Annotated in this window: 53 protein-coding genes (1 of these 53 running past the window's edge); 1 reads left to right on the plus strand and 52 read right to left on the minus strand. The window is 42.2% G+C overall.

Features of this window, described 5'->3' with window-relative positions:
• Positions 1–264 precede the first annotated feature (264 nt).
• The 38 genes from ABLT31_RS30075 to ABLT31_RS30260 form a co-directional block, all read right to left on the minus strand.
• A complete protein-coding gene (locus ABLT31_RS30075; RefSeq protein ID WP_367758640.1) occupies positions 265–780 on the minus strand; it encodes an acyl-CoA thioesterase in 516 nt (171 codons plus the stop codon).
• Between the two features lie 36 nt (positions 781–816).
• A complete protein-coding gene (locus ABLT31_RS30080; RefSeq protein WP_367758642.1) occupies positions 817–1209 on the minus strand; it encodes a PaaI family thioesterase in 393 nt (130 codons plus the stop codon).
• 53 nt (positions 1210–1262) lie between these two features.
• On the minus strand, positions 1263–2240 hold the full coding sequence (locus ABLT31_RS30085; protein WP_367758644.1) for an electron transfer flavoprotein subunit alpha/FixB family protein: 978 nt from the start codon (positions 2238–2240) through the stop codon (positions 1263–1265).
• A gap of 86 nt (positions 2241–2326) precedes the next feature.
• The gene (locus tag ABLT31_RS30090) at positions 2327–3091 is read right to left on the minus strand and encodes an electron transfer flavoprotein subunit beta/FixA family protein (RefSeq protein WP_367758646.1); all 765 of its coding nucleotides are present in this window, start codon (positions 3089–3091) and stop codon (positions 2327–2329) included.
• Positions 3092–3125: 34 nt separating this feature from the next.
• Positions 3126–4319, minus strand: a complete 1194-nt coding sequence (locus tag ABLT31_RS30095; protein ID WP_367758648.1) for a thiolase family protein — start codon at positions 4317–4319, stop codon at positions 3126–3128.
• A 17-nt stretch (positions 4320–4336) separates the two neighbouring features.
• Complete coding sequence (locus ABLT31_RS30100) at positions 4337–5182, minus strand: 3-hydroxyacyl-CoA dehydrogenase (RefSeq protein ID WP_367758650.1); 846 nt, start codon at positions 5180–5182, stop codon at positions 4337–4339.
• 14 nt (positions 5183–5196) lie between these two features.
• Positions 5197–7314, minus strand: coding sequence for an acetate--CoA ligase family protein (locus ABLT31_RS30105; RefSeq protein ID WP_367758652.1), 2118 nt, complete (start codon positions 7312–7314; stop codon positions 5197–5199).
• Positions 7315–7329: 15 nt separating this feature from the next.
• Positions 7330–8478 (minus strand): acyl-CoA dehydrogenase family protein, encoded by a 1149-nt coding sequence (locus ABLT31_RS30110; protein WP_367758654.1) that lies wholly within the window; start codon positions 8476–8478, stop codon positions 7330–7332.
• Positions 8479–8700: 222 nt separating this feature from the next.
• On the minus strand, positions 8701–9477 hold the full coding sequence (locus tag ABLT31_RS30115; protein WP_367758656.1) for an enoyl-CoA hydratase/isomerase family protein: 777 nt from the start codon (positions 9475–9477) through the stop codon (positions 8701–8703).
• Between the two features lie 96 nt (positions 9478–9573).
• Complete coding sequence (locus tag ABLT31_RS30120) at positions 9574–10563, minus strand: Gfo/Idh/MocA family protein (protein ID WP_367758658.1); 990 nt, start codon at positions 10561–10563, stop codon at positions 9574–9576.
• 390 nt (positions 10564–10953) lie between these two features.
• Positions 10954–11943 carry a Gfo/Idh/MocA family protein gene (locus tag ABLT31_RS30125; protein WP_367758660.1) on the minus strand — a complete coding sequence of 330 codons (990 nt, stop codon included), beginning with the start codon at positions 11941–11943 and terminating at the stop codon, positions 10954–10956.
• A gap of 109 nt (positions 11944–12052) precedes the next feature.
• Complete coding sequence (locus ABLT31_RS30130; protein ID WP_367758662.1) at positions 12053–13405, minus strand: hypothetical protein; 1353 nt, start codon at positions 13403–13405, stop codon at positions 12053–12055.
• 102 nt (positions 13406–13507) lie between these two features.
• Entirely contained in the window at positions 13508–13666 is a 159-nt protein-coding gene (locus ABLT31_RS30135) for a hypothetical protein (RefSeq protein WP_367758664.1), read from the minus strand.
• Positions 13647–15176, minus strand: coding sequence for a tripartite tricarboxylate transporter permease (locus ABLT31_RS30140; protein WP_367758666.1), 1530 nt, complete (start codon positions 15174–15176; stop codon positions 13647–13649). Before ABLT31_RS30140 ends, ABLT31_RS30135 begins: the two co-directional genes overlap by 20 nt.
• Before the next feature lie 15 nt (positions 15177–15191).
• On the minus strand, positions 15192–15770 hold the full coding sequence (locus tag ABLT31_RS30145) for a tripartite tricarboxylate transporter TctB family protein (RefSeq protein WP_367758668.1): 579 nt from the start codon (positions 15768–15770) through the stop codon (positions 15192–15194).
• The gene (locus tag ABLT31_RS30150; RefSeq protein ID WP_367758670.1) at positions 15701–16744 is read right to left on the minus strand and encodes a Bug family tripartite tricarboxylate transporter substrate binding protein; all 1044 of its coding nucleotides are present in this window, start codon (positions 16742–16744) and stop codon (positions 15701–15703) included. The genes ABLT31_RS30145 and ABLT31_RS30150 overlap by 70 nt, the downstream gene beginning before the upstream one ends.
• A 198-nt stretch (positions 16745–16942) precedes the next feature.
• Complete coding sequence (locus ABLT31_RS30155) at positions 16943–18808, minus strand: sensor histidine kinase (protein ID WP_367758672.1); 1866 nt, start codon at positions 18806–18808, stop codon at positions 16943–16945.
• Positions 18801–20315, minus strand: a complete 1515-nt coding sequence (locus tag ABLT31_RS30160) for a response regulator transcription factor (protein WP_367758674.1) — start codon at positions 20313–20315, stop codon at positions 18801–18803. The genes ABLT31_RS30155 and ABLT31_RS30160 overlap by 8 nt, the downstream gene beginning before the upstream one ends.
• 56 nt (positions 20316–20371) lie before the next feature.
• Entirely contained in the window at positions 20372–21634 is a 1263-nt protein-coding gene (locus ABLT31_RS30165; protein ID WP_367758676.1) for an ABC transporter substrate-binding protein, read from the minus strand.
• Between the two features lie 656 nt (positions 21635–22290).
• Entirely contained in the window at positions 22291–23823 is a 1533-nt protein-coding gene (locus tag ABLT31_RS30170) for a tripartite tricarboxylate transporter permease (RefSeq protein WP_367758679.1), read from the minus strand.
• A gap of 15 nt (positions 23824–23838) precedes the next feature.
• Positions 23839–24429, minus strand: coding sequence for a tripartite tricarboxylate transporter TctB family protein (locus ABLT31_RS30175; protein WP_367758681.1), 591 nt, complete (start codon positions 24427–24429; stop codon positions 23839–23841).
• Complete coding sequence (locus tag ABLT31_RS30180) at positions 24342–25400, minus strand: tripartite tricarboxylate transporter substrate binding protein (RefSeq protein WP_367758683.1); 1059 nt, start codon at positions 25398–25400, stop codon at positions 24342–24344. Before ABLT31_RS30180 ends, ABLT31_RS30175 begins: the two co-directional genes overlap by 88 nt.
• Before the next feature lie 170 nt (positions 25401–25570).
• Complete coding sequence (locus ABLT31_RS30185; protein WP_367758685.1) at positions 25571–26290, minus strand: DUF554 domain-containing protein; 720 nt, start codon at positions 26288–26290, stop codon at positions 25571–25573.
• Between the two features lie 145 nt (positions 26291–26435).
• Positions 26436–26669 carry a hypothetical protein gene (locus ABLT31_RS30190; RefSeq protein ID WP_367758687.1) on the minus strand — a complete coding sequence of 78 codons (234 nt, stop codon included), beginning with the start codon at positions 26667–26669 and terminating at the stop codon, positions 26436–26438.
• A 36-nt stretch (positions 26670–26705) separates the two neighbouring features.
• On the minus strand, positions 26706–27215 hold the full coding sequence (locus ABLT31_RS30195) for an alcohol dehydrogenase catalytic domain-containing protein (protein ID WP_367758761.1): 510 nt from the start codon (positions 27213–27215) through the stop codon (positions 26706–26708).
• Positions 27216–27221: 6 nt separating this feature from the next.
• Positions 27222–27392 (minus strand): hypothetical protein, encoded by a 171-nt coding sequence (locus ABLT31_RS30200; protein WP_367758689.1) that lies wholly within the window; start codon positions 27390–27392, stop codon positions 27222–27224.
• 37 nt (positions 27393–27429) lie between these two features.
• On the minus strand, positions 27430–28191 hold the full coding sequence (locus tag ABLT31_RS30205) for an SDR family NAD(P)-dependent oxidoreductase (RefSeq protein WP_367758691.1): 762 nt from the start codon (positions 28189–28191) through the stop codon (positions 27430–27432).
• Positions 28179–29327: an acyl-CoA dehydrogenase family protein gene (locus tag ABLT31_RS30210; protein ID WP_367758694.1), complete on the minus strand. Its 1149-nt coding sequence runs from the start codon at positions 29325–29327 to the stop codon at positions 28179–28181. The genes ABLT31_RS30205 and ABLT31_RS30210 overlap by 13 nt, the downstream gene beginning before the upstream one ends.
• Positions 29328–29666: 339 nt before the next feature.
• Positions 29667–30725 carry a Gfo/Idh/MocA family protein gene (locus tag ABLT31_RS30215; protein ID WP_367758695.1) on the minus strand — a complete coding sequence of 353 codons (1059 nt, stop codon included), beginning with the start codon at positions 30723–30725 and terminating at the stop codon, positions 29667–29669.
• A 97-nt stretch (positions 30726–30822) separates the two neighbouring features.
• Positions 30823–30981, minus strand: coding sequence for a universal stress protein (locus ABLT31_RS30220; RefSeq protein ID WP_367758697.1), 159 nt, complete (start codon positions 30979–30981; stop codon positions 30823–30825).
• Between the two features lie 133 nt (positions 30982–31114).
• Complete coding sequence (locus tag ABLT31_RS30225; protein WP_367758699.1) at positions 31115–32875, minus strand: thiamine pyrophosphate-binding protein; 1761 nt, start codon at positions 32873–32875, stop codon at positions 31115–31117.
• A gap of 142 nt (positions 32876–33017) precedes the next feature.
• Positions 33018–34439, minus strand: a complete 1422-nt coding sequence (locus ABLT31_RS30230) for an aldehyde dehydrogenase family protein (protein WP_367758701.1) — start codon at positions 34437–34439, stop codon at positions 33018–33020.
• A gap of 278 nt (positions 34440–34717) precedes the next feature.
• Entirely contained in the window at positions 34718–35704 is a 987-nt protein-coding gene (locus tag ABLT31_RS30235; protein ID WP_367758703.1) for a zinc-dependent alcohol dehydrogenase, read from the minus strand.
• Positions 35705–35752: 48 nt separating this feature from the next.
• Positions 35753–36598: a sugar phosphate isomerase/epimerase family protein gene (locus ABLT31_RS30240; protein ID WP_367758705.1), complete on the minus strand. Its 846-nt coding sequence runs from the start codon at positions 36596–36598 to the stop codon at positions 35753–35755.
• 27 nt (positions 36599–36625) lie between these two features.
• Positions 36626–37405 (minus strand): enoyl-CoA hydratase/isomerase family protein, encoded by a 780-nt coding sequence (locus ABLT31_RS30245; RefSeq protein WP_367758707.1) that lies wholly within the window; start codon positions 37403–37405, stop codon positions 36626–36628.
• A 171-nt stretch (positions 37406–37576) separates the two neighbouring features.
• Positions 37577–39481, minus strand: coding sequence for a sigma 54-interacting transcriptional regulator (locus ABLT31_RS30250; RefSeq protein WP_367758709.1), 1905 nt, complete (start codon positions 39479–39481; stop codon positions 37577–37579).
• 188 nt (positions 39482–39669) lie between these two features.
• Positions 39670–39870: a Spo0E family sporulation regulatory protein-aspartic acid phosphatase gene (locus ABLT31_RS30255; protein WP_367758711.1), complete on the minus strand. Its 201-nt coding sequence runs from the start codon at positions 39868–39870 to the stop codon at positions 39670–39672.
• A gap of 11 nt (positions 39871–39881) precedes the next feature.
• On the minus strand, positions 39882–41951 hold the full coding sequence (locus tag ABLT31_RS30260) for a (Fe-S)-binding protein (protein WP_367758713.1): 2070 nt from the start codon (positions 41949–41951) through the stop codon (positions 39882–39884).
• Positions 41952–42309: 358 nt separating this feature from the next.
• Between ABLT31_RS30260 and ABLT31_RS30265 the strand changes: the two genes are divergently transcribed.
• Positions 42310–43392: a tripartite tricarboxylate transporter substrate binding protein gene (locus ABLT31_RS30265; protein ID WP_367758715.1), complete on the plus strand. Its 1083-nt coding sequence runs from the start codon at positions 42310–42312 to the stop codon at positions 43390–43392.
• A 220-nt stretch (positions 43393–43612) separates the two neighbouring features.
• Here the strand turns inward: ABLT31_RS30265 and ABLT31_RS30270 are convergent, their stop codons facing one another.
• The 14 genes from ABLT31_RS30270 to ABLT31_RS30335 all read right to left on the minus strand — a co-directional run.
• On the minus strand, positions 43613–44524 hold the full coding sequence (locus ABLT31_RS30270) for a shikimate dehydrogenase (RefSeq protein ID WP_367758717.1): 912 nt from the start codon (positions 44522–44524) through the stop codon (positions 43613–43615).
• Positions 44525–44564: 40 nt separating this feature from the next.
• Positions 44565–45386, minus strand: coding sequence for a sugar phosphate isomerase/epimerase family protein (locus tag ABLT31_RS30275; RefSeq protein WP_367758719.1), 822 nt, complete (start codon positions 45384–45386; stop codon positions 44565–44567).
• Positions 45387–45535: 149 nt separating this feature from the next.
• Positions 45536–46096, minus strand: coding sequence for an enoyl-CoA hydratase/isomerase family protein (locus tag ABLT31_RS30280; protein ID WP_367758721.1), 561 nt, complete (start codon positions 46094–46096; stop codon positions 45536–45538).
• 225 nt (positions 46097–46321) lie between these two features.
• Positions 46322–47512, minus strand: a complete 1191-nt coding sequence (locus ABLT31_RS30285; RefSeq protein WP_367758723.1) for an ABC transporter substrate-binding protein — start codon at positions 47510–47512, stop codon at positions 46322–46324.
• 101 nt (positions 47513–47613) lie between these two features.
• A complete protein-coding gene (locus ABLT31_RS30290) occupies positions 47614–48081 on the minus strand; it encodes a VOC family protein (protein WP_367758725.1) in 468 nt (155 codons plus the stop codon).
• A gap of 20 nt (positions 48082–48101) precedes the next feature.
• Positions 48102–48842 (minus strand): SDR family NAD(P)-dependent oxidoreductase, encoded by a 741-nt coding sequence (locus ABLT31_RS30295; protein ID WP_367758727.1) that lies wholly within the window; start codon positions 48840–48842, stop codon positions 48102–48104.
• Positions 48843–48926: 84 nt separating this feature from the next.
• Positions 48927–49631 carry an ABC transporter ATP-binding protein gene (locus ABLT31_RS30300; RefSeq protein ID WP_462976552.1) on the minus strand — a complete coding sequence of 235 codons (705 nt, stop codon included), beginning with the start codon at positions 49629–49631 and terminating at the stop codon, positions 48927–48929.
• Positions 49631–50395: an ABC transporter ATP-binding protein gene (locus ABLT31_RS30305; RefSeq protein WP_367758731.1), complete on the minus strand. Its 765-nt coding sequence runs from the start codon at positions 50393–50395 to the stop codon at positions 49631–49633. The genes ABLT31_RS30300 and ABLT31_RS30305 overlap by 1 nt, the downstream gene beginning before the upstream one ends.
• A 25-nt stretch (positions 50396–50420) precedes the next feature.
• Positions 50421–51443 (minus strand): branched-chain amino acid ABC transporter permease, encoded by a 1023-nt coding sequence (locus ABLT31_RS30310; protein ID WP_367758733.1) that lies wholly within the window; start codon positions 51441–51443, stop codon positions 50421–50423.
• Positions 51440–52315 carry a branched-chain amino acid ABC transporter permease gene (locus ABLT31_RS30315; RefSeq protein WP_367758735.1) on the minus strand — a complete coding sequence of 292 codons (876 nt, stop codon included), beginning with the start codon at positions 52313–52315 and terminating at the stop codon, positions 51440–51442. Before ABLT31_RS30315 ends, ABLT31_RS30310 begins: the two co-directional genes overlap by 4 nt.
• A 16-nt stretch (positions 52316–52331) precedes the next feature.
• Positions 52332–53522 (minus strand): ABC transporter substrate-binding protein, encoded by a 1191-nt coding sequence (locus tag ABLT31_RS30320; RefSeq protein WP_367758737.1) that lies wholly within the window; start codon positions 53520–53522, stop codon positions 52332–52334.
• 89 nt (positions 53523–53611) lie between these two features.
• Positions 53612–54772, minus strand: a complete 1161-nt coding sequence (locus tag ABLT31_RS30325; RefSeq protein WP_367758739.1) for an ABC transporter substrate-binding protein — start codon at positions 54770–54772, stop codon at positions 53612–53614.
• A gap of 93 nt (positions 54773–54865) precedes the next feature.
• On the minus strand, positions 54866–55930 hold the full coding sequence (locus ABLT31_RS30330; protein WP_367758741.1) for a Gfo/Idh/MocA family protein: 1065 nt from the start codon (positions 55928–55930) through the stop codon (positions 54866–54868).
• 288 nt (positions 55931–56218) lie between these two features.
• Positions 56219–57671, minus strand: partial view of a sigma 54-interacting transcriptional regulator gene (locus ABLT31_RS30335; protein WP_367758743.1) — the 3' portion only. Its footprint extends 446 nt past the window's final position; only the last 1453 of its 1899 coding nucleotides appear in the window; its start codon lies beyond the right edge, outside the window — the gene reads right to left on this strand; it ends in the stop codon at positions 56219–56221.

Here is a 57671-nt window from a genome sequence, read left to right on the forward strand (position 1 = left end):
AGATTGTCTCAAAGACTTAGGGAAGTTTCCATACACTGACTTATTAGACGCTTACGTAACCTCATTTTATTTCACTCTCCATAAAAGATCGATCTAACAAATTATTTGCTCTAACTTAATTAATTAAAGAAAATTGGGAGAGATGAATATCCCTCCACCAATAAGGACTGGAGTCATGCAAGCTTCTGCATGAATCAGAGTGTGTCAAACACTCCACTATTTGCTCAATAATCTATTGAGCAAATTAGCAGTGTTAAACGAACACTATAAAACGCTTGTCATACTTTCCCAAGGATATTTTGTTCCCAATGTTTCCATTCTACGCATACGTCGAGCTTCAGCTCTTTTGGGAGCCTGTTCATTTAGAAGTGTTTCTTCAGGTGTTTCTGGTATAATCTTAGGAACAAGAGTAGGACGACCTTCTTGATCTAGTGCTACAAAAGTCAAAAAAGAAGTGGCACAAACGGTCCTTTCACCTGTGAGTAAATGTATGGCTATCACTTTCACAAATACTTCCATCGAAGTTTTATGTGTCCATGTAACAAAGGATTCTAGACAAACTTCATCATCAACTTTTATCGGACACAAAAAATCAATAGAATCCGTTGAAGCGGTTACTACACGACAGTGCGAATGTTTCATAGCAGTAAGCGCTGCGACATCGTCAATATGCGCCATTAGCCTTCCACCATATAAAGTACCGTGACAATTTGTATCTGGGGGAAGAACATGGCTAGATTTTATAGACCTGGATTCCCGAACATATCTGAATGCTTCCAACATTTTCTCCCCTTATCTAATGCACGATCTACTCTATTATCTTTTATTCAGAATCATAAAGGTTGCAGTGCCTATAGCTACCAGTTTTTCATTCGAATCAAAAATTTCCGCCTGACCGACTGCCAATTTTCCCCCACGGTGATATAGTTTGGCTTTAGCAATCAGATATTCTCCTACAGCAGGCCGAATGTAATTGATCTTCAACTCTACTGTTGGCGAAATCTCTTCTTCCGAAAGGACAGAACGTACAGCAGATCCGACTGCTCCATCGATAAGTGTAGCTAGTACTCCTCCATGAACAGACCCTCTCCTTTGATGCAGATTTGAAGTAATATCAATTCTTAATTCGGCATACCCATTTTCAATGATCATTTCCTTCATTCCGATATAATCCCAAAAAGGGCTCATTCCCGGTTCGGTTTTTCTCATTGCATGTCCCCCCTTTGCATATCTATCTAAGATGCTAGTCTTATATCCTAATTTTATGCGTAGCTTACTTCTAGCATCTTCTTGATCTCATCAGTAAGGATAGGAAGGACTTCGAACAGATCTCCTATGATCCCGTAGTCAGCCACTTGGAAAATAGGAGCTTCTGGATCCTTGTTAATGGCCACGATAATTTTAGAATTAGACATCCCCGCTAAATGCTGGATAGCTCCGGAAATTCCGCATGCAATATAGAGATCTGGAGTTACAACTTTTCCGGTTTGTCCGATTTGCAAGGAATAATCGCAATAGTCGGCATCACAAGCGCCACGGGAAGCGCCTACTGCTCCGCCAAGCACGTCTGCCAACTGCTGAAGCACTTTAAATCCTTCCGCACTTTTCACCCCGCGGCCGCCGGATACAATCACTTTAGCTTCACTGAGGTCTACTCCGCCAACGGCTTTTCTAACCACATCTTTAACAATTGTACGTAAATCCGTAATCTCTGGTTGGAAAGAAAGTTGTTCCGTTTGCACTGCGTTTTCTACAATTTCAAAGTTATTAGCACGCAGGGTGGCAAAGCCTTTTCCATCTTTTAAGACTTTCTTTTGGAATGCTTTTCCTGAATAGATTGGACGGGTAAACACGACTTGGCCATCTTGGGAAGCAGCTCCTGTACAATCCGAAATTAAACCCATACCTAAACGAGCTGCCACTCGTGGTGCTAAATCTTTCCCCATCGAAGTATGGCCCATCAGGATCACATCTGCTTCTACTTTTTGAATCAACTGCTGCAGCGCTTGGGCATAAGCATCTGTCGTATAAGACGCCAGCTTTTCATCATCAGCAATATACAGCTTGTCAGCTCCATACTTACTGATCTCCTCCGCATAGGCTGCTGCACCAGTGCCGAACAATGCCGCTGCAACTTCTCCTCCTTTAGCTACTTGACGAGCTACCGTTAACGCTTCAAACGAAACATTTCTCAATTTTTCATCCTTGATTTCAGCAAGTACAAGAACTTTTTTACTCATGAATTTCGACCTCCATTTATATGAGCTGATGACCAACGTCGAATAATATTTTCCCCAATGATGATTGCCTCTCTTAAGGAACTCGATTAGATTACTTTTGCTTCGTTGCGAAGAAGCTGAGCTAATTCGTTGACCTGCTGCGGAATTTCACCTTGTAAAATACGTCCAGCTTGTTTCTTAGCAGGTAAGAACTGCTCAAGAACCGCAGTACGAGCTGCTGCATCTCCGGAAACCTGTAAATCATCGATCGACAAACGCTCTAAAGGTTTTTTCTTAGCTTTCATAATTCCTGGAAGGGATGGATAACGCGGCTCATTCAGGCCTTGTTGGGCAGTAGCTAGGAACGGCAGAGCTACTTCGATCACTTCGACATCCCCTTCTACGTCTCTTTCTACTGCAGCTTTTGTTCCATCTAAAGTCAATTTGGTAATGGCAGAAACATGCGCCATTTGCAATTCTTCAGCGATACGGATCGCAACCTGACCAGCACCGGAATCAACAGCCATATTTCCGCATAGAATCAAATCGAATTGTCGATCCTTCACAGCGGATGCAATCCACTTCGAGATTGTATATTCGTCAGCATCTACTCCATCTGCTTCAATAATAATCCCTTTATCTGCACCCATAGCCAAAGCGGTACGAAGAGCAGTTTCTGCACGATCTGGACCGACAGTCAATACCGTCACTTCTGCTCCTGTTTCTTCTTTAATTTTCACAGCCTCTTCTACGGCAAATTCATCATAGGGATTTAAGATAAATTCCACGCCATCTTCATTGATTTGACCGCCTTTGATCACAATCTTTTCTTCCGTATCAAAGGTTTGTTTGATACATACTAAGATATTCATGTTATTCTCTCCTTTTCGTTCGTTATCTTTGGTCTTACACCTGTAAATTTTCTACAATGGTGGTAATGCCTAGGCCGCCTGCGATGCAGAGCGTAACTAGTCCATACTTTTCTCCCCGGCGTTTCATTTCGTGCAGAAGTTTGGTTATGAGAATGGCACCGGAAGCACCGATAGGATGTCCCAAAGCAATGGCTCCTCCATTGACATTAATCCGATCCAGACCCACATTCCATTCCTTGATGACGGCCAAGGCTTGAGCCGAAAATGCTTCGTTTAATTCAATCAGGCCGATATCCGATAAGGTTAAACCAGCCATTTTCAATGCTTTCATCGTTGCAGGAACCGGTCCAATACCCATGATGTCCGGTGAAACTCCGGCTGCAGCCTGAGCGATGACTCTGGCTTTTGGCCTCACTCCATATTTACAAGCTGCCTCTTCCGACATCAGCAACAGGGCAGAGGCACCATCATTTCTGCCGCTACTGTTTCCAGCTGTAACAGAACCGCCTGCTTTAAAAACCGGTTTTAACTTGGATAATTGGGCAACAGATGTTTGGCGGGGATGCTCGTCCGTATCAATGAAGATGGTTTCTTTTTTAGTCCTGATTTCATAAGGAACGACTTGCCCTTTAAAATATCCTTTTTCAATCGCCTCGCTAGCCAGATTTTGACTGCGTACGGCAAACTCATCCTGTTCTTCACGGGAGATGTTGTATTTTTCAGCTAGGTTTTCAGCTGTCATTCCCATCGTAAGCTGTCCATATACCTCCATCGGTTGGGACCGCGGCTGACTTTCCGTATTGGGGTCTAAAATCTGTCCATTTCCAGCTCCATATCCATATCTTGCATTTCTTAAATAGTAAGGAGCTGTACTCATGCTCTCGGCTCCGCCGGCAACAATGACATCCGACAGCCCGCATTGGATTTGCTGAACCGCATTATTTACCGCTTGTACGCCAGATCCACATTGGCGGTGAACGGTGTATCCAGGAACCTCAATGGGAAGCCCGGCACGCAGCAGGGCAAGTCTGGCCAAATTGGGCGAATCCGTACTTTGTTTCCCCTGACCCAGAATGACTTCTTCTACTACGCTTTTTTCGATACCGGTGCGGACAAGAATTTCGTCAATCACTTTAGCTGCTAAAAAATCGACCTCTACATCTCTGAAGCTTCCTCCGAGTCGCCCGATCGCTGTCCGAACTGAATCGACTATGACTGCATTACGCACGTCTACCACTCCTACTATCATTCGTATTTATAGAATCCGGCTCCCGATTTCCGCCCTAGTCTTCCAGCTTTCACATATTTAATGATCAGCGGGCACGGCCGGTATTTTTCGCCAAGGGTTTGATACAGATATTCCATATTCCGCAATCGCGTGTCTAAGCCTACAAGGTCAGCCAATTCAAGCGGTCCCATGGGATGATTCAATCCAAGCTTCATCGCTTTATCGATGTCTTCTGCCGAGGCTACGCCTTCCATCAGCATATTCATGGCTTCATTTCCAATCAAACAATTCATGCGACTGGTGACAAAACCAGGAAATTCATTGACTTCAACAGTTTCTTTTTTCATTTTGCGAGACACCTGCTTGGCGATCTCAACCGTTTCATCTGATGTATCCAATCCTCTCACAATTTCCACTAGCTTCATTTTGTGAGGCGGATTGAAAAAGTGCATCGCAATACATTTATCCGGACGGGAGGTTTGAGCCGCAATTTCCGTTGGACTCATCGTGGAAGTATTGGTTGCCAAAATCGTATGACTCGGACAGATTTCATCCAACTTCTTAAAGACCTCCACCTTTAAATCCATCTTTTCTAAAACAGCCTCAATTACTAGATCTGCTTGCATAGCCGCTTCCTCGATGCTTGTGGTAAAGGTGATGCGGTTTAAGGACGCTTCATCTTCCCCTGGCTGCATATATCCGCGTTCTACTGCTTTTTTCATTTCGGATGCGATATAGTCTTTCGCTACCTCAAGCGCTTTGGGCTGAATATCCTGAAGATGCACTTGATATCCGCTCTGCGCAGCGGCATAGGCAATCCCTCTGCCCATTAATCCACTTCCGATTACCGCGATGTTTTTCATGCTGCGGCCTCCTTCTACTTGAGAATCTGACTGTATTTCACAAGATATTCCATTACATTTACAACTCTTTCCGGAGTTGGGTATACCGGGAATTTTTCTTCCTGATAGAATGCCATAGCCTGTGGAGCAATCATTTCCGCTCCTAAGCGACCAACAACAATTGGCTTATCTTGGCTCTTAAACACATCCGTAATCGCTTCGGCAATGACGGTTGCACCCGGGTCGGAATTGGTGGTCAGCATCACGATGACGGCATCGACATCAGGATCCGCTGCCAAGGTTTCCAGCACTTTCTTAAACATTTCTGGTTTGGCAATGACTTCAGCGGTAACATCGACTGGATTTTGCGCCGAACCAAATGGAGGAATTAATTGTTTAATAGCCTCTGAAGATTTAGTTAATTCCGGCACCTCTAAGCCTCTTTCTGAACAAAGATCCGCGATTACACTGCATGCTCCACCTGAAGCTGTAAGAATCCCAATTCTATTTCCTTTAGGAAGAGGTTGAATACCGAATGCTCTCGATACATCAATTAATTCTTCTAGATTTTTCATGCGAAGAACACCAAATTTATCAAAAGCGGCAGAGTAAACCGCATCATCTCCAGCTATGGAACCGGTATGGGATTGAACAGCACGCTTACCCACACTGGACCTTCCTGTTTTGAAAACCAATACAGGCTTTTTATTCTCAATCGCTTTTTTAGTGGCTCTTTCAAAAGCCTTAACGTCTTTAATTCCTTCCATAAACACGGTAATGACCTTGGTCAATTCATCATCGGCCAATACTTCGATGAAATCAGAAGTCGTTAAATCCGCTTCGTTGGCTACACTGACCCAACGGCTGAATCCTGCACCCTGCTCCCAAGCTCGGCTTAAAAGAGCACTTCCCATCGCTCCACTTTGCGAAACAAAGCCAATGTTTCCTTGATGCTTCACTTTTGATTCCAGCGCAGCACCAAATGCGGTATAAACGTTTTTGGACGGGCTGGCAATCCCAATTGAATTTGGTCCAAGCAGTCGAATATTGCCGCGTTCAGCTATAGACAAGATTTGCTCCTGAAGCTGTTTACCTTCTTCTCCGATTTCGGCAAATCCAGAAGAGTAAATAATAGCCGCTTTTACATTTCTCACAATACAGTCTTCCAAGACCTGCGGAACCTGCTTGGAGTCGACAATGATACAGGCCAAATCTATGTCTTCAGGTACTTCCAGCAAACTAGGATACGCTTGATATCCTTTGATTTCCTTGGCACCTGGATTAATAGGATATAATTTACCAGAATACTGATTTTCTACAATATAACGGAAAAGCCTTCCGCCATTTTTCTTTTCATTGGTAGAAGCCCCTACTACAGCAATAGAACGTGGATTGATCATATATTCCACATGGTCTAAAGGTCTGCTGGTCTTCTTTTCTTCTTGATTTGAATCCCCTAATAAGATACGAACGTCACAGATCACAGCTTCATCGTTCGTAAAGATCACAGGATTTAAATCCAATTCTTCAATATTTGGATTTTGTTCAACTAATTTATTGAGGCCTAAGCAGATATCTTCTAGTACCTGCTGATTGATTCCACGCTGCCCCCGGTATCCCTTGATTAAAGGATAGCCTTTGAGCTCACTGACCATTTGCTTGACTTCATTTTCTGAAACAGGCATCATCCGCATGCTGAAATCTTTCATAATTTCCACGAGGATTCCACCTAAACCAAGTATGAGCTGATGGCCGAATACTGGATCTTTTTTAATTCCGAAGATCAGCTCAAGTCCTCTTGACGCCATTTTCTGCACAAGAATTCCCGCCATAACCGCATCCTTGTTGTAGTTCATGGCGTTGGCCATAATTTCACGGAACGCTTGAGCTAATTCTTGCTGATTTTGGATATTCACTTTTACAATACCCGCTTCTGTCTTATGGACGATATCTCTTGACATCCCTTTTAAAACGACTGGATAGCCGATCTTTTCCGCAAAGTCGATAGCTTGCTGTTCATCCTGCGCCAATTGGGACTCCGCAACGGGAAGACCCAGATCACTAAGGAGACTGGCACCTTCATATTCCATTAAAAAATGTGCTGCGCTGTTTTCCGTTGTAGAATCTTGTTCTAAAGTTACGTTATGAGCCATGTTTTCTCCCTCCACCTATTTCTTCCGCTGGCTAAATTTCATTTCGAATACATCTTCAGCAATTTTATTTTTCAACATTTCCGGTGTACCTCCGGCAATCATCCAACCTCTAATTCTCTTGAAGATATACTCCAGAGGATATTCGGTGGAATAACCATAGCCTCCGAAAATCTGTAAAGCTTCGTGTGCCACCTCGAAAGCAGAAGTATTGATATAACATTTAGCAATGGAGGATTCAAGCGGGCTTGGAGCTCCTTTATCAGCGTTAGTTGCAGCACGGTACAGCAGTAATCTACCGGCTTCCAGCTTCATTTTCATTTCTGCAATCTTCCATTGAATACCTTGGAATTCGCAAAGGGAACGGCCAAACTGTTCTCTTTCTTTAGCATGCTGCACAGCCATATCAAAAGCAGCTTGAGCCAACGCTAGGCATCGGGAAGTATTTCCCATACGTTCGATATTGAACATCGTAAACAATCTTTTAAATCCATTGTCTGGGACTAAAATATTTTCAACCGGCACTTCGCATTCTTCCATGTATAACGCACAGTGTTCTTCTCCGGACATATGGGTTTCTGTTTTACCAACCGTGAATCCTTTTGCATCCCGTGGTACTAACACAGCACCAGCCGTGCTTACGCTGTCTCCAAATTTAACCCAAATGACATAATAAGAGTTGTGCGGTCCATGTGTATTAAAGATTTTAGAACCATTGATGATGACTTTATCGCCTTCAATACGCGCTTTCGTCCGTAAGTCGGTTGTAGCGGAACCTGCATTCGGTTCAGACATCCCCACAGACACCAACTTTTTACCAGCTAATAGGTCTGGCAGTACCTGCTCCTTCAATTTTTTAGAACCGAAAGCAGCCAGCTGACGGATCGCACCGAAGTTTCCTGCTTGGAACATGTCCGCAGTGTTTGGACATACCTTTGCAATCTCTTCCATAACAATAACAGCTTCCATCAAGGTCATTCCTTGACCGCCATCTTCTTCAGGAAGCGTCATCCCCATTAATCCGTTCTCTGCTAAAATCCGTGCATTTTCCCAAGGTGTTTCATTATTTTTAACCCATGTATATGCTTTTTCAGAAAATTTTTCTCTAGCTAAATCTCTTGCCCATTTTTTAAGTTCTAATTGTTCTGCGCTAAGTTGAAAGTCCATCTCTCTTATTCCCCTCTCTTTGGAAAGCAAGTTCATTCAACCACGAGGGTAAAATGAATCTTGATGTTTTATTTTCTGCCTATAGTTCATTGCAAGAACGATGCCAACATGGTTTTGTGCCTTTTTCGCTGCATATTTGATTTGGTGTTCAGTTTTTTAACGTCTGCAATGTTTAAAGATTAAACGTTGTTGTTCATATTTAAAACGGTATCGTTAAATTATTTATTTTCCTTTATAATGTGGCGATCTTTTCTCTAAAAAGGCAGTAGTTCCTTCCAGTTTATCCTCTGAACTAAACAAGATCGCTTGGGACAGTTTTTCCAGCATTAAAGCGGTACCCATATCCGCATCATAGCCGCGATGAACGACTGTTTTCGCTAACCGGACAGCTAACGGCCCTTTTGCTAGGATCTTCGATGCTTTATCTAATACGGTCTGCCAAAGCTCTTCAATGGGGACAACAGCTGATACCATGCCAAATTCCTCTGCTTTTTTCGCTGAGATGATTTCCCCTGTTAAAATCATATCCATGGCTCGGCCTTTTCCGATAATTCTCGCTAAACGCTGTGTTCCTCCTGCACCTGGAATAATGGCTAAGTTTAATTCAGGCAGTCCAAACTTTGCATCCACAGATGCAACACGTATATCACAAGCAAGAGCTAACTCGCAGCCTCCGCCAAGCGCATACCCATTTACCGCAGCAATGGTCACCTTGCTGAAGTTCTCAATTTTTTGGCAAATGCCCGACAAACCTGGATATAAAGCATCCACCGCCGTTTTCTCACGAAGCTGACGAATATCAGCCCCTGCTGCGAAAGACTTGTCCCCCTCGCCGGTAAAGATAATCACTCTAACATCCTCATGCCTTTCCCACTGGACCATCGCTTGTTCAATCTCATGCAGGGTTCTGGCATCCAGCGCATTTCTCACCTCGGGACGATTTAGTTTAATGACGCCAATCACCCCATCTTTATAAACGACAATATTCTCAAAGTTCATCTCTTTGTACCTCCCTTATTGAATAACTATTCACATCTATCAGCAATTTTTATGCCAACAAAAAAACTCTCCAGCATGTGGAGAGTTTTTTACGGCCTATTTTACTTCTTGTTTGATTCCCAGCTTCATAGATTGGTAGACAGCATCGATTACTTTCATGTTAGCTGCTGTCTCCTCAGAACCATACCATAAGGTTTGTCCGGTTAAAACACAATCGCCAAAGTGCTCCACCTGTGCGGTATACTCATCCAGCTGGAAATCAAAGATCTCCGACTCTTCTTTACCATCCTTTTGAATTTTGAAGCTTGGATGGCGAAACGGCCAATGAATTTTAATGATTCCCTCGGTTCCTGTAATCTCAAGCGATTGATTATACACGCTTTCAAATGAGCAGTCAAATTGGGCAATCCGTCCTCCCGGGAATTTCATAGAAACAGCCGCAGCTAAATCGACCACTCCATCGGGAGCAAAATGGGCTAAACCGCGCACTTCTTCGGGTTCCTCTCCTATAATAAACCTGATTCCATTGACACAATAGGAACCAATATCATAAACAGACCCTCCTCCCATTAAAGGATTTAAGCGAATATCGGTTGGATCCTCTACCGAAATCGAGTAACGGGCCTGCACATTACGAATCTCGCCTATACGACCTGAATTCAGGATTTCCTTCAAGCGCTGCCACTGTGGGTGGCAGCGGAAAGCAAAGGCCTCCATAAATACCACACCATGCTGGCGGCATGCCGTAATTATCTCTTGGACTTCACCGGGATGGATGGCAGCCGGTTTTTCGCATAATACATGCTTCCCGGACTGAGCAGCCCGAATCGTCCACTCCGCATGTAAATGGTTCGGCAGTGGAATATAGACGGCATCAATTTCCGGATCTTGAAGAAGATCCTCATAACTGCCATAGACATGAGGGATACCATGGTCATGGGCAAGACTCCTCGCCTTTTCCTCATTTCTGCTGGCAATAGCATATAATTCCGCGTTTTTTGCCCGGTGTATCGCGGGAAATTGCCTTTCTACAGCAATCCTGGCCGCACCTAAAATCCCCCACTTGATTACTTGATTTTTTTGCATGATTCAAGCCCCTCTCTTTTTTCAACCAACAAAACACACACATAAAACGTTAAATTATAAAACATCCTTATTTATGGTTGTTCATTTTTTAATCGGGTAAAGGGATATTTTAAAAGGTTAAATGAGACCTCCGTTTAACTACTTTCTAGGGTCATAGGGCCTCAGGGGAAATTCTTTCTCTATTTTTATAGATTGTTTGAAAAATGGCTGAATAGCGATAAAAAGTTCCGCTATTTGGGATTTGTATCCGTTTTTATTGATCTAATAGAGTCAATAGAAGAAGTTTTTTCGCTTATTAGACCACTTTGAACATACTTTTTACAAATAGCTGAAGTTCTTCCCTTTAAATTCCCCTGAACTAGACCAACCAGTCCAGTTAATCGACAGCCTCTATTTTATCTCCTGTTTTAATCCCTGCTTAGTAGCCTGATAGATGGCATCAATCACTTTCATGTTCGCAATTGACTCCTCAGGACCATACCATAGGGATTGTCCTGATAGAATACAATCACCAAAGTGCTCCACTTGTGCCGTATACTCATCCAGCTGAAATTCAAAAACCTCTTTCACTTCCTTGTCATTCTTTTGGATGTTGAGGCTTGGATGACGAAACGGCCAGCTAACCTTAATCCCGCCTTTAGTCCCGGTAATTTCAACTAATTGCTTGTGTACGCTTTCAATCGAGCATTCAAATTGAGCTAAGCGTCCTCCAGGGAATTTCAACACGGCGGAAGTAGATAGATCCACTACCTTATCGGGTGCAAAGTGGGATATGGCACGTACTTCTTCTGGTTCATCGCCCATAATAAATCGAATAGCATTGATACAATAGGAACCCACATCATAAAGCGAACCGCCGCCCGTGAGCGGGTTTAGACGGATATTGTCTTGATTCTCTACTAAAATAGAGTAGTGAGCCTGTACATTTCTAACGTCCCCGATATAACCCGAATCAAGGATTTCCCTCAAACGGTGCCACTGAGGATGACAACGAAAGGCAAAGGCCTCCATGAACACCACACCATGGTTACGGCAAGCCGTGACCATGGCTTGAACACCTTGTGCATTCATGGCTGCCGGTTTCTCACATAGTACATGCTTCCCCGCTTCAGCAGCCCGTATAGTCCACTCTGCATGTAAATGATTGGGCAACGGAATATAAATGGCATCAATATCTGGATCCTGAAGAAGATCTTCGTACCTCCCGTAAGTACGCGGGATACCAAATTCCTGGGTAAATTTCCTGGCCTTTTCGTCGCCTCTGCTGGCAATAGCACATAACTCGGCATTCTTAGCTGCTAGAATTGCAGGGATTAATCGTTCTTTCGCACACTTGGCTGCGCCTAATATCCCCCATCTTATTACCTGGTTATTATTCAAGATTTAAAGCACCTCACTATTCTTTTATATTGGATCCAACAATCATAATATTAGCAATTTTTATGCCAAAAAAATTAAGCCTCTAAATCAGGAGGCTTCGTAATCATTACTACGCTATTAGATGAATTAAATAGGCCAAGCTTATGCTTATAAACATGTAACATAAAGCAAATCCGATATTCCATTGGGTAATCCGATAAGGATTAACTTTCATTTCACTAGACAGCAGGGAGACGGAAATATTATAAGGGCTATACATCCCTGATGCCAGACTGCAAGAGATTAATACGAGAGCTGTAGGAATGGCGGATAATTGCCCAAACACTGGATTCAGCATTTCTATAATAAGAGCGAGGGAGATTAAAGGATGAAATCCCACAAGCGATGAGAATACAAAATAAACTCCGATAAATAGATAAAAAACAAGAACTTGATCTGCATAGTGGGCAAAAAACGCCTGAATTTGCATTACCCATTGGGTTTGAGTTACCATCTCAACAAACAAACCAGCACTTAAGAACATGAAGAAAAAGTTATACAGATTCTGTGTTCGTTGCTGCCAATGTGGAATGGTAATGGAAAGGTACTGTTTTACCTTTTTTAATGACAAAGCCACCAGTAAAGAAAAGGGAACAATAACAAGAACAACGGAAAAGAGAAAACCATATCCAATCCAATGATCAACCAAGGAAACAACTAAAGTAAACATTAATAACATCGCCATGAGCTGCAGGATTTTCCGTTTGACCCTGCTGATATTTATATTGGTTGAATTCTTTAGGGGAATTGGCAAGTCACTGCTTTTTCCATTCTTGAAAAGGGCCCAATCTATTAAAATAAAAAAGAAAGCTAGCAGAAGTGTTATCGGAAATATATCATAATATTTCACATTCGTAGAATCGATAGACATACTCACGAGTACTTCTAATGGGCTCCAGGTTAAACACAAAGCATAAGCTCTTAATAAACTCCGTGTATAGAAACGATTCCGTATACCGTCCTGCAATGAATTTAAGGAAAAAGATAAAGACTTCACTAATAAAGGTGCGGTGGCTACATTAAGAAAAATTCCAAGGATATGGGAAACTAAAGAACTTTTCATATATAGTTGCGATAAATTCGTGGTTTTTAGATTGAGCAGCTGATTTAATTGGGTGTCAAAATGACCGATATGAATCAGCGTATTGATAAATGGCAGCATCAAAAAGAAAGATAGTAACCCCATCATACTCTCAAAATGGAGAAAAAAATGATACCATGGTGAACCAAAATAAATAAATAAAGCAATACCTGATAGAAGAAAAAACAAGCCAGTCCTAAAATAAAGACCCGACGCTTTTCTAAACGATATGACTAAGGCAATGACGGCGAAGATTCCTACTGTATAAGAAAGGATTGGAGTAGGGAATAATCGATTAACGATATAGATGAAAATGAGTAAAGAATAAATCCATACGTACATAACCTGTCTCCTTAGCTAACATTCTTGTAGTTTATTTTCATCCTAATATATCTCCGTTTTTCGTATTAATAAAACGAATAAAACTCATAGAATCTATGAGTTTTAGGAATGTACTTCTATTTGCTTTTTCTCTTCTTGATTAACCCATTGCTTATCCTTATCAGATAATGTGATATCTAAAGCGACAAAGCAGTCGCGGAATTCATCACCATTTTGTGGTTCTTGCACAAGTGCGAAATGGTTAACTTGCTTGTTGTTCATCAGTTGCTTTATTTGAAAATTTACCGAAGGCTTTATCTTTTAACTGCTTATAAAACGACGTTTGAGCTACGATGGAAAATACCACGAAGAACGTCAAAGCAAAACTGATTGGATAAGCCACTAAGCTGGTTAAAAATCCTACGACGCTTCCTTCTTCGGTAATAATCGCTCTTCTTAAATAGGTGTCCATCAGCGGACCGAGAATAATCCCGAGTACCATAGGTCCCGTCGGAAACTTATACAATTTCATAAAGTACCCGATGACTCCAAAGGCGATCATCCAATAGACGTCTACCACGCTGTTGTTAATCCCATACGAACCGATAACGGTAAAGAAAATAATGATCGGCATCAGGATGTGTTTAGGAATCAAGATAACTTTGGCAAAAAAGGAAACCGCAGATAATCCCCAGATCAAAATGAACACCAAAGAAATCATCGCCGCACCAACGACGACCCAGAATAGTTCCGGTGTTTCCACTAAGAGCATCGGACCTGGCTTTAATCCATGAATCGTCATGGCTCCAATGAGCACCGCCGTTACGGCATCCCCGGGAATCCCTAGGGTCAGCATCGGAATCATCGCGCCCCCATTGGTGGACATAACTGCCACTTCCGGTGCGATTAATCCTTCATAGGCTCCCTTCCCAAAAGGGCGGGTTGGGTTTTTCACTGTCTTTTTAGCGTGATCATAAGCGACCAAGGTAGAAATTTCTCCCCCTGCACCAGGAAGTGCCCCAATGATGACACCGATAAGGGAGGTACGGAGTGTTAAAGGCAAAAACTTCACTAAATAAATCAGTGGAGGAAGCAGTTTACCGATGACCACATCCACTTTCGTTTTTCCCAGGTTATGCAATTGTATTAATACTTCCGATAAACCAAACAGACCTAACATACAAGCAATATAGTTAATTCCGCTCTTTAATTCCAAATTACCGAAGGTAAATCGTTCAACCCCGGTGAGGGAGTCCATTCCCACCAATCCCAGAGTAATCCCTACTCCAGCTCCAAAAATCGCTTTGCTCATCGACTCCCCACCCAGACCTCCGACTAAGAGCAGGCCGAGAAGCATGATCAAAAAGTAATCGCGAGCGGCAAATCCTAGGGCGAATTCCCCTAAGTAAGGGGCAGCCATCGATAAGGCCAAGAGTCCAATCAGACCTCCGATAGCGGCATACAGGGTGGAAAGCCCGATCGCCATCCCCGCTTCCCCTCGTTTAGTCAAGGGATATCCGTCAAAGGTGGCCGCCAGGGAAGAAGCGGAGCCGGGAATATTAACAAGGATAGCTGCCCGCGCTCCACCGTAAACGCCTCCATAAAACACGGCTATCATCGTGACCAAGGCAGCTGTGGTGTCCCAGGTGTAGGTTAGGGAAACGAGCAGGGTTACCGCCATCGTGACGGAAAGGCCAGGCAGGAGTCCTTTGATGACTCCAAACAGCGTACCAGCGGCGATCAGCAATAACAGCTTGATATCTAATAAAGGGACTAATAATTGATCTAACATCGAACTCCTCCTTTCCTATGGAAATACAATATGGAAAACATGAACGAAAATATAGTAAAAGGCCATCGAGGTAATCGCCGATACGAGAAAGCTTCTAAACTTCTTTTCTTTACTGAGCAACAGCATCGATCCCATGAGAAACAAGAAAGAAATGATCATAAAATTGGCATAATTCATGAGCACGGCGAACAAAATGACCAGGATCGTAAATAAAATCAGACGTACATTGATTTCTTTTTGGGTGATAATCTCTTTTTCGTACAGTTCCATTTCTTCTTCTGCTTCCTCTTTTTCCCCTCCAACATCCTTGCCCTTTTCAGGAGCAGAAGCGGGAGATTGAATCCCGCCTCTAGCAATGAAGATGGAGCAAATTACCATGACCACACCGATCACGAATGGGAAAAAGGAAGCCGATGAAGGGTCAAATACATTCTGATCCTCGATCGTATACGACAGCACTACAACCGCAAGACTTATGATAATCAGTAAAGGAGAAATAATTTTGCCCGCAGTCATCTCATCACCTATTCCTTCTTTGGTATCTTTAATTCTTCTGGACTCACTTTCGCTGCTCCGGCATCTTGCAACAGCCAAGCCGTCGTGGACTGCCAATCCTGCCAATACTTGATGGCTTCATCACCGTAAACACCTACGGAAACTGCTCCCCTTTGTTTCAAAAACTCCTGGAATTCTGGTTCTTGTTGAGCTTTAGCGAAGGCGTCAACTAATACTTTCTTTACATTGTCGGGCGTATCTTTTTTCACCCAAACACCATAGAATGGACCCCAGGGCAAGAATTTCTTCATTTCAGGAAGGATTTCTGGAACAGCTTGAACATCCTTCACTTCCTCAATTCTTTCATCGTTGAACACGGTCAGGATGCGTAATTTACCCCCTTTCGCATTTTCTACAGCCGCAGGCAAGGCAATTACGCTTGCATCAAGATGATTTCCTAGTAGAGCGGTTAAAGCAGGACCGTCTCCATCAAATGGCACCATATTGTATTCGGTGTTTGTTACGGTACCTAACATGGTGGTGACTGTAAAAGGCAATCCTCCAGGACCAGTGGATCCCATTTTCACTTTGCCAGGGTTTGCGGTTGCGTCTTTGATTAAATCATCTAGTGTTTGATACTTAGAATCTGTTGGAACAACAACGGCTGCTACACCCCTAGCTAAAATACTTACAGGATAAAAATCTTTAAAGTCAACATCGGAAATATCCAACACACCATAAAGCGCTGGGTTTTCTGCTGCAAATAATAAATTGTATCCATCCGATTTTTTATCATTTACATAGGAAACGGCAATAGCGCCGGTTGCTCCTGGTTTATTGGTTAGAACAAGGGATTGGCCCAGATGTTTTTCAACTAATGGACCAATGGCACGGGACATGGTATCCAAGCTCCCACCTGCACCCCATTGGATAACGCCGGTGAGAGATTTCACCGGAAAATTCTCTTCCCCGGAAGCGTTTGCTTGAGAATCACTTGTTTGAGTACTGCATCCAGCCAAAAGAAGCATACTGGAAGCGATTACGGATATGATGGCTTTACGAATATTTAACATAATGTTTTGACCTCCCCCTATTTTCATTTTTATTTAAATTTTTGTTTTTGAAATCGTTTACATGTATAAGGATAAAGTAAATACACTCTATTGAGAATGTAGAAAACTAAGACTCCGATATATAGAATCTTAAGAATGGTTATAGAGAAAACATGAAAAACCTGAACTTTATCGATAAGTTCAGGCTCAAATCGTCGATTATTCTTTTTCATGCCCTAAGTTTCTCAACATGGCATCCTGTTTGATTTGGATTTGAATACTTGTTCCTGATGGCTGTTCCTGACTAGATTGGATCAGCATCTTGTATTCCTTAGCGTACAAAAGCTTTAACCGGGAATCCACATTCTTCATTCCATATCCCGAGTGCGGGATCATCTCATTCTCCAGCACATCCGCATTCAGCAAATCCACTTGCCTTTTTAATTTTTCAGGAGACATGCCGACTCCATTATCCGATATCTCCAAAATCACGCTATCGCCTATTCTTCTTCCTGTAAGCACAATCTTACCCGGACTTCGCAATCGCCTAACGCCATGAACGATTGCATTTTCCACAATAGGCTGAAGTATCAGCTTTGCAATAGGATAAGATGCGATTTCCGGTTCAAGAATAAGATCGTATTCAAATCGTTTGCCAAATCGGATTTTTTGAATGTCCAAATAAATACTGGTCATCTCAAATTCTTCTTCCAGTGTAATCATTTCTTTTCCTTTACTGAGAATGAGGCGAAACAATTTCGATAATCCATTAACCATTTGGCTGATTTGCTTTTGACCGCTATCCAAAGCCAGCCAGTTAATAGAATCCAATGTATTATATAAGAAGTGCGGGTTAATTTGATATTCAAGTACACGCAATTCAAATGTTCTTTTCAACTGCTGCTGTTTCTTCACATCGTCGAGTAATTCTTCAATTTCAATGGCCATAGAATTAAACGTATTGGCTATGTCATTGATTTCATCGTTTCCTTTTAATTCAATCCTTGTTCCCCATTTTTTTTGACCAAAGCTTTTGATTGCCCTATTCAATTTTCTAAGGCGTTCCGATATCAATTTCGTTCCTCGGAGGGATATAAAACAAGCCAATATCAGAAAAAAAGTAAATCCCAAATACAATTGGTTGCGAAATTCCAGGGATTTTCGTTCAATATAATCGGAATCTAATCCGACAATTAAATAGTCGCCAGTATCCATTTTTGTTACCTCAGTCCGCCACGTCCGTCCATACCAATTCAGTGGAACAAATCTATCAGGAAGTGGAGTGAATGTAACCGGGAGGGAACGCCCTTCACCTCCCACTATCTGTTTGTTTTCATAGGTCATCCATGTGGTTTGCTGTTGGTTTATCATACCAAAGATCATATCTTCATAATAATTGTACACCTCGAAGGAGCTTCTCACTGCATCCAGTGACAAATTGATAATGACATACCCAATAACTTGCCTAGAGTTGTACATCCCGTATATTTTACGGGCCATGGTGATCATGTCGGGGTTTTTAGTCAGGGCATCGTTCACTCTCCAAGCCATGCCGGATTGTTCAGGAGAAGATACTTCCTTAAATAAAAAAGAACGGGATAAATCTACCGAATTAATCTGATAGCTTGGTCCTGAGGAAGTGGCACTGGTTACATAGATATCCCCATCTTGACTAACAACGGCAATGGAGTAAACATCTTTCCAAATCATTCGGTATCGGGATAGAACGGCCCCCATCATATCGTACTTGACATATGGATCCATTTCCTTTTGATCTGTATCAGTGCGCTTCTTCCATGGGGCTGCATCACCCGCTTTATTTCCGGATAGGATACGCTGAATCTCCGTATCTATCACAATGTGATTAGACATGGTTGTTACATCTTTAAATAACGCTTGGATCTCTCTGCTTGTGGCATGTCCAATCATGCCAAGAGTAGCATCAATCTCCCTTAAATTTTGCTCGATTTGATAATTAGTCAACTGGCTTATAATCAAAACAAAAAGAACATTGGGGATAATGATCAACATGACCAGCTTTACGAATATTTTTTTCCTTAGCTTGAGGAATAGCTGTTTAAGCATCTGTCCTTAACCTTTCTTTGTATTCAGAAGGATTAAGACCAACCCATTTTTTGAAATAGGCACTAAAATACAGCGGATTCTCATAACCGACCCGTTCTGCAATCTCACCAATTTTTAGATCGGATTGATGCAACAACTCTTTTGCTTTATCCATGCGTAATTGGGCCAAAAACTGCATGCAGGATAACCCTGTATTTTTGCGAAACAACTGAGTAAAGTGATTCGGGTGCAGGGAAACCAAATCGGCCAACTGCTGCAAGGAAAGTGAAGCATCTCCGTAATGTTCATGCATATACATGGTCACTTTATCTATGGCCTCTACCGTGTCTTGTGACTTATGCATTTGCTGCTGGTCCATGCAAGCTTGCAGCCACTTTTTCATACGATCTACGGCAGTAGAAACAGGAACCTGTGACAATGGCGGATAAGATGGACAGGGTACTCCCATTTCTTTAAACAGGGAACTGACCGATTCCAGCAACTTGTATAATCCTTGCAGAATGGACTCCATACTTGGATTTCCGTTTAAAAGACAGTCCATGAATTCAGCGTCAGCCTGCGTCAATGAGCTCTGTTTACCCATGCGTAAAGCTAGACGCAGCTTCCTCTCCTGCTCGAATGGATAGATAAAGTTTTCTGCCTTCCGACTCTCCAATTTCTCGTATAAGTCTGTGATGGTAGATCGAAGAGTAAGCAGTCCCTTCTCCGTCTCCCCCATCGCCATAGCAATCTGAATCCCCAGCACATGTTCAGTCAATATAGAAAAATCCTCTACCTCTTTCCTGACACCTGGGTCTAATTGCATTCCGAATACCAATGTTCTTGTATCCTTGATCATCACAAACCCTCTGGAATTCGTTAAAAAGGTTTCCAGGAAAAGCTGCTTCACGGCTACAGTCTTCAGCAGAACACTCCGCCCAGTTAAATCCGCTTTTGATTCAAGCAAGCGAACTACTCCCGGTGTGAAAGGCTCATTAACTGAAAACGGAAAGAAATTTGCAAACTCCGACAGCTCTTCCTCCGAAAGCAATCTCCCCTCGAGGAGATCAAATAATAGCTTATCACGCACATAAAGAGCGGCATCTGCCACAAACTGCTCTCTCTTTAATAAATCCAATCGTTGTTTTTTCTCTGTTTGCAGCTCCGCTCGGATAGTCTCAAGAAAAGAGAATAGCTCTGAAGGATCCACAGGCTTTGTGATATATCGGCTTACTTTGAGATCGATTGCCTTTTGGGCGAGATGAAACTCGCCATGTCCGGATAAAATCACACATTTTACCCCCGGATAGAGCCGGTTCACTTGTTCAATTAAATCCAAGCCGTCGATATACTGCATAAAGATATCAGTTAATATCAAATCTGGAAGAACGTCCGAACCCTGCAGCCATTCCAACGCAGTCTCCCCGTCATCTGCACAACCGACAACGCGAAAGCCCTCCCATTCACCTATTAGTCTTTTTAAACCATTCAGTATAATGGGTTCATCATCTACAATGAGTATGTTCATCTCTAGTACCCCCCCAGGTTGCTTATGATTATTGGTTGCTAGGATATGAGAGCGTTTTAATTTTTGGTAAGCAAAAGCCGAATTTTCTTACCGGCCTCTTTAACGGCGTCCTCGGGTGACAGATATCCCCTCACTACCTGCTGGATCATACCTTGCATTACCTTGGAAATTTCTGGATAGTTTGAACCGAAGGCACGCGATTTTGTTATATTCATACTGTCCACAAACACCTTCCTGTTCGGATCACTTTGCCAAGCAGGATCTCGAATTAAATCTTTTCTAGCCGGAATACGACCGGTAAGCAACAAAAACTCCTTCAAGTTTTCCTCTTCTTGAGAGAATCGGATGAAATCCCATGCTGTGTCCTTTTGTTTACTGGTAGACGTAATAGCCCAATTTTCCCCTCCAAGCACTGTAGCTTCTTTTTTATTTTTGGGCAAATTTACTACTCCCCACTTGAATGTCGCTTCTTTTTCCAGAATCTCCATCATCCATCCTCCGTTTACCATCATAGCCACATGACCTGACGCGAACTGTGAGTTTGTGGTAAGCAGATCCTGGTGTAAAATATCTTTCGACATCGTTCCATTGTCCACCATTTCCTTCCATAGCTTTACGGCTTCAACCGTACCTGGACTGTCAAAATTCATGAGATCTGAACCGCTTTGCCAAAGAAAGGGCAGGAAGCTGTAGGTTGTCTGTTCGTTGTGCACAGCGGTTACCTGGAACCCATATACTCCTGGTTTGGTCAACTTTCTTGCAGCATCTTTCAATTCATCCCAGTTGGATGGTGGTTTTAATCCAGCGGCATGAAGCAGATCAGCATTGTAGTACAAGGCTAAATTATTGCTGCCCATCGGTATCCCATAAACTTTTCCCTTGTATTCGTTTGAGGCCCAGGCTTCAGAGAAATAGAGATCCTTCTCGCCCCATACTTCCACTCTTTCACTGATATCCTCCAACATGCCTGCTGCAGCAAACATTTGATGGTACGGATTGTCTACCAAGATTAAATCAGGCAATTCTCCCGTAGCAGAGCTGAGAAGAAGCTTATTTACCATGTCGCCGAACGGCACAGTGATCCTCTTAATTTTCACATTGGGATGAAATCGTTGATAGTTATAAATAAGTGTTTCTAATGCTTCGGTTCTCCGATCTGCTGTAAAAAAATAATCCCACAAGGTAATCTCAATTTGTGAATCACTTGACATTCCTTGATCTAATCTACTTTTGGAACGATCCTCACTGGAACGGGGTACACATGCTGACAATAAAACTAAAATAAGGACAATTGCAGAAATTCTAAGTTTTTTAAGCATACTTAATAGCTCCTAGTCCATTATTTTATTGTTGATAAATTAATCTCCTCGATGAAGATGCAATTGATGTTCTTTTCCAAACAAATTAAATTTGCTTCATAAACTAAATTTCTTATAATTATTTTAATCTTTTAATTAACTGCACACAAGCTAGATTCCGAACTTTCAGTTAGTATAAAATACCATAAGCTCATACCGTTACGATAGTTTGTTCACTTTAAAACTTAAGTAACTCTTTGACTTACCGGTACGATGGGGTCCATTATGTAAAATAACAAAAAAGGTTTCGGCGGGGTTCCACTGGAATTCTTGTTTATTAAAAATGATAGGTCCTCTGCACCCCCAAACTTATAAAATCTGCTTATCGGTCAAAAAAAAAGGCTGACTAAAAAAATAGGGTCAGCCTCTTTAAATAAACATAAATACTACGTTATTCTATTGCTGCTACCGCTGCTCTCAGGCCAAGAAAGTAGCTTTCAACCCCAAAACCGCAGATTTGACCTTTTTATTATTTTTAGTCTATTCTAAAATAAATAAAAGATAGTAAACGAAATAACAAACCAAAAAAGACAAAAGGCTTGGCAATTGCCAAGCCTTTTGTATGATACATCTCCGTCTGTTTCTTTTATGAATATGTTATTAGTTACAATAATTTTCTAACTTGCTTGTTGTTCATTATCTGTTGTTTTTTTCGAGAACTTACCAAATGCCTTATCTTTCATTTTTTTATATACCGATGTTTGCGCCATGATAGAAAATACAACGAAAAACGTCAAAGCGAAACTGATCGGATGAGCAACCAAGCTGGCTAAAAATCCTACGACGCTTCCTTCTTCTGTGATGATCGCTCTTCTTAAATAGGTATCCATAAGCGGACCGAGAATAATCCCTAACACCATCGGTCCAGTTGGAAACTTATATAATTTCATAAAGTACCCGATGACCCCAAAAGCGATCATCCAGTAGACGTCCACTACACTGTTGTTAATCCCATACGAACCGATAACGGTAAAGAAAATAATAATCGGCATCAAGATGTGTTTAGGAATCAAAATAACTTTGGCAAAGAAGGATACCGCAGATAATCCCCATATAAGAATGAAAACTAACGAAATCATCGCCGCCCCGACGACAATCCAAAATAGTTCCGGTGTTTCTACCAACAGCATCGGGCCAGGCTTCAATCCGTGAATCGTCATGGCTCCAATAAGAACAGCCGTCACGGCATCCCCAGGAATTCCTAAGGTCAGCATCGGAATCATTGCGCCCCCATTGGTGGCCATTACTGCTACTTCCGGTGCGATTAACCCTTCATAAGCTCCCTTACCAAAAGGACGAGTTGGGTTTTTCACTGTCTTTTTGGCGTGATCATAAGCTACTAATGTTGAAATCTCTCCCCCTGCTCCAGGCAGCGCTCCAATGATAACGCCGATTATGGACGTACGGAGTGTTAAAGGCAGAAACTTTACTAAATAAATCAGTGGAGGCAGCAGCTTGCCGATGACGACATCGACTTTCGTTTTTCCCAGGTTATGCAGTTGCATTAACACTTCAGATAAACCAAACAGACCTAACATACAGGCAATATAGTTAATCCCGCTCTTTAATTCCAAATTGCCAAAGGTAAATCGTTCAACTCCCGTGAGGGAGTCCATTCCCACCAAGCCTAGGGTAATCCCTACTCCTGCTCCAAAAATCGCTTTGCTCATCGATTCCCCGCCCAGACCTCCAACTAAAAGAAGGCCGAGAAGCATGATCAAAAAGTAATCGCGAGCAGCAAAGCCAAGAGCAAACTCCCCTAAGAAAGGGGCAGCCATCGATAACACTAAAAGACCAATTAGACCTCCGATAGCGGCATACAGCGTAGAAAGTCCAATAGCCATCCCCGCTTCCCCTCGTTTAGTTAAGGGATAGCCGTCAAAGGTAGCTGCAAGTGAAGAAGCGGATCCAGGTATATTAACGAGGATTGCTGCCCGTGCTCCCCCATAAACCCCTCCATAGAAAACGGCAATCATAGTGACCAAGGCAGCCGTTGTATCCCAAGTGTAGGTTAAGGAGACGAGCAGGGTTACCGCCATCGTAACGGAAAGGCCTGGTAGAAGTCCTTTGATAACGCCAAACAGGGTACCAGCGGCGATTAGCAATAATAGCTTGATATCTAATAAAGGAATTAATATTTGTTCTAACATCGAACCCCTCCTTTCCTAAGGAAACACAATATGAAAAACATGAACGAAAATATAGTAAAACGCTACCGCAGTGATCGCCGATACAAGAAAACTTCTAAATTTCTTTTCTTTACTGAGCATCAGCATCGATCCGATGAGGAACAAGAACGAGACAATCATAAAGTTGATATAATTCATCAAGATCGCGAACAAGATAACCAAAATCGTAAATAAAATCAGACGTACATTAATTTCTTTTTGAGTGATAATCTCTTTTTCGTACATTTCCATTTCTTCTTCGGCATCTTCTTTTTTCTCACCAGCAGACTCCTGATGTTTGTCCTTTGGAGATTCGATCCCTCCTTTGGCGATAAAGAGGGAACAAATGACCATCACTACACCAATGACGAACGGAAAAAAGGATGCGGTTGAAGGGTCAAATACATTTTGGCCTTCTATTGTATACGACAGCCCTACAACTGCAAGACTTATAAGAATCAAAAATGGAGGAATAAATTTACCTGCAGTCATGAAATCACCTATTCTTTCTTTGGAATATTCAGCTCTGCCGGACTGACTTTCGCTTCTCCGGTATCGTGCAGCAGCCAAGCCGTAGTAGACTGCCATTCTTGCCAGTATTTAATGGCTTCATCCCCGGAGAGACCTACCGAAACAGCACCACTTTGTTTTAAAAAGTTTTGGAATTGTGGATCCTGCTGTGCTTTAGCAAAAGCATCTACCAAAGCTTTCTTTATATCATCAGGTGTATCATTTTTTACCCAAACGCCATAGAATGGACCCCAAGGCAGAAACTTTGCCATTTCCGGAACCGCTTCGGCAATCGCCGGAACATCTTTTAACTGCTCAATTCTTTCTTCGTTAATGACGGACAGAATGCGCACTTTACCTGCTTTTGCATTTTCATAGGCAGCCGTGAACCCTGCAACCGTCACATCAATATGTCCGCCAAGCAATGCAGTAAGAGCAGGACCTTCTCCATCGAAGGGAACCATATTATATTCGGTGTTGGTTACCGAGCCAAGCATCGTGGTGACAACGAAAGGTTGTCCGGCCGGACCAGTAGAACCCATCTTCACTTTACCGGGATTGGCCAATGCATCCTTAACCAAATCATTCATGGTTTGATATTTAGAGTCTGCAGAGACGACAATCGTAGGGATAACTCTAGCCATGATGTTAATCGGATAAAAATCTTGAAATCCTAATTTAGAAACACCAAGAACACCATAAATAGCCGCATTTTCTGCTGTAAACAACAGATTGTAGCCATCCGACTTTTTATCGGCGACATATTCCATACCAATCGCACCGGTTGCACCTGCTTTATTTGTTAATATAATGGATTGTCCCAATTGCTTTTCAGCGATCGGTGCAATAGCACGGGAAATGGTATCTGTCGCTCCACCAGCTCCCCATGGAATTACACCCGTTATTGTTTTTGTTGGGTAGTCAACTGTTTCCTTAGCAGCTTCACCCGGATTAGCATTGGCAGGGTTGTTTTGCGAGCTGCAGCCAACCATCATCAAAACCATACTAGCAGTAATGACTGAGATTAATGACTTGCGTAATATTATCACTATATTCCCTCCTCTTAATGTTCAAAAAATATGGACTAAACTTTAAACCTCACAATTAACACCTGTATGCCTTTAACCATTTTAGAAAGAAGAGTGTGCGGAAGTTTTGTTATTTATTTATCATCTGCCTAAGATGGCATGCTCACTTGCTACACCTATTTTGCAAAAAACTAGTGTATAAAGGTTGTCCAAAGATGCGATATGGGCATAGCAATGATTAATCCGGGCAGCATATTTGCAATGGGAAAAGCTTTTATACCACTTATACGAAGACCTGTCGCCAACATAATGATCCCACCAACAGCAGTAAAATCAGCAATCATGAAGGGAGTAGTCATAGGCAGTATGGATGAGGCAGTTAAAAATAAACTGATTAATATCAGAAATTGCGGAACGGCAATGGTCATAACTATAAAACCTAGTGTTGTTGCAAAAATTCCTGCAGTGAAGAAGTCAAGAATGGATTTTGCAAGTAATACGGAATGATCTCCGGTTATTCCTTCCTTTAATGCACCGAATATTCCTGTTCCACTAGCTGAAAACAAAACCAGGATAGCAATAAACTGTTCCATAAATTGGTCTTGCGTTACGACCTTCCCCTTATTAGAAAACAGTTTATCGATGGATTCGCGTACGTGATTCACACACCATTCAATCCCCTTTTCCAGCTTTATAAATTCTCCAATGACACTTCCAAGGACTAAAGACAGGATAACGCCAGGCAGTGTATTCATTTCTACAATATAAACAATACCCATGGACATCGATGCAACCCCAAAAGTGAGAGGTAAAGCTATACGCAATCGTTCCGGAACTTTATTTCCTAAAAAAGCGCCAATTAACCCTCCAAAAAATACCGCTAAAGCATTTACTATAACTCCGATCGGCATATATTCTCCCTTACTGCTCTTTCATATTTTGGTTTATATCGATCTAATATTTTTATATTTGCAACTGCTTTAATCCGTATATGACGCTGGAGTTTTACTAGGATTATTTCCCTAGTAAAACTCTTTCAGCATCAAACTTTAGCCGTTAAGCGCGGAACATGACCTTTCCCGCTTGCTTATTCTTCACTAATTTAATCCCTTTAACAGCATCCTCAAACCCTAAAGTATGAGTAATTACCGGTTCTACTCGTACAAAGCTATTTTCTAACCATCTATTAGCTGTCTCATAATGGGCCGGCACGCTGCCAACCACACCTTTAATCATCAAGTTCTGGCGAACAATGGATACCAACGGATTAATCCAGGGCTTCTTTGGCAAATCCCATGAGTAGTACCTTCCCTGCACCACTGGCCATTAAAATGGCTTGTTCTGTAGCGGAAGGAGTACCGCCAGCTTCAAAGACCGCTTCTGTCCGTCTCTAGCAATTTGCAGACGGTACTCATCGGAAGGAGAGCCAACCACCATCACTTTTGCCGCTCCGGCAGACTTGGCAGCCTGAAGCGTGAACAACCCAAGCGGACCAGGTCCCACAATCGCAACTGTATCCCCAACGGTGACCAGATTGTTTTCCATAGCATGTACAACAATGGAAATCGGCTCAAGGTAAGCCGCTTGATCGTATGAAATACTTTCTGGTAAAAGGTTAGTGTCTACAGAAGGAAAAGCGATATATTTAGCAAACGTCCCGTCAAAATCAATATATATGTTTCCTGTTAGGGCACAGATTCGGATACCCTCTGCGGCAATGGTGGTACTGACCAATCCCAGCAAGGCCTCCATCCCGACGCGATCCCCAATCTTCAAGTGTTTTACAGCACTTCCTACCTCTACTACTTCCCCGGCTCCTTCATGTCCTAGAATGATAGGGTATTAACAGGACGGCCCCCCCGTATATCTCCAATCATGTAATAGAATGTCAGTTCCGCACAGACCTGTTGAATGGATCTTGACTAATACTTCATCTGGCATAAATTTGGGAATCGGTACATCAATTACTTCTACAAACCCTGGTTCTGGACGAGTCTTAACAACTGCTTTCATTGAATCCACTCCTTAATAATGTCATTTTTAGATCTATTTAATAGACAGAACGTCCGCCACTTAAGTCATAGCACTGTCCAGTGGCAAAAGCTGCCTCTTCAGAAACAAGGTAATTTAGCATTCCAGCTACCTCTTCTGGTCTTCCCAGACGTCCCATGGGAATTTTAGCCAGCAAGGATTGGAAATACTCTTCACTCATCTCTTTAACCAGCGGTCCTTCTATCATTGTTGGAGAAATGCAGTTTACCGTTACTCCCGTTGTGGCAATCTCTTTTCCTAACGATTTCGTAAAGGCAATCACTCCTGCCTTCGATGACACGTAAGGTGCCAACATCGGGTTGCCTTCTTTTCCTGAGACGGAAGATATGTTTACGATCCGGCCATACCCTCGCTTAATCATACCGTCTATCACAGCCTGGCAGCACAAGAAGGTACCTTTTAGATTAATATCTAAAACCCTGTCCCAATCCTCTTCTGTAATCTCACTTACGGGACAAGAGGGTCCGAGTATACCAGCGATATTGGCAAGAATATCGACCTTACCAAATTGTTGCTCTGCTCTCTGTACCATGTCTTGAATTTCGTTTTTTGAAACAACATTGACTTGATGCGGTACAGCTTTTAAACCAGCATCCGCAATGCTTGCTGCGACCGTTTCGGCAGCCCCGTGATTAATATCTGCTACAATCACTTGAGCACCCTCGCTGGCTAACCTCCACGCAACGGCCGTACCAATATTACTTCCGCCACCTGTAACAATCGCTACTCGCCCTGCTAATTTCCTTTCTATTTCGCCCATTGTTTAATGACCTCCCTAGCAATAACAATTTGCTGGATTTGATTAGTCCCTTCAAAAATTTGCGTTAGCTTTGCATCACGGAAATAACGTTCTACTGAGTAGTCCTGACAATACCCATAACCGCCGTGAATTTGAATCGCATTCGTCGTATGCTTCATCACCGCTTCCGTAGCAAACCACTTAGCCATCGATGCCTCACGTGTGAATGGTTTTCCACTGTCTTTAATTTTAGCTGCCCGATAGGTAAGCAAGCTGGCTGCATCCAGGTCAGTTGCCATCTCCGCAATCATTGCTTGAATCAACTGGAATTTACTGATCTTCTGACCGAACTGAACCCTATTTTCGGCATAGGCCACACTATCCTCTAATGCAGCTTGCATCAGACCTACAGCTAGGGCCGCTACTTCAATTCGACCACTGTCCAATGAATGAAGAGCTATTTTGATTCCTTGTCCCTCTTCCCCTACCATATTGCTTTTAGGTACCCGGCAATCAGAGAAGATTAAATCTGAAACTGGATTTCCTTTTTGACCTAGCTTCTTCTCTTTCTTTCCTACACTAAATCCAGGCGTTTCTTTTTCAACGATAAAGGCAGTGATACCCTTCGATCCTTTAGTTGGGTCTGTAACCGCAAACACAATCGTGAAGTCCGCTACCGGCCCAAGCGTGATGAAGGTTTTATTCCCATTAATAATGTAATGGTCCCCATCTAATTTTGCGGTAGTTTTAATGCCAGTAGCGTCTGACCCGGCGTTGCTCTCGGTCAAAGCAAAAGAACCGATAATCTCCCCGCTGGCCATCCCAGGCATGAACTTTTCCTTTTGTTCCGGAGTAGCATAGTGATTAAGAATAAAAAGATGATGTCTTACTGAGGAACAAATATTGGCGATGGCAGCGGATACACGACCCAATTCAATGCTTGCCAATACGGTTGAAATACTATCAGCCCCACTCCCGCCATATTCTTCTGGGTAATTGATCGCGAGCAGTCCAAGTTTACCTGCTTCTCTGAATATGTCCTTGGGAAATTCATCTGTTTCATCTATCTCCGCAGCCCTAGGTTTTATCATCTTCTCAGCAAAGCTTCTGACTGTCTGACGCATTAATATTTGTTCTTCGGAAAATTCAAATTCCATTGAATTACACCTCTTTCAGTTTCCATTCTGATTTATTCATTTAAGTATTGCAGGTAATATAACTCTTACCTCATTCCAAGCCTATTAGAGTAAGCACTTTCATTCGTTCTTGAATACCCTAAACCTAAATCTCTCCCCCTTATTCGTTATCTGCAATTATTTAATAAGCAAGATTTATGCCAATGCTGGAAAGCCAAAAAACGACAAAACCCACTTCGCCTCTAAAATTAATCGTTCAAAAAAAACACATCATATTCTAGATCGTTAACATTTTGAACGATCAGAAAATTTGACTCATCCTCTTTAAGGTAAAAAAAAACTTCCCCTTGATAGGAGAAGTTAATATGCTGCTACAGCGTTCGTTTGAATATTCATCTTCTGTTTCTTTTCAGCAGACTCTCTTATTGCGTTTAAAACCTTTAGTGTTTCAAGTGCATCCTTTCCGGTTACGACTGGCTCTGCTTCCCCCCTTAATACGTCTACAAAATTGAGCAGTTCGGAAGTCATCGGATCGTTTTCCTCAACATTCAATTTCTCGATCACTAATGGATGCTCCCAACCATACTTCTCCTCATCGTAGGTGTGCACATTAAAACTTGGAAAAGAAATACTTCCTTTTGTACCGAAGAAATAGTAGCAGTTTTCATCATAGGCGACGTACTTTGGATTTTCTCTGAGATTAAATTCGTAATTCCATGGTGCAGGGACCCCATCGGACACAAAGTAATTAATCGTTGCTCCTTCGGTTGTTTCTAAAATAATCGAAGCTGAATCCTCAACCGCATGGTTTCTAATGATATTGCGCGCAGCGGCGTACACACTTTCAATGTTTAACCCTGTTACATATCTTAAGTTATCAATATCGTGAATACCATTGATGAGTAGAGGTCCTCCCCCTGAGGAAACTCTCCATTTCTCTTGGAAATATGGCCGATCTTTAGCAAGAACCCACATCATATTAACGCCTACAAGCTCTCCAATCATTCCTGAATCAATGACTTCTTTCAGCTTCTTGATTCTGCTGGAAAAACGACGATGATGCCCTACCATTAATTGAACATGATGTTCAGCGCATACTTGGATCATCGCTTCTCCATCTTCCACGGTATCAGCAATGGGCTTTTCAACTAGTACATGGATTCCCTTACGAGCGGCGATCTCCGTTGCTTCTCTATGCAAATGATTCGGCAGAGTCACAATCACCCCATCTAAGTCGCATTCATTGATTAAGTTCTTGTAATTTTTGTACAGGGGCACATTCAGCTCTTTTGCTCTTTCTACGGATAAGTCATTATCACCCGCCACGGCTACTAACTCTACCCCAGGTATGGTCAAAGCGTCTTTAGCAAACTTGTACCCATGGTTCAAACCCAATACCGCTATTCTGACCTTTTTCATAGAATCACCTCTTATTAATTAAAAAAAGCTTCTCCGTATCGTTTATAACCATTCTACGAATACGGAGAGTTTTGTGGAAGACTTATGATTAAATTGGCTATTTTACAATAAGAACCATAGCCGAGGAACGCTGTACCACTTGATGACTGACACTCCCCAGGACTAATTCCTTGATGCTGCTTAAACCTCTGCAACCTAAAACAATGGTATCACAGTTGAGTTGATCTGCTTGTTCAAGGAGCACACTACCTTCCATTACAATAGAAGAAACTTTATTAGGAATGGAAGAATAGTTCTCTAATGCATTTTGTAATGTTTTTCTGCATCTTGACAATACTGTTCTGCTATTTCTCGTTGATGTCCCTCACCAACCAATTTCATATTTTATATTACACGGTCACATGCGATTTCTTTTCACCTGGAGAATATATATCCATAATGTTCCAGTGGCCTGTCGTTGGAGTAGGCACATTCATCATTGCTACATCAATAACGAATGGTCTGTTGGAGGAAACAGCTCGCTCAAGAGCAGGCTTGAATTCCTCTGCCGATTGAATTTTTACCCCTTCTACCCCAAACGATTTAGCCATGGCGGCAAAGTCAGGGCTGTAAGATTCACCATCTTTGAAAAATCTTGTACCAAAGGTGGTATCGAAATGGGCCTTTTGCAATCCGGCAATGACTCCATAAGAGCTGTTATTCATGATAACCCAAATGACAGGTATATTTTCTTCCGCAGCAGTAGCTAGAACTGCGGGATTTTGACCAAAGCCGCCATCGCCAACGAGAGAAACGACCACTTTATCCGGTTTAGCTACTTTCACACCTAAAGCAGCCGGTGACCCAAATCCCATCGTAGCAAAACCACCAGGAGTAAGAACAGTACCTGCTTCATAAATCGGGAATCGCTGGCCGACCCCATTTTTATTCCAACCCACATCGGTTGTAACATAAGCATCTCTTGGTAGGACTTCACGAACCTCCTGTAGAATACGTTCTGGTCTCATTGGATAAGCTGTACTGCGAGTATTTTCTTGATTTTGTCTGATAAAGTCTTCTTTATAGGCAGCAATTTCTGCTTTTAATTGATCATTGGACGGCACATTCGGAGCAATCTCTATAGCTGTCCTGACCAGCACAGTAAGTGCCTGCTTCAAATCGGCCACGGCGCCAATTTCTACCGGATAGTTTCTTCCAATTTCACTAGGATCGATGTCAATGTGTATCAATTTGGTAGGCGGGAAATTAAACGTATACTCTGATTCCCATGAACTGCAATCTGCTTCAGCAAAACGAGTCCCAAGAGCTAAAATATAATCTGCCTTTTTACATTTTTCATTGGTAAACTTCGATCCCCAGAAACCGGTTAATCCTATCGTCAGCGGATGGTCATCGGAAACAGCACCCTTACCCATTGCGCTGTGCACCACAGGAATCTGCAGAAGGTCGACTAATACTCTTAATTCCTCAGATGCATCCGCCAGCATGATTCCTCCCCCTACGTAAATAAGAGGATTTTTAGCATTCGTCATCTTTTCTATTATTTGTTTCGCGATTTCTTGATCAATCGTTGGTTTTTGAAGCGTTTTCGTATGATGTGTTAAACGATCAAACAACGCAGGATCAACATCTTTGGAGAAAATATCCATGGGTACAGATACTAAAACTGGACCTGGTCTTCCGCTTTCAGCTAACTGGAAAGCCTTCTCAATAATTTCTGGGAATAAATCAGGGCGTTCGACGCGCCATGCACGCTTCACAATCGGGCGAAAGATTTCATATTGTGCTGCATCCGCATGCAGATTCACTTCTTGGTGTGGATGCTTTCCATAATAATGAGTGGGAATATCCCCGGCAATCACGACCATCGGAACGGAATCGAGAGCCGCTGTTCCAACTGCTGTGACTGTATTGGTCAGCCCAGGCCCTAAGTGTGTCAAGACGACAGAGGCTTTCTTTTTAGCTCGGGCATATCCGTCTGCCATATGGGCAGCAACTTGTTCGTGGCGTGTATTCACGAATTTGATCGTGCTGTTTTCTAAAGCAGATAATACAGCGATATTTGTATGCCCGCACAGCCCAAAGATATGTTCTACTCCCCTATTTTCAAGATATTTGACCAATTGGTTTGCAACATGGTTCTTTTGCACGTTAATCCTCCTTCAAATTTAAAATCATCTATCATTTCTATATAAAGCCGTTTCAAAAGCCTGCTGATACGCACTGAATGACATATTTTGAAAATATATCCTCAGGCCAACAGACTTTTTACTCCGGCTGCTTCCTATCAAATTAAGAGATTTGGAATACGATCATTTTCAATTCAGTAAAATCTTCGATAGCAAAACGAGGGCCCTCACGTCCTACTCCGCTGTCCTTGATTCCTCCATAAGGCCAATGATCTAATCGGAAGTTAGATGTTCCGTTAATTACCACACCGCCCTGTTCTAATTCATGGGCTACTTTATAGGCGATATCCATACGGTTGGTGAACAATCCTGCCTGTAATCCAAAGGAAGAATCATTCGTCTCCGCGATGGCTTCCTCAATCGTTTCGTAAGGGATAATGCTGACGATCGGACCAAAAGCCTCGTCACATACGACTTTATTTTGTTTTTTCGGATTAAATAATACGGTCGGTTCTACCTGTGCACCGTTTCTTCTTCCACCACAGATGACTTCAGCACCGGATGCTTTGGCTTCTTCAATCCAATCGATCATACGCTTAGCGTTCACTTCATCTACTAAGCATCCGATATCCGTATCTAGCAGTAATGGATCTCCTATTTTTAATTGGGATACTTCCTGCTTTAACAATTCGGTAAAGGAGCTGACAAGTGATTGGTGAACATAGATCCGCTGTACAGAAATACAAGTCTGTCCGGAATTACTAAATCCGCTTTTTGCACACATCTGGGCAGCCCGTACAATATCTGCATCTTCATGAATAATGGTTGCGGCATTTCCACCTAGTTCCGAGATCACTCTTTTCAATCCGGATACAGCACTGATATTGCGTGCAGCTTCCACTCCACCTGTAAAAGAGATAATATTCACACGATCATCCTTAACGATAGGCTGAACTACGTGTCTTCCACCATAAACAAGATTTATACTTTTCGGAGGAAAACCAGCTTCCAGTAACAATTTAACAAATTCCATAGCAATCAACGGTGTTTGCGATGCTGGCTTAAGAATGATGCTGTTTCCTGCAGCGAATGCTGGTCCTACCTTATGGCAAACTAGGTTTAACGGAGCATTAAATGGCGTAATGGCAGCTACCACACCAATCGGCACACGGAAGGTGGCTGCGATTGCTTTTGTTCCTCGATCCGAGGCATCACCAGGAATCGTTTCCCCGATTAATCGTTTGGCTTCCTCTGCTGATAGCTCTAATGTATTTACAGAACGCGATACCTCATCAAGAGTATTTTTGATCGGCTTCCCTAATTCTAGCGAGATAAGCTTAGCAAATCGCTCTTTTTCTTTATTAAGAAGCATGGCCGCTCTTTTCAAAATGTTTGCTCTTTCATAGGATGGAATTTTAGCTACATCCTTTTTCGCAGCAAAAGCTGATGCAATCGCTTTTTCAACCTCTTCCGGGGTTGCTTCCCACTTCTCAGCAATCACTTCATTGGTGTAAGGATTGTAAACTGGATCCGAATCGTGAGTAGGGTTTACCCACTGTCCATCGATAAAAGAAACTACTTTCATTTTCTCCATTTTAAGATTACCTCAATTCCCAATATTTTACATGCGTTGGTGTAGGGTGAACCACAGAAGTACTACTCCGTATTCGTATTTTTACTGCAGCACCTCCCAAGCATCTCTTAATCTATAAAACAAGCAAAAAGGATGCCAACTAATAACATCAGTGGAGCAAGTGCTGTTCTCTGAGTTCTCGTCCAAATACAAAACACGACGTTTATTTTTAGAACGATCCCTATTATTCTATTGAATCGTAAGATTTCAAATTTTACATCGATCTAATTCTACTTCTGAAAATCCAATACAATCTTTCCGTAATTTCCTGAGGCCGCCATGTCGAAGGCTTGTTGATATTCAGTGAATGGCATAACCTTGGACACAACGGGAGCTGCATTAAACTCAGGATTTCGCAAATATTCTATCGTCTGTATAAAGTCAGACGGGAAGTTATAAATGATCGATCCATAAAGAGTAATTTCATTTCGGACCACTTGAATCACCGGTAAATTAGCTTCGGGAGTTAGTCCTATGAAAACCATCGCTCCTCCGGGACTAACCAGCTGTATCCCCTGCTCAACAGAGCTTCTTGCTCCAGCCGCCTCAATCACGACATCAAACGTTTCGTTTGTGATTTCATAAGGCTGCATCACACGGATATCTCCGAGAATCTTCACCAAATCCAGCTTTGTTTGATTAATGTCGATGGCCGTAACATGCGCTCCTAAATGAAGAGCCAAGGCAGCGGCCAGCATCCCCTCATTCCCACAGCCAACGATCCCAACTGAAGTCCCCTGCTGAATTTCCACCTTTTTCAAAGCATGCACAACAACAGCAAACGGTTCAATTAACACCGCTTTTTCATCCGGGAGATCTTCAGGAACAGGCAGAACATATCGGGATGAAATAATAAATTCTTCTGCAAACGCCCCATCGAAATTCACGCCCAGCGACTTCTTATCACGGCATATATTGGTTTTTCCCTTTAAGCACAAATCACAGCCACCGCAGTAGGTATTAGGCAGAACAACGACCCGCGTACCAATTTCATATTTCGCATCTTTTCCCGCCTCAATAATCCTCCCTACTACTTCATGACCCGGTCGAAGAGGATAAGCGGCATAGGGAATCTTCCCCTGAAGTACCCGTAAATCTGTTCCACAAATCCCGCCATAGATAATCTTTATCTTTACTTCATCGGCTTGCAGGGACGGTAACGCTTCAGCCTGTCTGATTTCCATTTCGTTCGGATTTTTTAAATATAATTCGATCATTTTTGCTCTCCGTTCTCTCCATGTAAGGGGAAGCGCTATGGACTTCGATTACTTGCGTCCCCCGGATAGTTCACAATTGATTCCCGCCTGTTTATCGAGGTACTCTTTTGCCTTTTGCAGGCAGCGTATAGCATGCTCCTCATAACCCAATTCTTGAGCCCGCTTGTCATGTGGGATCTCCAAGGAATAAGGGATGACTGGCATCCGATTGAGAATGGACGCAACATCAATGCCGCCTTCACCCAAATAGAATCGCTCCTCACGCGCGGTGTAGATCAGCCCTTCCTTCGTGGTTGGAATTTCTTTAGGCGCATCGCAGACATGGGCAAAGTGGAACCATTCACGCGGTACGGTATCCAGCTCAGCGAGATCAAGTTTGGAGCGGTTAAAATGCAGGGTATCGACTAAAATCCCCCCATTTTCGACATTCGCTTTGCGGATGATTTCAGCTGCATCCTGCAAAGTCGAGATATTGTACCAAGTAATAAACTCTAGATCGATCGTCAGTCGAAACGGTTTAGCCAGTTCACAAATTTCCGCAAAACGTTCCGTTGCAAAGCTACGATCATCGGTTTGAACCGTTGTAAGAACATGTCGTCCGCCCAGCTCGGCAGCTGCTTCGAAGGCAGGTACATAAACCTTTGGATCGACACCATCATAAATGCGCACCATTTCGATGTCGAGGAGCTTAAGTCCCGTCTCAGCAAATGCCGCTTTGGTCTGCCGCATCAACTCCTTATCCTCAGCCAATCGATATTGAGGCTCGTTGACCGTTCCTACACCAATAGGCCGTAAACTTACGAAATCATAGCCGGCTCGCGCGGCCATATAAATCATCTCGGGCGGTGCACATTCAAGCACCGTAAGGTGAGCTAGGGAAAATTGTCTTGTCATCTTCTTTTATTCCTCCATTCATTCAGGTTAACGGCCTGTAAACTTCGGGGCTCTTTTTTCTAAAAATGCGCTGACGCCTTCTTTATGGTCAGAGCTCCCACGCAAAATGGTCTGCGCGTCATTCTCCAACCTAAAAACATCCTCAATCTTTAAGCTTGAAGCGCTGTTAATGAGGGATTTTGAATAGATATAAGCCTGTATAGGGCCTTTGACCAGCTCCTGGGCAGCTTCACAAGCTTTCTCATATCCCTTCCCATCAGGAACTACCTCCTTGACGATACCGTATTGATAGGCTTCTTCCGCCGTAATCTTAGCCCCTTTCCAAATCCATTCTTTCGCTTTCCATTCTCCTAACATTTTAGGTAAAGAATAATGCATCCCCAAATCAGGGATTAAACCAACATTTTTAAAAGAAAGGACGAACCTCGCGCCTTCTTCCGCCACGATCATGTCCGCTGCCAACGCTAGACTAAAACCAGCACCTGCAGCATATCCTTGAACGGCTGCAATGACAATCTTTGGCATTCTGCGGATCGTCTCTACCATTTTAGCCGATTCGTCCATCATTCTTTTGATTTCCAGTGGATTCGTCATCTCCACCATGGCCTTGACATCTCCACCAGCGCAGAATGATTTGCCTTTTCCTGCTAAAATAACAACGCCCACATCCGGATCCTTTTCAATGCTTCTCAAAATACTTAATAGTTCTTCTTTGAGCGGCATACTTAGGGCATTTAATGAGTTTGGCTCATTTAAGTAAACGCTTGCTATTCCATTGCTTTTTTCCAGCAGTACACGATCCCCCACGTACTCCTCACCTCCGTATCTCTCTGCAATTATTTTACAAGCAATAATCATGCCAAAAAATATCAGTTTTAATATTACTTTTCTTATTTAGAACTGTTCAAAAATAAAACATGTATCCTATTCTTGTTCACTTTTAAACCTGAATATTTAACAAAAGGGCCCTACCGGACCCTAGTTTTCATTGCTTAGTTTTTTCCATAATGTTGTTCGGCTCATCCCTAATTTTTCGGCTACTAACGTTCTATTATTATCGAAACGCTCAAGCATATGAGTTATCACCTGCTTTTCGATCTCGTCAATCGTACCATACCGAATAACCAAGGAATCATCGTTATGCAGGACAACCAAGGAATCCTGCTCATCTTCCGTTTCTCTTAAGACATCTTTAATAAAAGCGTCCTCATCCTTTGAATGCTGAAGCCATAAATGAAGTCTCTCTACCACGTTTTCCAATTGTCTTACATTCCCCGGCCAATTATACGCCATAAAGAACTGCTGAAGCTTTTCCGAAAAGTCATTCCAGTTTAACGATGACTTGATGCGTGCTAATAAATGATCCACAAGGGTAGGAAGATCTTCGCGGCGCTGGTGCAGCGGCGGTAACTCCAAGCGCAGTACCCCCAGTCGAAAATAAAGATCTGCGCGAAATTTCCCCTCTTTAACCAGCTTCCATAATTTCTGATTCGTTGCGGCTACGATTCGAATATCAACAGGAATAATTCGATCACCACCAACCCGCATGACCTCCTTTTCCTGCAGCACCCTTAAAAGACGCGCTTGAATATTTGGTGTTATTTCCCCAATTTCATCAAGAAAGATGGTTCCGTCATGGGCAAGCTCAAAAACTCCTGCACGTCCCCCTTTCTTTGCCCCGGTAAAGGCACCATCCGCATAACCAAATAATTCGCTTTCCAACAATGATTCCGGTAGAGCCGCACAGTTCACAGCGACAAACGGTCCATCTTTTCTATTGCTTGCATTATGAATGCCCTGAGCGATCAACTCTTTCCCCGTACCGCTTTCCCCCATAACTAGGACCGTCGAATCCGCTTTGGCGTATTCATTTGCCAGTTTCAAAACTTCACTCATTTTTTCAGATGTATGGCAAATATCACTCAAAGTAATTCGGGCAACGAGACCTTTAGAATGCAGCTCTCGTCTAATTTGGCTCTCTAACTGCTGAATCTTACTGAACTCCCGGCAAGTGATGACGATTCCCATTTGATCATCGCCAACGATAACCGGTTCATGTGTGACAACCATATTCTCCAGAATAAAATCTCCTTTTCCCGAATATACCTTATCATGCTTTAATAATTGAACAAGCTGCCTATTCATCAATTCATGATGTTTTTTCCCAAGGACCATGTATTCTTTAATACCAAACATCTTTTCAGCAGCTGGATTGAAGGATTCAATTTGACCCTCTTTATTAAGGAATAAAATCCCTTCCTCCGAAACGTTGATGACAGCATTTAACCGCTCTGCTTTTTCTTTAATCAAGATTCGGTTTTGGACTAATTGGCTGGCACGGATCAATGTCCGCTTAATAGTTCTTTCGCTTGTCGTGATATACATACTCCGCATTCCATGATTTTTAATGATTTCTGACGCCCGAATTCCTCCGCCAACCAATACATCCATGCCTAATGTTTTTGCCTTTTTCACTTGTTCGATCAAATCATCCCATTTTTCATAGGGGAAAATCGTAACATCAAACCCCAATGTCTCTTGTATTTTATCCAAATTGAATGGAAAGCCCTTTTCAAAATAGGCTAAATAACCTATTTTATCTCCAAATTCTTTTGCACGGATAAATGCCTGCAACAAGTCAAAGTCACTAGTATCACTATAAACAACGGGTATATCTATCAATTCAGAAATAGTCTTAGCTGTTCCAGCTCGGCTGATGACAACCTCATAACCGCCCTTTGAAACAAGGTTCTTCACTTCTTGTGCAGCCTCCAGTAAAATTCCTTCAACCACTGTTACTGCAAAACCAAGTTCGTCAGCAATTTTCTGTATCATTCGTGTCATCTCAGGATATCCGGATGTCATAATCATTCTATAATTCATCAGTACCCCCCTGCTACTGCACCAGTTTTATCGAGTCCATTTAAAAAACGTTAAAAATTATAACACTTGTTTAAATATTGAACGCCTCATCAATATTATAACTCATTATATTTTCGTTTGGTAGCGCTTAAAATCTTTATTTTTTATCAAAAAAAGGCCAAATCCTATAAGGATTTAGCCTAATACTGTTATTGTTTTATAATACCTATCTGCTTTTTATAGCCATATTTTATGACATTAATTTTATTATGCAAATCATCCAATTTTCGACTATATTCTATTACTCTCGGATCTGCTAACCCATACAATACACTTGCCTCTTCCATACTTGATCTTAACTGATTAAAATCTTCCAATAACCTTTTTAATAACATGAAAATCACTACCATCCCAATATTTATTATAGTAAAGACCTCTCTAAAATTTCCGCTATATCTAATGTTTTTACTTGTTCTTCTACTTCCTTTGCCTTTGTTCCATCACTTAACATCGTTAAGCAATAAGGACAATTGCTTCCGATCGTAGTCGGATTTACACCCAAGGCTTGTTCTGTTCGTTCTACATTAATTCGCTTTCCTTGTGTTTCTTCCATCCACATCATTCCGCCGCCTGCTCCGCAACACATGGCATCGTCACGATTACGTTCCATTTCTATTATTTTAACACCTGGAATAGAACGCAAAATTTCACGTGGAATATCGTAGATGTTATTATATCTGCCTAGATAGCAGGAATCATGGTAGGCAATCATCTCATTAACTTCCTTCGTTGGCTTAATTTTGCCTTCTTGAATCAATTGATAGAGCAGCTGGGTATGGTGATAAACTTCGGCCTCTAATCCAAACTCTGGATATTCATTCTTAAACGTGTTATAAGCATGAGGGTCAATAGTAACAATCTTCTTGACCTCGTAAGCCTGAAAATTGGCGATGTTTTCTTGAGCCAGTTGCTGAAATAAGAATTCATTACCCATTCGACGAGCTGTATCCCCTGAGTTGCGCTCCTCATTCCCGAGAATGGCGAACTTCACACCTGCCAAATTCATAATTTTGGCGAACGATTGTACAATCTTTTGGCTTCGCTTATCAAATGATCCCATGGATCCCACCCATAACAGATATTCAAACTCTTCTACCTCATATACAGTTGGAACATAAATGTCATTACGTTCTTCACGCCATTTGATCCGTTCCTTTCGGTTAATCCCCCATGGGTTGCTCTGTCGCTCAATGTTTTGAAAATAACGAGAAGCTTCATGAGGCATGTTGCCTTCGGTCAAGACTAAATAACGCCTCATATCAATGATTTTGTCCACATGTTCGTTAGCCACCGGACATTGGTCTTCACAATTCCTGCATGTCGTACAGGCCCATAATTCCTCCTCGGTAATCACATCGCCAATCAAATTAGGTGTTTCCAATGTTGCCGCGGTTTCTTGAGCAGCCGCTTCAGCCGCTAATGAAGGGGATAATGCAGAAGATCCAAAAACAAAACCGGGCATCCATGGGCTACGGGAGGTAACAGCCGCTCCTTTTTCTGTCAAATGATCCCTCATCTTGACGATGAGATCCATTGGAGATAAGGTCTTCCCGGTTCCTGAAGCGGGGCACATATTCGTGCATCGTCCGCATTCCGCGCAGGCGTATAAATCAACCAGTTGCATCTGGGTAAAATTCTCTATTTTTCCTACTCCGTATTCCTCAACTTCTTCATCCTCAAAATCAATATTCCTTAGTTTCCCAACAGGTCCGACTTTCTTGAAAAAGATATTGAACATGGCGAATAGCTCATGCGCCTGCTTCGACTGCGGAACGAATACCATGAAAGATAATACCGTAAGCATGTGTACCCACCAAAATACGAAGAACAATACGGTTCCTGCCGTCGTACCGATGCTGAAGAACGCCGCTGCAATGACCCCGGAAAATGGAGCATAGACAAAATTCGGATGGTGCCCAAGCATCACCGTTTCGAAGCCAAGAAGCAACAGAATCGACAGCGTCAGTATGGCCAGGGCAATATAGACAAAGGCTGCTTTGTCATCACGTTTCCACTGCAGCCGCTTTAGCTTCTCACCATAGCGCCGGTAAAACCCATAGACCACCGCGCACAGCATGAGGAAGGTCGTCCACTCCTGCATGAAACTGAAATATTTATGAGCTTCTCCGAAAGGGAATTCATAGCCTTTAATAAATCCTTTGATAATAATTTCGATGAGTCCAATTTGGATGATCATAAAGCCATAAAACAAAATCAAATGCATACAACCGCTTTTTTTGTCTTTAAACAATTTTCGCTGACCGAATCCATTAACTAACACAGCATTTATTCGTTCTTTTAAGTTCGGTTCAAAAGCGGATTTCTTACCGAGCTTTACAAATAAATATCTGCTGTATACCATGTGGAGAAATAAATAGACTGCATAACCTGTCACAGTGATGAAAGCTATCAAATTCAATAGCTCTAACATGTTGTACCAACTCCTTTTTCATCTGCAATGTAATACTTATTAACTATTCAAGCAAATTTCGTGCCAGTTATAGCATCTTTAAACTAATAGCATTCTCAAGCTTCCAAGTTGTCCAAAATGTTAACGCAATAAATTTGCACGTACAAATTGTAAACGGTTAATTCACTGAAATATTGGAAAAACCCTAAGTTTCAGTTGGCATACTAATTGCAAATTATTCTTTTAGTGACATGTGAAAGAAGGAAGGGATTCGAACAACTAAGAGAGGAGGAAATGAAAGGGCTATATTTGAGAGTGCAGAGCTCCATTAGCTAGAACACTCAAAAAATAGATGATATCAAATATGGGGGTGTTGTAATTGAAGGTATTTGGTAACTTTAAAAAACGTTCTCTTGCTTATTTATTATGCATCAGTATGCTTCTTTTGGCTGGGTGCAGTACATCGAGCAGTTCTACTACAAATGAAAATCCCAGTGAATCTGCTCTAAAACAGCAAACAAATGAAAACGCAAACTATCCGACGAAAACTATCACGGGCATCATACCATGGGGTGCAGGAGGAGCAACAGATACGCTTTCTCGAACCATTGCTCCTTTAGCTGAAAAGGAATTAGGTCAATCGATTGTATTAACCAATAAAACGGGTGCCACTGGTGCGATTGGAACTCAATATGTATTTGATAAAGAAGCCGATGGCTACAACATTTTATTTAATGCAGAAAATCCTACTATTTATGGCGTTCTCGGCATCTCTAAGTTAACCTATGATGACTTTTATCCGATTAACATCATGGCCCGAGTTTTACCTACCATTGTCGTATCTGCAGATTCCAAGTATCAAACCTTAGAAGATGTAATTAAAGACGCACAGGAAAATCCCGGTAAAGTTAAATATGGTTCTGCCGGTCCTGGATCACAGCCCGAAACCGTCGGTACTATGCTGAGTACAGTTACAGGAACGAAATATAATATGGTTCCCTTCGATGGAGAAGGTCCTATCCTTACCGCATTGTTAGGTGGCCATGTTGATGTTAGCGTAGCTGGATTCACTGCTGCCTATGAAAATGCGAAGGCAGGCAAAGTTCGTATTCTCGCTGTCATCAATGACGAAAGAGTCGAGCAGTTAAAAGATGTCCCTGCTATTTCTGAGATCCTGCCTGATATGGCGAAATACATGCCATGGGGTCCTTTCTATGGCGTTTGGGTAAAAAAGGACACGCCCGATGATGTGAAGAAAAAGTTAATTGATGCCTTTGCCGTGGCCTGGAAAGATCCAAAGTTCCAAGACCAATTGAAGCAAAGAGGAGCAGTTCCGCTGGGTCTATCTGGTGAAGAAGCCATCAAGTATTGGAAGGATTGGCAGTCCACAACCGCTTGGCTGCTGCATGAAGCCGGAGCTGCGAAAGTGAGCCCTGAAGAATTAGGTATTCCCAAGAAGTAATAGATGATTTAATCCCTAGGAGCCGCTCCTAGGGATTTTTGTGTGGTGAGGAATGAGGCTTAGACTGCATCCCGAGACCTGTTTGAATTTTGTTCGAATCAATTCATTTATTGTGTGAATCAATCCATTTTTTGTGCGAATCAAGATAAGGAGACTGCATAAAACAAAAAAATGGCTTGACTCCCACAGCATTGAGGCTTCAAACCATCCTTCACATTAATTATACTTTTTGCAGCGCCGCCGCGGATTCCTGCGAGAAAATCTGCTCTTGGACATAGGCAACAGGCATCTCTTGACCTATCCACATTTCAAACGCTTTGGCCCCCTGCCAGATCAACATTCCCAATCCATTGCTGGTTCTACAGCCCATTGATTCTGCCTGCTCCATTAACTTGGTTTTACGCGGATTGTATACGATATCCGAAACGTACAGCTCTGGACGCAGCCAAGAAGCATCAGGAATGAGGCTTTCGCCATCAAACGGCTTCATTCCCACACTTGTTGCATTGATTAAGACGCTGCTGTCAGCGATTTCTTCTTTCAACCGATCTAGATCTTCCAGATGATAAACGTTGGCTTTACCATTGGCATCCTTGATCTGGTCATTAATTATCTCAGCATTTTTAACAGCTCTTTCAAAAAAAGCGTCATTCTTGTTAAAAATGGATATTTCTGCAACCCCATCCAATGCTGCTTGAATGGCAATTGCGGTTGCTGCGCCTCCTGCACCCAGCAGCGTGATTTTTTTGCCAATGAACTCTACACCTGCATCACTTAATGAATGCATATAACCGGTACCATCTGTAATATGACCAATTAATTTACCTTTTTCATTTACTACTGTATTGACTGCATTTGCAAAGTGAGCCGCAGGTGATAATTCATCCAACAGAGGGATAATTTTTGTTTTGTTCGGCATAGATACATTAAACCCACGTACATTTAGCGCGCGCATTCCAGTTACAACATCTGCTAGCTGATCATGACCTGTCTCGAATGCTAAATAGGCATAATTAAGACCAAGTTTTTGAAAAGCTGTGTTATGAATAGCGGGAGAAACTGAGTGACCGATTGGTGTTGCCAGAAGCCCAATTAACTTTGTTTTCCCATTAATACGTCCAAGATCTGACATGTTTTACTGCCTCCTAAGTTTGAATGTGAGATATTAAAATCTAAACATGCTCTAAATATCGTTCCTTCACCAGTGCAACAACCTCATCTCCAGGACGATCCCATATGGACTGGTTAAAGATTTCCGCTTCGATCGGTCCCTGATATCCAACTGCATCCAACGCCTTTCTAATCCTATGAATCTCAATGAAACCATCTCCCATCATCCCTCGGCCAAGATACATATCTGGGGTTGGCACGATCCAATCGGAGACATGAAAACCTACAATATGCTCTCCCGCTCTAGCAATTTGATGATATAAGTCAGGATCCCACCACACATGAAAGACGTCTACTATCACACCGACATTCTCTGGTCGATAGCGCTTTACCAAATCATTCGCTTGTGCTAATGTGTTGATCACATTTCTTTCAGCAGCGTACATAGGATGAAGCGGTTCAACCCCTAACTGAATTCCGTAAGAACGAGCGTAAGGAACAAGCTGTTCGATCCCTTCTTCGACCCGTTTTCTAGCCCCATCTATATCCCGATCATGCAGTACACCACCTACGACTACGAGTACTTTCCCCCCAAGTTCGGCCAGTTCCTCTATAGCTCGGATGTTCTCATCAAATCGCTTTTGCCTCTCAACCGCGGAAAGAGCTGTAAAATAGCCTCCGGCAATCAGGCTCGATACCTTTAATCCAGCATCCCGAACCAACTGCCGGCTTTTTTTTAGTCCAGTTTCAGCCACCTTATCACGCCATAAGCCAATCCACGGAATCTCTGCTCGTGCACACCCTTCCACTGCTTCATTAAGGCTCCATTTTTTAGTCGTAGCCTGATTTAGGCATAAACGGCCAAACGATTCCAGTTGTTCCATCTACTTTCCTCCCGCTTTCAATGATCATGTTTCTATACTAACTAGCAAAAATAATGCCAATCAATAGGTTAAGCGATTACAAGGTTTCGCCTATCTACCCCCATTTAAAAACAAAACAGATATTGTAATTTACGTTTATTTTTTAAACACTATAGCGACTCTTCTGAGTAGTTCAACATTTCATTCCTGGATATTCCCTTTATTTTAAAAGAACTAGAATTGCTGACCAAAACTTGAGAAACCCTATCCAGTACTGTTTGCCAGAGTTCCTCTTTGGGTACAACTTGGGAAACTAGTCCAATCTCTTTCGCATGTTGTGACGATATGATTTCGCCTGTTAGGTTAAGCAGTTTAATATTTTCAACAGCTATACGAATATCACAGGCCATAGCCAACACCAATTCCTCAGCATAAATATGACTGTTAATAACTACCATGGTAACTTTATTAAAGCTTTTTATTTTTTTACCGAGGTTTGACAGATATAACATAAACATGTCTTGAACTGCTTTATCTCGTACTCGCAGCTGTTCTGCATCTAATAATAGATCGCTCTCCATAGCAAGTACGATGATTTTAATTCCATTGTGATCCTTCCATTGATCCAAAGCTTTTTCTATACCTAGAAGTGTTTTAATATTAAGGGGCTCTCCCCATTGCTGACGGTTTATTTTAATTACTCCAATGACTCCATCTTTATAAATCATCATAATGATTCATCCCTTTGACTCCTTCGTAAAGTATACATATAAACTCCAGTCACTGCTTATGCGAATCATCCTTTCTGATTAGAGTAATAAAGATGAGGGCTTTTCCTCATCTTTATTTATATTTTTTATTCGGCTACCTGGCCTCTAACAATTACAATTTGAGTTCTGTCATAAAAGAAGACTCTTCCAAAGCAAGGAATACTGCGGCTATCCAAGTTATCTACACTACTCTGCCACTTCAGGTTTGCCGTTTTTAATGATACCCATCTGCGCTTTTTCTGAACCTTCTCCCGTTTCATCAAACTTATAATCTCCCGTTAAACCATGGAAGTTGATTTCCCTCAGCGCATTTCGAATCGATTCTCCATCGATGTTAGGGTAAGCTTTATTCATGGCTTCAATTAACATCATCGCACCATCATAAGCCTTTGCATGATTAAAATTCGCCTCAATTCCATACTTTTCTTTAAACGCTTTACTAAAAGCTCTCGTTTCTTCAGTGGAATTGGCGATGAACTGTGTGGTAAAGATAGTTCCTTCCGCTACATCGACTCCTGCTGTCTCCACATAAACCGGGGAGCCCAAAGTCGATCCGCCTACAATCTGTGCATTCATACCTAAAGCTCGAGCCTGCTTGACAATTAATCCGCTTTGAATATTTTCCGCGCCGATATACAAAACTTCGGGATTTGCGTTCTTGATATTCGTTAACTGGGCAGTGAAGTCCTTAGCATCAGGAGTGACTACTTCTTCAACAACAGGAGTGACAGTAAAGGATTTTAAAGCCTCAACAAAAGTATCACGTTCTCCTTTTCCATAGGCTCCCGAGTTGGAAATCACGGCAAGCTTTTTCCAACCCTTTTTATTCACGACATAATCGGCTGCCGTTTTCGTATACGCCCTGCTGTTGGCATTGTATCTGAAAATATAATCGCTTCCCTTGGAAGTGATGACTGGGTCCTGACCACCTGTTAAATGAGGAACTTTCGCCTGCTTAAATACCTCCAGAACAGCCAATGTGGTTGTACTTAGCGGGGTGGCAAAAGCCGCCACCACATCATCATTGACCATCTTTTGGGCCAAATTCACGGCAATGGTCGGATTGCTCTGTGAGTCAACCTTTTCTATTTCAATTTTTCGGCCGTGGATCCCACCGTCTGCATTCACATTTTCGATCGCCATCGTAAACGCTTGATCTTCCCACTCACCAAATGACGCTCCAGCTCCGCTAAAAGGGGTAATCTGAACAACTTTGATTACGTCACTGCCCTCCGAAGAAGAACTAGAAGAATTTGGTGAACCACTTGTATCGCTTGAACCGCATGCGGTCAATGCTGCTGTTAGAAGGCTGCTCAATAAAACCCCATTTATCATCTTTCTCGCATTGTAGATTTTGCTTTGATTATTGTTCGCCATAAACACAACCTCCCGTTATCCTCTTACTTTTTTCACCAATGCATCATTTATTTATTTTTTTAACAGTATGAATACCAGTTTATTTTTTATTGAATCTTCGCCTATTCAACACTAGGCGGTTCTACTAATTCTATAATGTAGCCATCCGGGTCCATCATATAAATAATCTTACATCCTTCATTTCGACCGGAAGTAACCAGCACGGGTGCATTCGATTTAAATTTAACACCGTAATCCGATAATCGGTTATGCATCTCATCTAAATCTGATACATAAAGGCAAACATGTCCCGATCCATAATCACAAGATCGGCAGCTTCCCGAAAATCTATCCATCCCCACATATTCCAGCAGCTCTACAAGCGCATCACTTCCCGGAATTTTTAAAAAGGCCAGTTTTATCATTTGCAGACCTGGAACAGCAACCAGTTGGAATAGATAATCCTCCGCCGCCTCTCGCCGCGATACTAATTCTAACCCAAGCAATTCCGTGTAAAACTTAATCGATTGTTCGATATCTTTGACGGTAATACCGGCGTGATATACCCCCGTTACTCTGCCTGCGCCCAACGTATCAGCCTCCAACTTTTTTATTGTGCGGTGTATCCTCCATCTACCGCTAAAGATGCCCCCGTAATAAAGGATGCTTTATCACTAACCAAGAACAGAATGGCATTCGCCACTTCTTCAGGCTTTCCCATGCGGCCGATAGGATGCTTCCCTACCATTTCTCGTCTTATTTCTGCTGGGATTTGTGCGATCAAAGAAGTTTCAATATATCCAGGGGAAACGCTGTTAATGCGGATTCCTTGTTGAGCATAGGTAATAGCTAGAGAACGGGTAAAGTTTACAACGGCTGCTTTTGTCGCAGAGTAGACCGTACTGTTGGCTTGTCCTACATGAGCTAAGATAGAACCCATATTAACGATGGCTCCGCCTTTATTTCTCAGCATTTGTTTAACAGCATATTTGTTGGTTATAGCCACTCCCGTAAGGTTGATATCAATCACTTTTTGCCAATCCTCAAACACCAGCTCATGAACAGGTCCCTTTTTTTCAGGAACACCCGCATTAGCCACTAAAATATCGAGCTTACCATACGTTCCATAGGCTGTTTCCATTAAGTTTTGAACACTTGCTTCATCGGTCACATCACAATGGACAAAAAGAGCATCTCTCCCCATATTTCTTAGGTCTTCCACCACTACTTTTGCTGAATCTGAAATATCCCCAATAACCACCTTCGCTCCCTCTTTCACGAATAATCGGGCCGTGACTTCCCCTATTCCTGATCCGGCACCGGTAATAACAGCAACCTTATTTTTCAGCATCCTACACCTTCTCTTCAAAAGAAATGTGATAGTTTAGGAAGCTTCCCAAGAAAGGGAGCTTCCTAAAATGATAGACTTGGAGATTTACATACCAAGATAAATTTCTCTTACCTGATTGTTATTTTTCAGCCCCTCTGCATTCCCCTGCAGGGCGATCTTTCCGGTTTCCAGTACATACGCCCGGTTGGAAATACTTAATGCATGGAAAGCATTCTGCTCTACCAAAAGAATGGTCATTCCTTCGTTTCGCAGCGTTTGAATAATCTGGAATATCTGGCCTACCACACTGGGGGCAAGACCCATGGAGGGTTCATCCAGAATGAGGAATTTGGGCTTTGTCATGAGCGCCCGTCCCATGGCCAGCATCTGCTGCTGACCACCGCTCAGATTACCTGCCAGCACTTCAGCCTTCGTCTTTAAAATCGGAAAATGTTCATACACACGTTCCAGGTCAGCTGGAATCGTTTCACGGTCTTTACGGTGATAGGCTCCTGTCATAAGGTTTTCCTTCACGGTCAACAGAGAATAGATTTTTCGGCCTTCCGGTACATACCCTAACCCTTCTTTGACCAAATGGTACGGCTTCGAATTGGAGATATTCTTACCATTTAATTGGATCTGACCGCTTTTAGCCCCTGTTAATCCGCATATGCTTTTCAAAATACTGCTTTTGCCTGCTCCATTGGCTCCTAGTAGGGAGACCAGCTCTCCTTTCTTGACCGATAGACTTACTCCCTTGACGGCATGAACTTTCCCATAAAAGACATTGAGATCTTGGATTTCCAGCATTACCATTCCCCCCCTAGATAGGCCGTGATGACTTTATTATCCTTCGAAACCACATCCGGAGTACCTTCAATCAAAAGCTGACCTTCGTTTAAGACCGAAATCTTCTCGCAGATCGACATCACCATTTTCATGTCATGTTCGATTAAAACAACCGTAATCCCTAAATCATTACGAATATATTCAATAATCGCTGATAATTCATCGGTTTCTGTATGATTCAGTCCAGCTGCCGGTTCATCCAGCAGCAGCAGTTTTGGATCAGTGGCTAATGCCCTGGCGATCTCCATTCGTTTCTGAACTCCATAGGGAAGGCTGTCCGATTGAACATCCCGCCACTCGCTTAATCCGAAGTCTTCCAGAAGCTTTTCTGCCTTTGCAATCGTTTCCTTTTCTGCTTGCAGGACTCGTTGGGGAAAAAGCACATAATCCCATATATGAATTCCGGATGTACGGTCCAGCACGGCACAAATATTTTCAAGAACGGTCATTTTTTTAAACAAACGTAAATTTTGAAAGGTTCGTGCTAAACCAGACCGACAAACCTGAAAAGGAGGTAAGGTATGAATGGGCTGATTATCAAACCATACCTCTCCGCGAGTAGGTTTATAATGTCCGCTAACTACGTTAAACAGCGTCGTTTTTCCCGACCCATTTGGACCGATTACACCATGGATTGATCCTTTTTTCACCGTAAATGAGACATCATTGATGGCCACCAGTCCGCCGAATTCCCGTGTAACATTAGAAATTTTCAATATATCCATTGAGCACCAGCCTTTCAAAGTGACGTTACTTCACCGTATGCAGTTTCGATTTTCTCCTTTTTTGAAAGAGAGATTTAACACTTACTAATCCTCCCGGCATGAAGACGACTAATATAACAATCATAGTTCCATATAGAACCTGCTGCCAATTTTCAAACTGATGCAGCCATTCACGGGATACAATCAGAATCAAAGCTCCCGTAATAGATCCGTAAATATTGCCCATCCCTCCGATAACCACGATGGTTAGCATGAACATCATTTCGCCAAAATGGAAGGTATCTGGGCTCACATAGGCAAGCATATGAGCATATAAGGATCCGCCGATCCCTGCAAATAATCCGGATAAAGCAAACGCTAAGATTTGCTGCTTAGCGATATTAATCCCTAACGATTGAGCTGCCACATGATCGTCCCGAACAGCTCGAAAACTGCGTCCAATCCCATGATTAACGAGCAATCTAGCAAATAAAAAGAGGACGACACCGATACCAAGTACCAAATAATAGTACTTAAATTCATTATTCAGCGCGATTCCAAAAAAGGAGGGTTTGGGAATACCCGAGATTCCTACGGGACCACCTGTAAAGTATTCCAAATTTACAATCGCTTCATTTACCGCAATGGATAGACCCAGCGTAGCTATGGCCAAATAGTGAGAGCGCACTTTTAATGAGGGAAGTCCTATTAATATTCCAAAAAACACACTAATGGCCATAGAGAACGGTAAAGCTGTCCAAAAGCTAAACTCATACATCGTCGTTAATATCGCAGAAGTATAAGCTCCTACCGCGTAAAAAGCAGCGTGCGCCAAATTCAACTGTCCACAGTACCCTATGGTTAAATCCAGGCCGATTGCTAAAATCATGTACAAGACTACCAAATTCAAAATATGAATTTGGTAGTTATTCAATGCTAAGGGAAGCAGAGCAGCCGCTGCTATCGCTAAACTAATCCATAAGCTGCTTTTATTTTTGCGGACAGGTATAGCCTTTGTTTCTAAGGTCACTTTCGGTTCTAAATGCGGAGCCAGATTTGCTCGACTCATATTTTATCCACCACCCTTTCCCCAACAATTCCTGATGGCTTAAAGATTAAAACGAGAACAAAAACTAGAAACGCAATGACTTGACTCCAAGCAGAAACTTTGATTGCGACTACGGTTTGCAGAACCCCAAAGATGAGTCCCCCTACAATCGCACCCGGTATACTTCCAAATCCTCCTAGAATAGCAGCAGCAAATCCGCTAATTCCTACAGAACTGCTCATCTCCGGACTAACATAGAAGACAGGACCTACTAATACCCCGGCAATAGCTCCTAGGGCGGAACCGATACCTAGAGTTAAGGCATTCATCAAGTTTACATTCATACCTAACACCAATGACATTTCCCGCTCCTGTGCGGAAGCGCGCATCGCTAAACCAATCTTCGTTTTATGAAGAAACAGCTCTAATACAATAACTACCAAAGCAGCAGCGGCTATACTAACCAAGGTATAAGGTGAAATGGAGATTCCATTAATCATCCATGGTTCATTTTTAATGGGATAAGGAACAGCTATTCCCGTAGGACCCCAAATAATAATGGCCAGATTCTGCAGCACAATCCCAATTCCCAATGTTCCCAGCATCATGTATGTGAGATCCATTTTCCCGAGCGGGCGCAGAATCCTTTCGATGACCATACCAATCAAGGCCGTTAAAATAACGGAAACGGAGATAGCCACGAGGAAGTTGGTGTGCATCGAGACAAAGAATACAGTCCCGATGTACGCTCCCACCATAAAGATATTTCCATGGGCGAAATTAACCAACCCCATCGCCCGATAAACCAAGGAATATCCTAATGCCACTAATGCATAAATGCTGCCAATTCCCAGCCCGCCTATTAAACTTTGAATTAAAACGGTTCCATTCATAGATTTGCCCCTTTCCTTAATAATCTACTGCTTCAAACTGTCCGTTTTTAATAATCCCGATCTGAGCTCTATCCGTACCTTCTCCTGTTTCATCAAACTTGTATTCTCCAGTCAAACCTTTGTAGGTAATTTCTCTCAGTGCAGTGCGGACTGATTCTCCATCCAAGTTTGGATAAGCTTTATTCAACGCTTCGACTAACATTTTCGCTCCATCGTATGCCTTGGCACCGTGGAACTCGGCTTCCTCGCCATATTTTTCCTTATAAGCCTCATTAAATGCTTTCGTTTCCTCATTGGCATTGATGATATACTGTGTGGTAAAGATCGTTCCTTCGGCCACATCTTTCCCTGCAGTTTGAATATAGATCGGATCAAGGGCAGAACCACCGGCAATCTGTGCGTTTAATCCAAGGGCTCTAGCCTGCTTGACAATTAATCCGCTTTGGATATTTTCCGAACCAATGTAAAGTACTTCCGGATTGGCGGCTTTAATATTCGTTAACTGAGCACTGAAGTCTTTGGCATCCGGAGCAACCACTTCACTAGCAACTGGTGTCACATTCAATTCTTTTAAAGCGGCCGTAAAAGAATCAAGCTCTCCTTTTCCGTATGCACCGGAATTGGAAATGATCGCAATCTTTTTCATGCCCAGCTTATTTACCAAATAATCCGCTGTCGTTTTGGTATAGGCCCGGCTGTTAGCATTATATCTAAAAATGTATTCGCTTCCTTTTGAGGTCAGAGCAGGGTCTTGTCCAGCTGTCAATTGAGGAATTTTCGCTTCTTTAAAGACATTGATAGTCGCCAAAGTAGCTGTACTTAGCGGTGTAGCAAAAACGGCAGACACGTTTTCATTAACCAGCTTTTGTGCTGCATTTACAGCAAGCGTTGGATTCCCTTGATCATCCATCTTAATGACTTCAATTTTCTTGCCCTGGATCCCGCCGTTTGCATTGACTTCATCCACCACCAGCATCAGACCATTGTTATCCCAAATACCAAACGATGCAGCATTTCCGCTGAATGGAGCAATTTGCCCAATTCGGATAACATCACTGCTCTCGGCAGAAGATCCTGATGAACCTGCAGAACCAGCAGAACTACTAGAATCCTGTGAACCGCATGCGGTCAAGGTGGCTGCTAATAGACTGCCGAAAAGAATACCTTTTACGATGTTTTTCATACCTCTGCGATTTTTATTTAACATGTAATATCCCCCTTATTATTTATGGCTTTTCAATAGATCCAGGGTAGTAGGCTAAAGCTTCTGAATAATTTATAAGAGCATTTCTAGGTTTACTCTAAAGATTTGAATTGACCATCTTTAATGATGCCGAGCTGAGCATTTTCTAATCCTTCTCCCGTTTCATTGAAGTCAAAGTTGCCGATCAGAGCATCATAGTTTAAATCCAATAATGCACTGCGAATATGTTCTCCATCCAAATTGGGGTAGGCCTTATTCAATGCTTCAATTAATATCTTTGCTCCGTCGTAACCCTTTGCAATAAAGGAAGGGGCTTCCGCTTCCTTTCCATATTTTTTCTTATAGGCTTCTTTAAACGCTTTCACTTCTTCGCTGTCATCGTCAATATACGTTGTGGTAAAGATGGTTCCTTCCGCATTTTCTTTTCCCGCCGTGTTCACATACACATCCGTGGCAAACGAAGCTCCGCCAACAATTTGTGCAGTTATCCCTAGAGCTCTAGCTTGCTTAGTAATTAATCCACCTTGAATGTCTTCAGTTCCAATATAGACCGCATCAGGATTTGCATTTTTTATGTTTGATAGCTGGGCCGAGAAATCTTTAGCATCAGGGGTAACCACTTCATCGGCTACTGGGGTGACATTCATTGCTTTTAATTCCGCAGTAAATGTATCGTGCTCCCCTCGTCCAAAAGCACCCGAGTTGGTGATGATTGCAATCTTTTTAAATCCCCGCTTATTTACGAGGTAGTCCGCCGATGTTTTGGTAAACGTTGAACTGCTGGCATTATATCTAAAAATGTATTGACTTCCTTTGGTGGTGATTTCAATTCCTTGTCCTGCTGACAATTGAGGAATCTTTGCTTGGTTAAAAGCTTCCAGCGTGGCTAAGGTAGTTGTGCTCAGCGGTGTAGCAAATACAGCTGTGACCCCTTCATTGATTACCTTATGTGCTGCATTAACAGAAACGGTGGGATTGCCTTGATCATCGATCTTGACTATTTCTATTTTTTTGCCTTGAATGCCGCCCTTTTCATTTACCTCAGCCACTGCCATCTCAATTCCTAGGCTATCCCATGTTCCATATGACACACCATTTCCGCTAAAGGGACCGATATGGGCAATTCGGATAACATCGCTGCTCTCGGTATTTCCGGAAGTAGTAGTTGCAGAACCCGTATCCTGTGAACCACATGCTGTCAAAGTGGAAGCTAACAGAGTACTAATAATAATTCCAGATAGAATGCTTTTCATTTTAGAGAATTTTTTATAATTATTTAGAAACTAATACATCCTCCCAGTTTCACAGAACCCTTAGTATTTTAATTATAAAAATACCATTTATAATTATCTGTATATTCGATTTATTACTTTCCCATTCATTGTAATTTTCTGCCCTCTATTAGCAGATAATCGGATCGCCTCAATGACTTTTAACGTTTCTAGGCCGTCCTCCCCAGTTACCAAAGGTTCGGCTTCTCCCTTCATGACATCGATAAAATGCATTAATTCCGCTGTCATCGGGTCGTTATCCGCTACACGAAATTGTTCCACAACCAATTTGTGCTCCCAACCGTAATTCTCTTCCTCATAGAAATACATCTTCATATCAGGAAAAGATAAGCTTCCCTTTGTCCCAAAAAAGTAGAAGCAGTTCTCATCATAGTGGGCAAATTTCGGGTTTTCTTTTAGATTGGCATCATAGGACCAAGGTGCTGGAACTCCGTCAGAAATAAAATAGTTCACGGTAGCTCCTTCCTTCGTTTCTAAAATAACTGAAGCAGAATCCTCTACTTGATTCTTTCTAATACTATTGCGGGCAGCAGTATAAACACTATCAATATTTAAACCGGTTACATACCTCAGGGTGTCAATATCATGAATGCCATTGATCAGCAGGGGTCCGCCCCCTTGGACAAGCCTCCAACCCTCGGAAAAATACGGCCGATCCTTGGCAAGTACCCACAGCATATTCACGCCAACAATCTCTCCTAACATGCCCGATGAAATGATTTCTTTTAATTTTGCAACCTTACTGGAAAAACGACGATGATGCCCAACCATCAATCTAACTTGATTTTTGGCACAAATTTGAATGATTTCCTCTCCTTCTTCGATCGTTGAAGCTATTGGTTTTTCAACCAAGACATGCAGTCCTTTATTCGCACACGCTTCTACTGCCTCTTTATGCAGCTGATTAGGCAGGGTTATAATCGCACCATCTAAATCGCATTCTCCGATAAGATCCTTGTAATTTTTATACAAGGGAACATTGAGCTCGCGAGCTCTCTTTTCCGATAGCTCGTTATCGCCTGCTACAGCCACAAGCTCAACTCCCGGAATTTTCAATGCATCACTGGCAAACTTGTACCCATGATTTAATCCAAATACGGCGATTCTCATTTTCTTCATTACGGCACCTCCGAATAATCAAGCAAGTATTTATAAAAGCGATTTCATTTTGAATTTAGCTTCTTCTTCAGCCTGCCTTCGCTTCACCTCCTATACCTTTTAATTAAGCAAAAAGGATGCCAACTAACAAACGCAGTAATATCAATAATCAGAGAATGATACTGTACAAATATTATTCAAAAAATTGAACAATGTTTATTTTTTAGAACTTTCAATATATTATTTATCTGCAGAACACGTTCTTAAAGAAAATGAGATCCACCTTGCCTTCCTGTGGATCTCCAACAACTAATCATTTGCTTTTTTCCAAAGTGTCGCCCGACTAATGCCCAGCTTTTCAGCTACAAGTGTCTTATTATGATTATACCGTTCAAGCATGTGGCGGATAATTTGCTTTTCCATTTCTTCCATGGTTCCATCTTTAATAAGTAATCCTTCATGAGGAGCGGAAATATCCTTCGAGTCACCATTTGTTTCTCTTAATACCCCTTGAACAAAAGGATAAACTTGATCCGGTTTTTTTACCCGCAAATGATATCTCTCAATCGTATTTTCCAACTGCCTTACGTTACCCGGCCATTCATAAGATAACAGAAAATCACGAAACAGCTTAGGCAGATCATTCCACATCATAGGTGATTTTAAGCGTTTGAATAAATGCTCAACAAGACCGGGAATATCTTCTCGACGCTGACATAAAGAAGGGACCTCTAGAAGCAAAACGCTGAGCCTAAAATACAGATCAGAGCGAAATTTCCCTTCCTTCACCATTTCCCACAGTTGCCGATTCGTTGCTACAACTACACGTATATCTATTGGAATAACCCTGTCCCCACCGACTCGCATGACTTCCTTTTCCTGCAGCACCCTCAATAGACGTGCCTGAATATTCGGGGTAATTTCTCCAATTTCATCAAGAAATATCGTTCCCCCGTGGGCCAGCTCAAAAACTCCTTGGCGCCCCCCTTTTTTCGCTCCAGTAAACGCACCTTCAGCATAACCGAACAATTCACTTTCGAGTAATGATTCTGGAAAAGCGGCACAGTTTACGGCAACAAAAGGACCTTCCTTTCTATTGCTTGCATTGTGGATACCTTGAGCTATTAATTCTTTACCTGTACCACTTTCCCCCATAATAAGTACGGTTGAATCTGTCCTAGCATATTCTCTAGCAGTTTCAATTACTTGTTTCATCTTGTTGCTGGAGTGATAAATATCCTCTAGGGAATAGCGGGCAAAAAGTCCTCTAGAATAAAGCTCGCGACGAACTTGATCTTCCAGCTGCTGTATTTTACTGAATTCTTGACAAGTAATTACTGTTCCTACCCGTTCCTTTCCAACAAGAACAGGCTCATAGGTCACTATTATGTTCTCTACAGTAAAACTTCCATTTCCAACAGATACTTCATCTCGATTCAAGATCTCTAGAAGAATAGGACTGCTTATCTCCTTTCTTCTGTTTAGCACTGATTTTTCCTCTATTCCAAAAATTCTTTCAGCAGCCGGGTTGCATGCCTTTATTTCACGGTCTTTATTCAGAAATATTATTCCTTCTTCAGAAACATTGATAACTGCGTTTAACTGTTCTACTTTTTCTTTGATAGAGATACGGTTTTGGGCTATTTGGTGTGCCCGAATTAGTGAACGCTTGATTGTTCTTTCACTTGCTGTAATATGCATGCAATGCATTCCATAATTTTTTATAATTTCTGAGGCGCGAATACCACCTCCAACCACTACA

The organism is Ammoniphilus soli, from assembly GCF_040813775.1.

Coding starts and splice junctions, on each gene's coding strand:
- ABLT31_RS30160 (WP_367758674.1), bottom strand. CDS start 20,315: ATGAACATACTCATTGTAGATGATGAACCCATTATACTGAATGGTTTA.
- ABLT31_RS30205 (WP_367758691.1), bottom strand. CDS start 28,191: ATGGGCGAAATAGAAAGGAAATTAGCAGGGCGAGTAGCGATTGTTACA.
- ABLT31_RS30155 (WP_367758672.1), bottom strand. CDS start 18,808: ATGCTTAAACAGCTATTCCTCAAGCTAAGGAAAAAAATATTCGTAAAG.
- ABLT31_RS30185 (WP_367758685.1), bottom strand. CDS start 26,290: ATGCCGATCGGAGTTATAGTAAATGCTTTAGCGGTATTTTTTGGAGGG.
- ABLT31_RS30330 (WP_367758741.1), bottom strand. CDS start 55,930: ATGAAGAAAATGAGAATCGCCGTATTTGGATTAAATCATGGGTACAAG.
- ABLT31_RS30130 (WP_367758662.1), bottom strand. CDS start 13,405: ATGTACGTATGGATTTATTCTTTACTCATTTTCATCTATATCGTTAAT.
- ABLT31_RS30320 (WP_367758737.1), bottom strand. CDS start 53,522: ATGTTAAATAAAAATCGCAGAGGTATGAAAAACATCGTAAAAGGTATT.
- ABLT31_RS30285 (WP_367758723.1), bottom strand. CDS start 47,512: ATGGCGAACAATAATCAAAGCAAAATCTACAATGCGAGAAAGATGATA.
- ABLT31_RS30230 (WP_367758701.1), bottom strand. CDS start 34,439: ATGAAAGTAGTTTCTTTTATCGATGGACAGTGGGTAAACCCTACTCAC.
- ABLT31_RS30305 (WP_367758731.1), bottom strand. CDS start 50,395: ATGGATATATTGAAAATTTCTAATGTTACACGGGAATTCGGCGGACTG.
- ABLT31_RS30115 (WP_367758656.1), bottom strand. CDS start 9,477: ATGAACTTTGAGAATATTGTCGTTTATAAAGATGGGGTGATTGGCGTC.
- ABLT31_RS30175 (WP_367758681.1), bottom strand. CDS start 24,429: ATGGCAGTCTACTACGGCTTGGCTGCTGCACGATACCGGAGAAGCGAA.
- ABLT31_RS30120 (WP_367758658.1), bottom strand. CDS start 10,563: ATGCAAAAAAATCAAGTAATCAAGTGGGGGATTTTAGGTGCGGCCAGG.
- ABLT31_RS30080 (WP_367758642.1), bottom strand. CDS start 1,209: ATGAGAAAAACCGAACCGGGAATGAGCCCTTTTTGGGATTATATCGGA.
- ABLT31_RS30325 (WP_367758739.1), bottom strand. CDS start 54,772: ATGAAAAGCATTCTATCTGGAATTATTATTAGTACTCTGTTAGCTTCC.
- ABLT31_RS30215 (WP_367758695.1), bottom strand. CDS start 30,725: ATGAAAAAGGTCAGAATAGCGGTATTGGGTTTGAACCATGGGTACAAG.
- ABLT31_RS30100 (WP_367758650.1), bottom strand. CDS start 5,182: ATGAAAAACATCGCGGTAATCGGAAGTGGATTAATGGGCAGAGGGATT.
- ABLT31_RS30200 (WP_367758689.1), bottom strand. CDS start 27,392: ATGAAAGCAGTTGTTAAGACTCGTCCAGAACCAGGGTTTGTAGAAGTA.
- ABLT31_RS30235 (WP_367758703.1), bottom strand. CDS start 35,704: ATGATCGAATTATATTTAAAAAATCCGAACGAAATGGAAATCAGACAG.
- ABLT31_RS30250 (WP_367758709.1), bottom strand. CDS start 39,481: ATGAATTATAGAATGATTATGACATCCGGATATCCTGAGATGACACGA.
- ABLT31_RS30275 (WP_367758719.1), bottom strand. CDS start 45,386: ATGGAACAACTGGAATCGTTTGGCCGTTTATGCCTAAATCAGGCTACG.
- ABLT31_RS30270 (WP_367758717.1), bottom strand. CDS start 44,524: ATGTCAGATCTTGGACGTATTAATGGGAAAACAAAGTTAATTGGGCTT.
- ABLT31_RS30300 (WP_462976552.1), bottom strand. CDS start 49,631: ATGCTGGAAATCCAAGATCTCAATGTCTTTTATGGGAAAGTTCATGCC.
- ABLT31_RS30110 (WP_367758654.1), bottom strand. CDS start 8,478: ATGGACTTTCAACTTAGCGCAGAACAATTAGAACTTAAAAAATGGGCA.
- ABLT31_RS30255 (WP_367758711.1), bottom strand. CDS start 39,870: ATGGTAGTGATTTTCATGTTATTAAAAAGGTTATTGGAAGATTTTAAT.
- ABLT31_RS30165 (WP_367758676.1), bottom strand. CDS start 21,634: ATGCTTAAAAAACTTAGAATTTCTGCAATTGTCCTTATTTTAGTTTTA.
- ABLT31_RS30310 (WP_367758733.1), bottom strand. CDS start 51,443: ATGAGTCGAGCAAATCTGGCTCCGCATTTAGAACCGAAAGTGACCTTA.
- ABLT31_RS30260 (WP_367758713.1), bottom strand. CDS start 41,951: ATGTTAGAGCTATTGAATTTGATAGCTTTCATCACTGTGACAGGTTAT.
- ABLT31_RS30135 (WP_367758664.1), bottom strand. CDS start 13,666: ATGAACAACAAGCAAGTTAACCATTTCGCACTTGTGCAAGAACCACAA.
- ABLT31_RS30220 (WP_367758697.1), bottom strand. CDS start 30,981: ATGGAAGGTAGTGTGCTCCTTGAACAAGCAGATCAACTCAACTGTGAT.
- ABLT31_RS30140 (WP_367758666.1), bottom strand. CDS start 15,176: ATGTTAGATCAATTATTAGTCCCTTTATTAGATATCAAGCTGTTATTG.
- ABLT31_RS30280 (WP_367758721.1), bottom strand. CDS start 46,096: ATGATGATTTATAAAGATGGAGTCATTGGAGTAATTAAAATAAACCGT.
- ABLT31_RS30090 (WP_367758646.1), bottom strand. CDS start 3,091: ATGAATATCTTAGTATGTATCAAACAAACCTTTGATACGGAAGAAAAG.
- ABLT31_RS30295 (WP_367758727.1), bottom strand. CDS start 48,842: ATGCTGAAAAATAAGGTTGCTGTTATTACCGGTGCCGGATCAGGAATA.
- ABLT31_RS30170 (WP_367758679.1), bottom strand. CDS start 23,823: ATGTTAGAACAAATATTAATTCCTTTATTAGATATCAAGCTATTATTG.
- ABLT31_RS30085 (WP_367758644.1), bottom strand. CDS start 2,240: ATGAGTAAAAAAGTTCTTGTACTTGCTGAAATCAAGGATGAAAAATTG.
- ABLT31_RS30150 (WP_367758670.1), bottom strand. CDS start 16,744: ATGTTAAATATTCGTAAAGCCATCATATCCGTAATCGCTTCCAGTATG.
- ABLT31_RS30240 (WP_367758705.1), bottom strand. CDS start 36,598: ATGACAAGACAATTTTCCCTAGCTCACCTTACGGTGCTTGAATGTGCA.
- ABLT31_RS30105 (WP_367758652.1), bottom strand. CDS start 7,314: ATGGCTCATAACGTAACTTTAGAACAAGATTCTACAACGGAAAACAGC.
- ABLT31_RS30315 (WP_367758735.1), bottom strand. CDS start 52,315: ATGAATGGAACCGTTTTAATTCAAAGTTTAATAGGCGGGCTGGGAATT.
- ABLT31_RS30210 (WP_367758694.1), bottom strand. CDS start 29,327: ATGGAATTTGAATTTTCCGAAGAACAAATATTAATGCGTCAGACAGTC.